The sequence below is a fragment of the Bacillus sp. RO2 genome, from assembly GCF_012911845.1.
Lineage (GTDB): Bacteria > Bacillota > Bacilli > Bacillales > Bacillaceae_I > Sutcliffiella_A.
In genome coordinates, this window is record NZ_JAAXCU010000054.1 from 57,672 (window position 1) to 106,612 (window position 48,941).

At 41.9% G+C, this 48,941-nt stretch carries 41 protein-coding genes, 1 other RNA gene and 1 other annotated feature (1 of these 43 only partly in view); of the genes, 7 read left to right on the plus strand and 35 right to left on the minus strand.

The genetic code is table 11. From position 1 onward, the window contains the following. The 15 genes from alaS to HF078_RS18405 all read right to left on the minus strand — a co-directional run. Window positions 1-1,193: the 5' end (the start) of an alanine--tRNA ligase gene (gene alaS / locus HF078_RS18335; RefSeq protein ID WP_169292444.1), read on the minus strand. Its footprint begins 1,441 nt before the window's first position; only the first 1,193 of its 2,634 coding nucleotides appear in the window; the start codon lies at window positions 1,191-1,193; its stop codon lies off the left edge, out of view. Between the two features lie 418 nt (window positions 1,194-1,611). Next, window positions 1,612-1,839: a binding site (T-box leader), on the minus strand. A gap of 46 nt (window positions 1,840-1,885) precedes the next feature. Continuing rightward, complete coding sequence (locus HF078_RS18340; RefSeq protein ID WP_240951793.1) at window positions 1,886-2,944, minus strand: AI-2E family transporter; 1,059 nt, start codon at window positions 2,942-2,944, stop codon at window positions 1,886-1,888. Window positions 2,945-3,001: 57 nt separating this feature from the next. Further along, on the minus strand, window positions 3,002-4,363 hold the full coding sequence (locus tag HF078_RS18345) for an aspartate aminotransferase family protein (protein WP_205831680.1): 1,362 nt from the start codon (window positions 4,361-4,363) through the stop codon (window positions 3,002-3,004). A 182-nt stretch (window positions 4,364-4,545) separates the two neighbouring features. Then, window positions 4,546-6,012, minus strand: a complete 1,467-nt coding sequence (locus HF078_RS18350; RefSeq protein ID WP_169292445.1) for a CoA-acylating methylmalonate-semialdehyde dehydrogenase — start codon at window positions 6,010-6,012, stop codon at window positions 4,546-4,548. Window positions 6,013-6,177: 165 nt separating this feature from the next. After that, a complete protein-coding gene (locus HF078_RS18355) occupies window positions 6,178-7,785 on the minus strand; it encodes a PucR family transcriptional regulator (protein ID WP_169292446.1) in 1,608 nt (535 codons plus the stop codon). Between the two features lie 168 nt (window positions 7,786-7,953). Beyond that, window positions 7,954-8,187 carry a hypothetical protein gene (locus HF078_RS18360; protein WP_010196066.1) on the minus strand — a complete coding sequence of 78 codons (234 nt, stop codon included), beginning with the start codon at window positions 8,185-8,187 and terminating at the stop codon, window positions 7,954-7,956. Between the two features lie 68 nt (window positions 8,188-8,255). Beyond that, entirely contained in the window at window positions 8,256-8,489 is a 234-nt protein-coding gene (locus HF078_RS18365) for a hypothetical protein (protein WP_169292447.1), read from the minus strand. A 21-nt stretch (window positions 8,490-8,510) separates the two neighbouring features. Further along, a complete protein-coding gene (locus HF078_RS18370; RefSeq protein ID WP_169292448.1) occupies window positions 8,511-9,977 on the minus strand; it encodes an NCS1 family transporter in 1,467 nt (488 codons plus the stop codon). A gap of 496 nt (window positions 9,978-10,473) precedes the next feature. Further along, window positions 10,474-11,898: a dihydropyrimidinase gene (gene hydA / locus HF078_RS18375; RefSeq protein ID WP_169292449.1), complete on the minus strand. Its 1,425-nt coding sequence runs from the start codon at window positions 11,896-11,898 to the stop codon at window positions 10,474-10,476. A 15-nt stretch (window positions 11,899-11,913) separates the two neighbouring features. After that, window positions 11,914-13,200 carry an NAD-dependent dihydropyrimidine dehydrogenase subunit PreA gene (preA, locus tag HF078_RS18380; protein WP_169292450.1) on the minus strand — a complete coding sequence of 429 codons (1,287 nt, stop codon included), beginning with the start codon at window positions 13,198-13,200 and terminating at the stop codon, window positions 11,914-11,916. Between the two features lie 25 nt (window positions 13,201-13,225). Continuing rightward, window positions 13,226-14,584 carry an NAD(P)-dependent oxidoreductase gene (locus HF078_RS18385; protein ID WP_169292480.1) on the minus strand — a complete coding sequence of 453 codons (1,359 nt, stop codon included), beginning with the start codon at window positions 14,582-14,584 and terminating at the stop codon, window positions 13,226-13,228. Between the two features lie 132 nt (window positions 14,585-14,716). Beyond that, window positions 14,717-15,607, minus strand: a complete 891-nt coding sequence (locus HF078_RS18390) for a nitrilase-related carbon-nitrogen hydrolase (RefSeq protein WP_169292451.1) — start codon at window positions 15,605-15,607, stop codon at window positions 14,717-14,719. Between the two features lie 202 nt (window positions 15,608-15,809). Beyond that, a complete protein-coding gene (locus tag HF078_RS18395) occupies window positions 15,810-15,965 on the minus strand; it encodes a YrzQ family protein (RefSeq protein WP_082153507.1) in 156 nt (51 codons plus the stop codon). A 22-nt stretch (window positions 15,966-15,987) separates the two neighbouring features. Next, window positions 15,988-16,182, minus strand: a complete 195-nt coding sequence (locus tag HF078_RS18400) for a hypothetical protein (protein ID WP_047969446.1) — start codon at window positions 16,180-16,182, stop codon at window positions 15,988-15,990. Window positions 16,183-16,197: 15 nt separating this feature from the next. Next, the gene (locus tag HF078_RS18405; protein ID WP_169292452.1) at window positions 16,198-16,671 is read right to left on the minus strand and encodes a PRC-barrel domain-containing protein; all 474 of its coding nucleotides are present in this window, start codon (window positions 16,669-16,671) and stop codon (window positions 16,198-16,200) included. Between the two features lie 182 nt (window positions 16,672-16,853). Here HF078_RS18405 and HF078_RS18410 point away from each other — a divergent pair, with 182 nt between their 5' ends. After that, complete coding sequence (locus HF078_RS18410; RefSeq protein WP_169292453.1) at window positions 16,854-17,429, plus strand: hypothetical protein; 576 nt, start codon at window positions 16,854-16,856, stop codon at window positions 17,427-17,429. Window positions 17,430-17,508: 79 nt separating this feature from the next. On the opposite strand, the gene recD2 is transcribed toward HF078_RS18410, so the two are convergent. The 6 genes from recD2 to HF078_RS18440 all read right to left on the minus strand — a co-directional run bounded on the left by recD2 (window position 17,509) and on the right by HF078_RS18440 (window position 24,292). Then, window positions 17,509-19,911 carry an SF1B family DNA helicase RecD2 gene (gene recD2 / locus HF078_RS18415; protein WP_169292454.1) on the minus strand — a complete coding sequence of 801 codons (2,403 nt, stop codon included), beginning with the start codon at window positions 19,909-19,911 and terminating at the stop codon, window positions 17,509-17,511. Between the two features lie 18 nt (window positions 19,912-19,929). Then, complete coding sequence (locus HF078_RS18420; protein WP_169292455.1) at window positions 19,930-20,586, minus strand: tetratricopeptide repeat protein; 657 nt, start codon at window positions 20,584-20,586, stop codon at window positions 19,930-19,932. 87 nt (window positions 20,587-20,673) lie between these two features. Beyond that, window positions 20,674-21,789: a tRNA 2-thiouridine(34) synthase MnmA gene (gene mnmA / locus HF078_RS18425; protein WP_169292456.1), complete on the minus strand. Its 1,116-nt coding sequence runs from the start codon at window positions 21,787-21,789 to the stop codon at window positions 20,674-20,676. Between the two features lie 180 nt (window positions 21,790-21,969). Then, the gene (locus tag HF078_RS18430; protein ID WP_169292457.1) at window positions 21,970-23,121 is read right to left on the minus strand and encodes a cysteine desulfurase family protein; all 1,152 of its coding nucleotides are present in this window, start codon (window positions 23,119-23,121) and stop codon (window positions 21,970-21,972) included. A gap of 47 nt (window positions 23,122-23,168) precedes the next feature. Next, window positions 23,169-23,585: a cysteine metabolism transcriptional regulator CymR gene (gene cymR / locus HF078_RS18435; RefSeq protein WP_047969452.1), complete on the minus strand. Its 417-nt coding sequence runs from the start codon at window positions 23,583-23,585 to the stop codon at window positions 23,169-23,171. Between the two features lie 32 nt (window positions 23,586-23,617). Then, on the minus strand, window positions 23,618-24,292 hold the full coding sequence (locus HF078_RS18440) for a YczE/YyaS/YitT family protein (RefSeq protein ID WP_169292458.1): 675 nt from the start codon (window positions 24,290-24,292) through the stop codon (window positions 23,618-23,620). Between the two features lie 172 nt (window positions 24,293-24,464). On the opposite strand from HF078_RS18440, the gene HF078_RS18445 reads away from it, so the two are divergent. Together HF078_RS18445 and HF078_RS21115 are read left to right on the plus strand one after the other, a co-directional pair. Further along, window positions 24,465-25,736 (plus strand): replication-associated recombination protein A, encoded by a 1,272-nt coding sequence (locus tag HF078_RS18445; protein ID WP_169292459.1) that lies wholly within the window; start codon window positions 24,465-24,467, stop codon window positions 25,734-25,736. Window positions 25,737-25,845: 109 nt separating this feature from the next. Beyond that, window positions 25,846-26,547 carry an RsfA family transcriptional regulator gene (locus HF078_RS21115; protein WP_169292460.1) on the plus strand — a complete coding sequence of 234 codons (702 nt, stop codon included), beginning with the start codon at window positions 25,846-25,848 and terminating at the stop codon, window positions 26,545-26,547. Between the two features lie 49 nt (window positions 26,548-26,596). On the opposite strand, the gene HF078_RS18455 is transcribed toward HF078_RS21115, so the two are convergent. Further along, window positions 26,597-27,364: a tRNA threonylcarbamoyladenosine dehydratase gene (locus HF078_RS18455; RefSeq protein WP_060665145.1), complete on the minus strand. Its 768-nt coding sequence runs from the start codon at window positions 27,362-27,364 to the stop codon at window positions 26,597-26,599. A gap of 200 nt (window positions 27,365-27,564) precedes the next feature. Here HF078_RS18455 and HF078_RS18460 point away from each other — a divergent pair, with 200 nt between their 5' ends. Further along, window positions 27,565-28,020, plus strand: coding sequence for a sunset domain-containing protein (locus HF078_RS18460; protein ID WP_169292461.1), 456 nt, complete (start codon window positions 27,565-27,567; stop codon window positions 28,018-28,020). A 761-nt stretch (window positions 28,021-28,781) separates the two neighbouring features. Here the strand turns inward: HF078_RS18460 and ssrS are convergent. The 4 genes from ssrS to HF078_RS18480 form a co-directional block, all read right to left on the minus strand. Next, window positions 28,782-28,971, minus strand: a non-coding RNA gene (gene ssrS, locus HF078_RS18465) — 6S RNA. Between the two features lie 64 nt (window positions 28,972-29,035). Next, window positions 29,036-30,808: an aspartate--tRNA ligase gene (aspS, locus tag HF078_RS18470; protein ID WP_169292481.1), complete on the minus strand. Its 1,773-nt coding sequence runs from the start codon at window positions 30,806-30,808 to the stop codon at window positions 29,036-29,038. 3 nt (window positions 30,809-30,811) lie between these two features. Then, complete coding sequence (hisS, locus tag HF078_RS18475) at window positions 30,812-32,092, minus strand: histidine--tRNA ligase (protein WP_169292462.1); 1,281 nt, start codon at window positions 32,090-32,092, stop codon at window positions 30,812-30,814. A 554-nt stretch (window positions 32,093-32,646) separates the two neighbouring features. Continuing rightward, complete coding sequence (locus HF078_RS18480) at window positions 32,647-32,823, minus strand: hypothetical protein (RefSeq protein ID WP_060665182.1); 177 nt, start codon at window positions 32,821-32,823, stop codon at window positions 32,647-32,649. Window positions 32,824-32,955: 132 nt separating this feature from the next. On the opposite strand from HF078_RS18480, the gene HF078_RS18485 reads away from it, so the two are divergent. Further along, window positions 32,956-34,731, plus strand: a complete 1,776-nt coding sequence (locus HF078_RS18485) for an N-acetylmuramoyl-L-alanine amidase family protein (RefSeq protein WP_169292463.1) — start codon at window positions 32,956-32,958, stop codon at window positions 34,729-34,731. A 265-nt stretch (window positions 34,732-34,996) separates the two neighbouring features. Here the strand turns inward: HF078_RS18485 and dtd are convergent, their stop codons facing one another. The 8 genes from dtd to HF078_RS18525 all read right to left on the minus strand — a co-directional run bounded on the left by dtd (window position 34,997) and on the right by HF078_RS18525 (window position 45,508). Beyond that, the gene (gene dtd / locus HF078_RS18490; protein WP_169292464.1) at window positions 34,997-35,437 is read right to left on the minus strand and encodes a D-aminoacyl-tRNA deacylase; all 441 of its coding nucleotides are present in this window, start codon (window positions 35,435-35,437) and stop codon (window positions 34,997-34,999) included. Window positions 35,438-35,457: 20 nt separating this feature from the next. After that, complete coding sequence (locus HF078_RS18495) at window positions 35,458-37,656, minus strand: RelA/SpoT family protein (RefSeq protein ID WP_169292465.1); 2,199 nt, start codon at window positions 37,654-37,656, stop codon at window positions 35,458-35,460. A gap of 383 nt (window positions 37,657-38,039) precedes the next feature. Next, on the minus strand, window positions 38,040-38,552 hold the full coding sequence (locus tag HF078_RS18500) for an adenine phosphoribosyltransferase (RefSeq protein ID WP_169292466.1): 513 nt from the start codon (window positions 38,550-38,552) through the stop codon (window positions 38,040-38,042). A gap of 14 nt (window positions 38,553-38,566) precedes the next feature. Next, window positions 38,567-40,912 carry a single-stranded-DNA-specific exonuclease RecJ gene (recJ, locus tag HF078_RS18505; RefSeq protein ID WP_169292467.1) on the minus strand — a complete coding sequence of 782 codons (2,346 nt, stop codon included), beginning with the start codon at window positions 40,910-40,912 and terminating at the stop codon, window positions 38,567-38,569. Between the two features lie 538 nt (window positions 40,913-41,450). Then, the gene (locus HF078_RS18510; RefSeq protein ID WP_169292468.1) at window positions 41,451-41,771 is read right to left on the minus strand and encodes a LapA family protein; all 321 of its coding nucleotides are present in this window, start codon (window positions 41,769-41,771) and stop codon (window positions 41,451-41,453) included. Between the two features lie 21 nt (window positions 41,772-41,792). Beyond that, a complete protein-coding gene (locus HF078_RS18515; protein WP_169292469.1) occupies window positions 41,793-42,683 on the minus strand; it encodes a cation diffusion facilitator family transporter in 891 nt (296 codons plus the stop codon). A gap of 116 nt (window positions 42,684-42,799) precedes the next feature. After that, window positions 42,800-45,049: a protein translocase subunit SecDF gene (gene secDF / locus HF078_RS18520; protein ID WP_169292470.1), complete on the minus strand. Its 2,250-nt coding sequence runs from the start codon at window positions 45,047-45,049 to the stop codon at window positions 42,800-42,802. A gap of 177 nt (window positions 45,050-45,226) precedes the next feature. Further along, a complete protein-coding gene (locus HF078_RS18525; RefSeq protein WP_169292471.1) occupies window positions 45,227-45,508 on the minus strand; it encodes a post-transcriptional regulator in 282 nt (93 codons plus the stop codon). Window positions 45,509-45,675: 167 nt separating this feature from the next. On the opposite strand from HF078_RS18525, the gene spoVB reads away from it, so the two are divergent. Continuing rightward, window positions 45,676-47,232: a stage V sporulation protein B gene (gene spoVB / locus HF078_RS18530; protein WP_169292472.1), complete on the plus strand. Its 1,557-nt coding sequence runs from the start codon at window positions 45,676-45,678 to the stop codon at window positions 47,230-47,232. A 54-nt stretch (window positions 47,233-47,286) separates the two neighbouring features. On the opposite strand, the gene HF078_RS18535 is transcribed toward spoVB, so the two are convergent. Continuing rightward, complete coding sequence (locus HF078_RS18535) at window positions 47,287-47,949, minus strand: DUF421 domain-containing protein (RefSeq protein WP_169292473.1); 663 nt, start codon at window positions 47,947-47,949, stop codon at window positions 47,287-47,289. Window positions 47,950-48,081: 132 nt separating this feature from the next. Between HF078_RS18535 and HF078_RS18540 the strand changes: the two genes are divergently transcribed. Further along, window positions 48,082-48,471 carry a TIGR04086 family membrane protein gene (locus HF078_RS18540; protein WP_169292474.1) on the plus strand — a complete coding sequence of 130 codons (390 nt, stop codon included), beginning with the start codon at window positions 48,082-48,084 and terminating at the stop codon, window positions 48,469-48,471. Window positions 48,472-48,941: the final 470 nt, after the last annotated feature.

Sequence of the window (48,941 nt, forward strand, 5' to 3'; positions counted from 1 at the left end):
GTATCATACAGTCGGAATGCGTCTCCACCGGAAACTACTGCACTTCCATCCTCTTTAGCTTTTGCAATGACAGTGGAAAGGATCGCCAAACCATCATTCAATGTTTCATGGAAACGCTCTTCTTCGGTTTTCACTACACGCTGGATAAAATCTTGTTTTTCTTTTACCTCTGGGTAGAAATCGACCATGATTTCCGCTACAACTGGCACAAGTTCATACATGAATGGACGGTTGATGCCTAGTTGCTTAGCGTAACGCACTGCTCTTCTTAAAAGACGGCGGAGTACATAGCCGCGTCCTTCATTAGAAGGCAGGGCACCATCACCAACTGCAAATGTCACGGTACGGATATGGTCAGCGATAACTTTAAATGCCGTATCTTTTTCTGCATTTGTACGGTATTTTTCACCAGACACATTTTCAGTCGCTTCGATGATCGGAATGAAAAGGTCGGTATCAAAGTTTGTCGGCACATCTTGAATAACGGAAACCATACGCTCAAGCCCCATACCTGTATCAATGTTTTTCTTAGGAAGCGGTGTGTAAGTATGGTCTGGATTGTGGTTAAACTCAGAGAATACAAGGTTCCAAATTTCAAGGTACCGCTCGTTTTCTCCACCAGGATATAGTTCTGGGTCATTTAGATCGTTCCCATAACTTTCACCACGGTCATAGAATATTTCTGTATTAGGTCCACTTGGGCCTTCACCGATATCCCAGAAGTTACCCTCTAAGCGGATGATTCTCTCAGCAGGTACACCAATCACTTCATTCCAGTACTTATAAGCTTCTTCGTCTTCTGGATGAATGGTAACGGATAATTTTTCAGGTTCAAAGCCAATCCATTTTTCGCTCGTAAGGAACTCCCAAGCCCAGTCGATTGCTTCTTTTTTGAAGTACTCACCAATGGAGAAGTTACCAAGCATTTCGAAAAAAGTATGGTGACGTGCCGTTTTACCTACATTTTCAATATCGTTGGTACGGATTGATTTTTGCGCATTACAAATACGTGGATTTGCCGGGATGACACGGCCATCAAAGTATTTTTTCAGGGTTGCTACGCCACTGTTGATCCATAGTAGGGATGGGTCTTCGTGTGGGACAAGGGATGCGCTTGGTTCAACTGAATGTCCTTTTTCTTTGAAGAAGTCCAGGAACATTTGTCGTACTTGAGCGGATGTTAGATGTTTCATTAGATTTTCCTCCTTTGAGTGTTACTGTTTCATACTCCTGTTTCTTTCCGTTCCAGAAGGTCGCATTCCGCGGTGCGGTGCTTGAGCCTCCTGCTGCGCTGAAGGCCACTGAAAAAGTCTTGGATTAAGATATTGTTCAGACACCGCTGTGGATTTCCGTAAATGGCTTAGCTTTCCTAGGGGCTGACGTGAGCCTCCTCGGCAAGCCTGCGGGGTCTCCACCTTGCACTATCTCCCTCAGGAGTCTTCACCTTTTGCTCCAATCCACAGCTCGAAATTACCAAATACAATATCATATCAGTTTTACCGTGACCTCCAGCGGGGTCTCGAGTCTACCGCTACCTCCCGCCGGAGTCGACCACCTTGCACTTCAGTCAACAGGGGAATTTGAAGAAAACAAAAAACTCCCGTCCCTAATAACAGGGACGAGAGTGTTCTCGCGGTACCACCCTGATTATGACAGAATAACTCTGTCATCTCTCAGATTGCTTTAACGGTGCAAGCCGGCAGGATTTTACCCCGCTCTCCGGATTAGCTTTCCATTACCCTTCACCCTGGAATTCTTGCAGCCGTGGAATTCCTCTCTATGTGAGCATTTGCTCGTCAGGATGGTCTGTAACGTACTTAGATCCTTCTTTGAATTAGTTTATGTAGCTAGTATGCTTCGATTATATGCAACAGAAAGACCGTTGTCAATGTTTGATGAAATGAGCGGTAAGATGGGTTAGAGTAACTTTCATCACAGCGAATACTGGTACTGCCAATATCAATCCTACCACCCCTGCAACCTCTCCTCCAATCAATAGCGCTAATATGATGAACACAGGGTGAATATGGAGACTTTTGCCCACAATCAATGGCGATAGAATATTCCCCTCTATAAACTGCAGACCAAATATGATGATGATTACTAGAAAGACCATCTTTACAGACACCGTCGCAGCGATGATTACTGCCGGAAAGGCCCCGATAATCGGGCCAAAATAAGGAATGATGTTCGTAACTCCAATAATTACACCGAGTACGAGTGGATATTTCATGCCAGCCAACCAGAGGCTGGCGGTTGCCAATAAGCCTATTATCAAACAAACCGTCAACTGTCCTCTTATATAACTACCCAGTGAGATGTCTACGTCCTTTAAGAAGGCGATTCCTGGCTCCCTCCATTTTCGGGGCGTCAAGTACCAAACCGTTTTTTTCACCTGATCATAGTCCTTTAACAGGTAAAACACGATAAAAGGAATGACAATCAAAATAAAAAAGGAGTTCAACAAACCTTTTAATCCGGCTACAACTTTTGTCAGGAGATTTGAAAGCATTGCTTCAAATTCACTAAAAGTCTGATCCACCCTATCGTGAATTCCATCCGGCCAACCAGATGTAGAACTATGAATCTGCTTTATCCAACCGCTGTATGTCTGGGCTAATCGGGGAAAGTTGTCTGAAAGCTCCCAAAGTTGATCAATAATAACCGGGATCCCTTTGTAGCCTATGAGACCGATTCCACCAAAAAATAAGAGGTAGATGATGAGAATAGCAATTGGTCTAGGCATCCCTCTGTTGTGTGTGTATTCTACAACAGGGTGTAACAGGTATGTAATGAAAATGCTGATGAAAAATGGGATACTAATGATGAAAAGCACCTTTAAAACGGGCGCCCACAATGGACTCAGTTTCATAAACACATACAAAATAATCATAACGAGTAGAAGTGTACCTAGGCGTAACAGCCATTTCTTCTGATTTTCCAAGAGAAACGCCTCCTACTCGTTATTCTCTATTTAGTTATCAAGATTTATACAGTCCTTTTACTCCAACTCTGAAATGGAGTCGGCCACTGTTTTAATGATAAATTGCAGGTCTTCATCACTGATGGAAAGCGGCGGTGACAAAGTAAGAACATTATTAAACCCTGCGACAGTCGCTCCGTTTTTCCCAACTATTAAGCCTTTCTTTTTACAAGAGGCAATAACCCCGTTTATTTTATCTATTTCAATTGGCTCTTTTGTTTCCTTGTTTTTAACAAACTCCAATCCTACTAGGAGCCCTTTTCCTCGAACATCCCCAACAGATGGATGATCTGATAGACGGGATTTTAGTTCGCTTAATAAAACTGCCCCTTTTTCTGCAGAGCGCTCTATCAGCTTTTCATTCTCCATTATTTCAAGGTTTTTCAGTGCCAAGGCACATGAAGCAGGACTTCCGCCAAACGTATTAACATGACGCAAGTAGTCGTACTCCTCAGATCCTTTGAATTGGTCATAGATTTCTTTTTTAACAGCTGTGGCTGAAAGTGGCAAGTAGGCACTTGTGATGCCTTTGGCCATAGTGATGATGTCTGGTTTCACGCCATAATTCATGAATCCAAATGGCTTTCCGGTTCTCCCAAAACCGCAAATCACTTCATCTACGATTAAGAGGGCACCATGCTTTTTACAAATTTCAGAAACTGCTCCCATATAGTTGTCCGGCGGGGTAAGGATCCCTCCCCCTGTAATGATAGGTTCCATGATCATCGCAGCAATGGTTTCACTGAGCTCCCAAGTCATCACTTGATCTACATCTTTCACGCATCTCAAACTCATTGGGTCTTCTGTCTGGGCATCTTCCATTCTATATGTGTCAGGTGGCGGAATGTGCACAAATCCTGGAGCGAGGGGTTCATATTTATATTTTCGTTGTGCCTGGCCTGTTGCTGCTAGGGATCCCATTGTGTTTCCGTGATAGGAACGGTATCTGGAAACAATTTTATACCGGTTGCTATCGCCACGCTGGGCATGATACTGCCTTGCAATTTTAAAGGCTGTTTCATTCGCTTCCGATCCACTGTTAGAAAAGAAAATGACATATTCTTCTCCAAGCCACTCGTTTAGCTTTTCGGCAAGTTTAATGGCCGGGACGTGGCTTTGTGTTAGTGGAAAATAAGCCAGTTCTTTCAGCTGTTCGTAAGCCGCTTCTGCAAGTTCTGTTCTGCCGTAGCCGACGTTAACACACCAGAGTCCCGACATACCATCCAAATAGCGGTTTCCATCAATATCCGTAATCCAAGCACCTTTAGCTTCTTTTACAACCATGGTGGAGGATGGGCTATAGGGTTTCATGGAGTGCCATAGATAGCGATCATCTTGAGCCAATAAATTTTGTTCTTGCGTTTGATTTATTTTAGCCAACGGAAACACCCTTTCTGTGTGAGGAGCATTGCTAACCATTCACACTTAGGAATCTTTAAAACACCTCTGGTGATTTCCTCAAATGGCTTCGCTTTCCTAGGGGTTGACGAGAGCCTCCTCGGAGTCTTTGCCTTTTGCTCCAATCACCAGCTAGAAATCATCTCTATACTCTACACCTTATTTTAAAAATCGAATCTTGATGTGATCATTTTTTTTCGGGTGAAGAAATTGACGCCGTCTTTTCCGTTTACGTGAAGGTCGCCGTAGAAAGAATCTTTCCATCCGGAGAATGGGAAAAATGCCATCGTTGCAGGTACCCCTACATTGACACCGATCATTCCAGCATCTGCCTCTTCTCTGAACTGTCGCACTGCCTTTGCATCTTTTGTATAGATGGTAGCTCCATTTCCGAATCGTGATTTCTCGATATGGGACAATGCTTCATCAAGGTCTACTGCACGTAAAAGACTTAGGACCGGTGCAAAAATTTCTTCCTTAGCAATCGTCATTTCAGGGGTAACATGATCAAAGATGGTTGGCCCAAGATAATGGCCTTCTGTCATTTCGTCCATTTCTTTTCGACCATCTCGTATTAGAGACGCACCCTCAGATACACCCTGTTTAATGTAACCAAGTACTTTTTCTCTATGGCTTTCTCTAATAACAGGCGTCAATAAAACTTCCTCATCCATACCGTTTCCGATTGTTAGGGAGTTTGCTTTGTTTTTCAGCTCTTCTACAAATTGATCGTTATCTCCGACTACCACAACGGCACTGCATGCCATGCAACGCTGTCCCGCACTTCCAAAAGCAGATGTCAAAATATGCTGTGCAGCTTTTTCTATATTGGCATCCGGCATTACGACATGGTGGTTCTTTGCACCAGATAGTGCCTGAACCCGCTTGCCATTTTTCGCCGCTGTCTCATACACATATTTTGCAACAGGCTGAGAACCGACAAAAGATATCGCTTTAACATCCTCGTGATCTAGTAAACCATTAACCACATCATGTGCACCGTGGACAATGTTCAACACCCCGTCCGGCGCTCCTGCTTCTGTAAACAGCTCCACTAAACGATTGGCAAGCATCGGTGTCCGTTCAGAAGGTTTAAGGACAAACGTATTTCCGCATGCGATTGCGAGCGGGAACATCCAAAGTGGAACCATCATTGGGAAGTTAAATGGAGTAATCCCCCCTACCACTCCGAGTGGATATCTGTACATGCTAGAATCAATGTCTTCCGCGATGTTTGATAAGGTTTCTCCCATCATTAATGTTGGAGCACCTGCTGCAAACTCTACACACTCTAACCCTCTTTGTACTTCTCCATGCGCTTCCTTAAAAGCTTTTCCGTTTTCAAGTACAATTAGCTTTGCGAGTTCGTCATGATTTTGTGTTAATAAGTGATGGTAGGCATACATAATGCGTGCACGTTTTGGCACGGGCGTATCTTTCCATGTTTTAAAAGCAGTTTTGGCTGCCTTGACTGCTTCTGCTACATCTTCTTTGGTTGAAATCGGCACCTTTGCCAAACATTCCTTTGTAGCAGGGTTTATGACTTCCATCTGTTCCGAACCTTTGGAATCCACCCATTTTCCATCTATGAAATTTTGCAATACCCTTGTGTCTTTTGAAGTAATTGTCATGATATGTCCTCCTCATCCTTTAATAGAATATTTAGAACTTATGACTATTATCTGACAAAATAGAAAGGCTTTCATTAGACAAAATGTAAAATGGATAAGGTTTCACTCCTGACATTTTGCCAGAAAAAAAATTGGCCCCCTAAGGAAACCAACTTTGTCAACATTTTAAAGACTATACGTTTTACTATCTCCGTCCAAATACGAATTGGTCGTATTCAAATATTCATACACCATTACCATAAATTCAATCACAAGTCTTTTTTCAGAAATCATGAAGTCTTCCCCCAGTAAGCTTTCCAATTTTTGGATGCGGTGATAGAGAGTCTGCCTAACAATATAAAGCTTACTTGCCGTCTCTTTCTTTGAACCATTGCAGGAGAGATAGATTTTTAAAGTTTCTAAAAGCTTTCCGTTATGCTTTTGGTCGTAAACAATAACAGGTTCCAAATATTCCATAACGAAATCACGAAGATCATGATGTTTTTGCATGAACGAAATCAAGCGGTAAATATGAAGGTCCTCAAAAAAAGAGAAATATTCTTCTTTTAGCAGTTGTTCCTGGATTTGCATAGCCTCCCAGGAAGACTGATAGCTTTTAGAAAGTTGATCAAGTGGCAACACATATTTCCCAACAGCAAAACGAAGTGAATAATTTCCTTTATTGTCTTTTTGTTTGCTGATAATGTTAGCTACTCCTTCTGTTAATCTATCCTTCCAGCCTCTTTCCTCCCTTCTGTTAATAAGAATGACCGTTAGCGTATTTTTCATCTCTGTAAAGAATACGGAAAAACCCTGTTGTTCAAAGATGGAGCGAAATAACAGGGTAAGATAGGTTTTATCAAGTGGAGGGGCCTGCTGGTTTTTCTTTTTACAAAGAAGTACAACTCCCCCTTTATGAAACATCGCATCATTACGACCAAGGAAATCCCGTATGGATTCCTTGTGCTGACCACCTTCAAGCCAGCTACGGAGCCACTCGCTTTCTTCTAGTCTCCTTTTCTCTTCCACATACAATCCTCTTAAAATATGCTGAGCTAGCGCTGTTATAGTTCGATCTAAAAGTAAATGATCAAACTCGCTTAGTATGCGGTCTTGAGAAAAGATATGTATGACACCATGTTGCTTATCCAGTACCTGAACAGGCTCCATTAAGTATTTTTCTTTAACAGAATCACATTTCATTGAACATATAATTTTTTTTCGCTCGTGAATAGGAACGTCAGGGATAAAGAACCTCTCTCCTGTTTTATTTTCGTAAATAATTTGAGTTTCCAAATGTTCTTGAAGATAGTGAAGTATTTCGAATTCGTGGGTAATGGTCAACAGTTTCTTGTTTAACGTTTGAGAGTAGCTTTCTAGTTGAGAAATCATTTGATACTGCTGGTTAATCAACACTGAATGAATATCTTGTGTAATATCTACAAATGACACTTCCTGATGAAAGAGGATGAGAGGGAATGCTTGGGCATTAGCTAGATCAATGATTTCCTGTGGGATGGAGGGGATATAGGCACCTTTTTCAATACATAATCCGGCTGCCTGACAGTTTATGAGTTGCTGGACAAAAGACTTGAATTTCACGGTACTATTTCCAAAAGATACTCCGGTGGATAAAATAAGTTCTTGTCCATTCAACAACTTTTCAATATTGGTTATTTCCACAACATGTACCCATTTTACTTGGCGGTGTATACCTTGTTCTCCTGCTACTACTTCGGATTTTTCAAATTGTTTCCGCTTCATGATCTCCTGTAGAGACAACATGATTTTCATGTATTCACCTCTTTGTTTAAGATGGATAATCCAATTATGTAAGACTAGGTCCTAAAACGATACCTTTATTATAACGTATGCAGAACATTTATTTAATTAAATATTCTGACAAAAATACACAAAAGATGACATGTTGAGTAAATATCAACATGTCATCCTTTTTTTCACTTAATTGTTTATTGGAAAATATAGCTGTATCTCTTGGACCATTTCTTGAAATTCACCTTCATCATTGAAATCGCTTGAATCCCAGTTCTCTAAAATCCAATTTACCAGTTCTTCAGGCGAATTAAAGAACTCTCCACTTGAATCTGCTTTACGAATAGTAAACCTGTTGTTATCCTCATCAATTGTTACTTCACAAGGGTAGGCGCTTTCTTTGCATTTCAGTTGGTATTCCATAGAATTCTCCTTTCACGATGCAGTTTACCAAATTTTATTCCTAGTAAATTCAAACTATGAAGATTTCGTTAATTTTCTTGCCGTTGTTGTTGCTTGATTAAAAGGGAGGCAAAGTACTTCCTTGAATCAGCATGTTTAATGTGCAGGGTCTCTTCATGGGAAATTTCTTTCTTGCCATCGTGTCGTTCCAGAACAAGATAGGACCCTTCTAAGTTCTCTTCTACATCTTTAATACGAAATCCTTTATTGATGAAAAAGTCTATCTTTTCTTTTTCTGCTATATATTGTTGATAATCACTCAAAATATATTCCTCCTTCCTAATTTAGCTCGTAAGCTCTTTGGGTTCCTCAAAAGCGTCTCCATCTTCTAAAATATCCCAGTCTCTTCCAACTGTAATACCTAGGTACTTCTCATCATCCGGGTCTTCTATTTCAGCCTGCTGATACTTTTTAAAGTACCAATATTTTGCCAGGATGTAATATAATCCTCCACCAACAACAAAACCGACAATAAAGGAATAGTTTGCAAGATAGTAAGCTGCCGCTCCCCCTACAAACCAAGAAATAAACCCTGCTACATTGAAGCCATTTGTATACTTGAACTGCCCATTGTTCTCATAAAGATCATGAACATTCACACGGCGTTTTCTTAAAAGATAGTAATCTGCAAACAAAATTCCCACAATGGCAGACAGAATTCCACCGACAATCAATAAAACAGGAATCAATATTCCAAACAAGTTCCACGGTTGAACAACAGAACCTACGATCCCTGCAATGACAACTCCAGCCCAGAACGGAACCTTAGGACCCCCTACATTAGAGAAGATGGTGGCAGCCGGAATAAGATTGGCTGAAGCATTGGTGGACCACTGAGCAAAAATGATCATCAATAACAAAACACCTAGAACAATGCCACTAGCTGCCTCCTGCAGTGCGACAACAGGATCATAGTTTGATACGGCAATATAAGAAACACCACCGATGGCTACCATGAACGTTTGTGTAATTGGCAAGGCAATGACGCTTCCAACAATGCTGGATTTATTCCGTTTTAACCAGTTACGTTCATACTTAGGTGCTTTGATGAAACGTGAGATGGAGGGAATATCCGCTGCCAATGTTGCCCAAAATCCCATGTTACTGAATATTACAATCAGAAATGCAGTCACTGCAGCACCACCTGTTACGGGACTTTCAATCCAAGACCAAACTTCCCTGCCTTGTTCCAAAGCTCTGTCAGAAAGGGTAGTGTACATCCAGGCAGATATAATGATAATAATTGGTGCCGCAAGATCAGCAAAGCGCTCTACCGCTTTAATGCCAAGAGCGGTATTAAGTAGTTGAACAGCTGCAAAAATGAGAAAACACACAAACCAGTTATCAAAGCCTGTCAGGGTAAAAAGAATGGCATTCATGGCAGTGGCTCCGAAGTAGGTATTTATACCAAACCAGAAAGATGCCGCCAAGCCACGGATGATGGAAGGGATATGTGTCCCTATCGTTCCGAATGGCGCCCTCATATAGACCGGGAATGACAGTCCGTGTTCAATTCCTATGTCTCCAGTTATGGTCATGAACAATCCGATGGCTACACTACCTATGATGGTTGCAAGTATGACCCAGCCGAGGGATAAGCTTTGCACGCCTGCTCCTCCAATTGCAAAAGCTGCAAGTACTACTGCCATGCCGACCCACATGACTGCAAAGCCTAGTGTGCCGATTTTTCTGTTTGAGTGAGAGATTGGCAGCAGGTCTGGCGATTTTAAGTAACTTTCATTCTTTTTCATCACAACACCCCATTAAAAAATTTAGATATCTATCAACTCTTGCAGATCTTCGTTCCGGGTTATCGCTTTCCACTGGGCAAGTGCTTGAACCTCCCTCACCAGGCTTAGATTCCACTGAAAATGTCTCTAATTTACGATGTTTGTTCGAAACCGCTGTTGATTTCCCCAAAATGGCTTAACTTTCCTAGGGGCGGTGCTTGAGCCTCCTCGCTCCGCTGCGGGGTCTCAACCTACCGCTATCTCCCTCAGGAGTCTTCGCCTTTTGCTCCAATCAACAGCTAGAAATTTCTAAGTACATGAGATTTCAATTTTCAGTGGCCTCTCTAACGCTTCAGGGGTCTCAACTTACCGCTATCTCGAGCTGGAGTCTCTCACCCTGCACTTAGAACTGCAAGGGAATAACGCTTATTTTTGATAAAACAAATGCTTGACCTAGGGTGATTTTGTAGGTCAAGCATACGGAGGTTGGTTGAATAGAATTGTTAGGTTAGTTGGGTTAGATGGACAAGGTCTCGTTCTGTTTTAGTTGGGCTGTTGCTCCATATTTGTTTCGTTTAATATATTGACCGTTTCCTGCTTTACCGACAAATTGCTTATCACGGACGACAAAGTCACCTCTCACCAAGACAGAAACAGGTTCACCGGTAATTTTCATTCCTTCAAATGCATTATAATCAACGGCCATATGGTGGGTGGACGCTGATATTATCCTTTCGTGGTTCGGATCGAAAATGACGATATCTGCATCAGCTCCAACAGATATGGTTCCTTTTTTAGGAAACATTCCAAAAAGCTTTGCGACTCTTGTGGATACAATGTCGACGAACTGATTGATGGATATCCGCCCTTTTTTCACACCTTCTGAAAACAAAATACTGACTCTGTCTTCAATCATAGGCCCCCCATTTGGTATTTTGGTAAAGTCACCTTTTCCAAGCGTTTTTTGACCTTCAAAATCAAACGAACATTGATCAGAGCCAAGTGTCTGAAGCTGACCGCTTTTTAAGGCATTCCACAAAACATCTTGATGCCATTTATCACGCAATGGCGGGGACCAGACATATTTAGCGCCTTCAAAATTCGGTTTCTCCAAATAGCTTTTATCAAGAGCCAGGTATTGCGGACAGGTCTCTCCCCAAATCTCCACTCCTTTGTTTCTTGCTTCGGCAATTTTTCCCACAGCTTCTGCACAGGACACATGAACGACATAAAGTTGAGAATCAGCTAGAGAAGTTAGTTGTGCAGCCCTTCCAGTGGCTTCTCCTTCCACTTCTGGTGGCCTTGTTAGGGCATGGTAGATTGGGTCTGTATTCCCATTTTCCAATGCTTCCTTAGTTAAATAATTAATAACGTCTCCGTTTTCAGCATGAACCATGACAAGTGCACCGAGGTCTTTTGCTGCCTTTAAGGTATGGAAGAGAGTTGCATCATCTGCCTGGAATACATTTTTATATGCCATAAATACTTTAAAAGATGTGATGCCTTCTTTCTCAATAACTTGAGGAAGCTCCTTTAAGACCGTTTCGTTCATTTCACCAATCATCAAATGGAAGCTGTAGTCGATCACTGCTTTATCCTTTGACTTGTCATGCCAAGTTTTAATAGCATCTTGAAGCGGTCGGCCCTTTTCTGTCAAACAGAAATCAATGATGGATGTCGTTCCTCCAAAAGCAGCAGCCATTGTTCCACTTTCAAAATCATCTTTAGTTACTGTGCCTCCAAAAGGCATATCCAAATGAGTATGAGGGTCAATTGCACCAGGGAATATATAACAGCCTTTTGCATCAATCACTTCCGCATCTGCAGAAGAAAGGTTGAGCCCGATGGAAGAGATGGTTTCTCCTTCAATTAAGATGTCCGCTTCATACTGATCGCTTGCTGTCACAATAATTCCGTTCTTTATTAATTTTTTTGCTGCCATTTGTTCCATTCCCCCTTATTTAACCGTATCCACTTCACATTGCTTCAATAAACCAAGAGCAGACTGCCTGTCATTCCATGTCATCGGCGGCTGTTCATGCGGAAGCTCCACCATAGTGATAGCATCATCCACCGGACAGACAATGGAACATAGATTACATCCAACACAATCTTCTTCTCTAACCTGTAAGTATGATTTCCCTGAAGAATCTTTAAGCATATCAATACACTGATGAGAAGTATCCTCACAGGCAATATGACATTTATTACAGTTAATACAGGTATCCTGATTGATTCTTGCTACAATCTTGTAGTTCAAATCGAGATTGCCCCAATCCGAATATTTCGGTACAGACTTCCCTACAAGGTCCATCACCTTCGCAATTCCTTTTTCATCTAAGTAATTATTCAGTCCATCAAGCATGTCTTCTACAATTCGGAAACCATGATGCATGGCTGCGGTACAGATCTGAACACCTGTTGCACCCATTAACATGAACTCCACTGCATTTTGCCAGTTAGAGACACCGCCCATCCCGGAAATCGGCACATTTATTCTTGGATTTCTTGCACATTCTCCCACCATATTAAGGGCTATCGGTTTTACTGCAGGTCCACAATATCCACCATGGGCACCTTTCCCACCTACATGCGGTATCGTGTTCCAGCTATCAATGTCCACACCAGCAAGGCTGTTTATCGTATTGATCATACTGACAGCATCCGCTCCCCCTCTGACTGCTGCCTCAGCCGTCACCGTGATGTCTGTGATATTTGGGGTCAATTTAACAATGACAGGAGTATTTGCCGCTTCTTTAGCCCAATACGTTTGCCTTTCCACTAGATCCGGAACCTGACCGGATGCGGAACCCATGCCTCGTTCCGCCATTCCGTGCGGACAGCCAAAGTTCAACTCAAGTCCGTCCACACCAACCGCTTCCACTTTTTTCACAATTTCATGCCACTTTTCCTGTTTTGGTTCTACCATCAAAGAGGCAATGACGGCTCGATCTGGAAACTTCTTTTTGGTTTCTTCTATTTCTCTTAAATTCACTTCCAGAGGTCTGTCGGTAATAAGTTCAATATTATTGAACCCGGCTACTCTCTGCCCATTAAAACTTACCGCTGCAAATCGTGACGACACATTGATGATTGGATCGCCAAGCGTTTTCCACACAGCGCCTCCCCACCCTGCTTCAAAAGCACGCTGAACTTGATAACCAGAATTAGTTGGCGGTGCAGAAGCAAGCCAGAATGGATTAGGTGCTTTAATGCCTGCCAAATTTATTGATAGATCTGCCAAATGCTTTCCCCCCTCTTATTCTTATTTAGGCCGTCTCCACCTTGTTTTTTACCAGTTTTTCATACAGTGCATATGCGGTAAGTTTTCCTTGTTCCGCAGCAGTTACCACCATGGCCTCCCCTTGCCCCTTACCAAATACGACATCCCCGCAGGCGAATACTTTTTCATTGGAGGTTTGGTGAGTATGCTTATCTATTTTCACAACTCCACCGTCGTGAATGAGACCAAATTCTTCAATGAGACTTGTATATCTTGTTTGACCTATCGCCTTAATGACTGCGTCAACTTGCAGTGTGAATTCGGAATCTTTCACTTTCACAGGCCTTCTTCTTCCGTCAGTATCTGGAGCACCAAGTTCCATCCTTATACATTCGATGGCCGTGACATCACCACTTTCGTTTCCGATAATTTTACTCGGCGCTGTAAGCCAGCGGAACTCTACACCATCCTGCTTTGCAAACTCATATTCAAAATCATAGGCAGTCATTTCTTCCTGGGTTCGTCGGTATAATATTTTTACATTTTCTGCGCCAAGCCTTACCGAACAGGTAGCACCATCAATGGCAGTATTTCCTGCTCCAATGACCACGACATTTTTTCCTTTGAATTTATCTGTAATGCTATTGGTCTTTGTTTCTTTTACAAAGTCAATGGCATCATACACTCCATTCAGTTCTTCTCCGTCTATTCCTAGCATTGGAACACTAGCCATGCCAATTGCTAAAATAACACCATCATAATGAGTCAGGATTTCTTCAACTGAAATGTCCACTCCCACTCTTGTATTGGTACGGATATCCACATCCAAGCTTTTAACCTGTTCCACTTCCCAAAAAGAAACACTTTTAGGTAGACGGAAGGAGACTATGCCGTACGTATTCAGACCACCTGCTTCTGGCTCTGCTTCAAATACAGTGACTTGAAATCCAAGTAGAGCCAATTCGCGAGCTGCAGAAAGCCCAGCTGGTCCACCCCCGACTATCGCTACTTTTTTCCCATTGGATTTTCCTTTTTGGAAAAGAACTTGCTCATTTCTAATGGCCCAATCTGTTGCATATCGCTGAAGATCACCAATGATAATTGGTTTTGTATGGTGATTCAGAACGCAGGCCCCTTCACAAAGTTCCTCTGTCGGACATACCCTCGAACAACTTGCTCCGACAGGGTTGGCACTCATAATTGTTTTAGCTGAACCTTTTAAATTACCGGAAGCAATTTTTTTTATAAAAGAAGGGATATCAATGCTTGTCGGGCACGCTACAATACATGGTGCATCGTAGCAATATAAACAACGGTTGGCCTCTTCTAGTGCTTCCCTGTCTGTTAAACCCGGTTTTGCTTCCATAAAGTTAAGCGTTAAATCTTCTAAATCAATTCGTTTCATGGCCCCTTTCACATACCCACTCTCCTTTTATCCATTTCTCGCAAGAAAAAAAGGTAATCCATATCGACGGATGTGCCCAATATAAATACTGGAATCAGGTTCACAAACTGCGAATGAATTACCTCTTGTCCTTTACGGCAAAAGTGCGGTCATTTCTTCATATGTCTCCGGTCGTCTGTCACGGTAAAATTGCCACACATCTCTCACTTCACGGATTAATTTTTTATTCATTTCACCAATGATAACTTCATCTTGGTCCCTGCTACCGACGGATACAAACGACCCTCGTGGATCAACTAAATAAGACTGTCCATAAAACTCGCCCATTTTCCAAGGACCTTCCACTCCAACCCTGTTGATGGCACCAACATAATAGCCATTTGCCACTGCATGAGCAGGTTGTTCAAGCTTCCACAAATATTCTGATAAACCAGCCACTGTAGCGGAAGGATTAAAGACAATCTCAGCACCTTTCAAACCAAGCAGTCTTGCACCTTCAGGAAAATGTCGGTCATAGCATATGTACACACCAACTTTGGCATATGCTGTATCAAAAATCGGATAACCAAGGTTCCCTGGTTTAAAATAGAATTTCTCCCAGAAACCATGTCCTTGATCTCCTACCCCAACTTGAGGAATATGTTGTTTACGGTATTTTCCGAGATATTTGCCATCCGCATCAATAACAGCTGCGGTATTGTAGTACGTCGCGATGCCTTCTCTTTCATAAATGGGAAGTACAATGACCACCCCAAGTTCTTTAGCAAGGTCTTGGAAGAGTTTTGTGGTGGGACCATTTGGAATTTCTTCGGCAGCCTCATACCACTTCGCATTCTGTTCACTGCAAAAGTACGGACCGTAGAAGATTTCCTGAAGGCAGATAATTTGAGCACCCTTTGCTTTCGCTTCCCTTACAAGTTTAATGTGCTTTTCAATGGCTGCTTTTTTATGTACTTCCACAGCCTCTGTGCCATCCACATCATTGGAAGCTTGAATCAAACCTATCATCACTTTGTCGGACATATATGAACCTCCTTTTGATGATTGCATGCAAAAATAAATTATTAGAATAATTAGAACTTTATGTATATTTTACTGTCTTTAGGATTGTATTTCACTATACATAATGTCAAATGATACAAGGGTAGGACTGTCCACAATGTAAAACGGAAATCAATCTGAATAAATGTAATAAACCCGCTCCTATAAAAGGAACGGGTTCATTTTAAGAAAACAATCGCTTGGCTTGCTTTCTCATCTTCTTCATATTACGTTTGGAAGTCATATCTCCCAAAAAGTTTTGCACATCATTATTTCGGCTTAGTCGAGTGGCAGCGGCTCCAAGGCCAATCATTAACAAGGATGTCATAGCTCTGTTCATGCGACTCACTCCCAAGTTTTAGTTACATACTAATTTGTCGATCGTCTTCATGAAATAAATCATCCAAAGAACTCAACGTCCCATCCTCTTCCACTTGATGAGTATGGACCATTCCTTTGGATACGGATAGCTCAATAAAACAACCCCAACAATAATACTGATTCACACCGATTTTACCGATATCTTTACTTTTGCAATTAGGACAACAAAGGACCATCATTGACACCTCGCGTTAGGATAGTACAGAAACGACGACGGTATCTTTTCCAATGACAAGATCTGAAGGATTCTTTACAATTTTCTTTCCTTCCGACAAATCTGCAAAAAAACCGTCCGTTACCTCATATCCTACGATTGTGCCCGTTTCCTCTTCGAAATATACATCATCCAATAGACCAAGCTTATCCCCTTCTCCCGTTATAAAGGATTTCCCTTTTATACCGTGAAAATGATGATAATACACTTGTCCATCTTTTTTGGTAACTGGGGTAAGAGCATGTTCTCCCACCATGATCCCTTCATCACCAAAGGAGTGGATATATGAAAAGGGTAGAAACTTCGCCCGATGGAATATACCTTTGCCATCGATGATCAGCCCTTTGATGCGCCCTGGTTCTTCTATGCAAAGATCCTTTATTCGGCCAATCTTATTGCCTGATGCCATATCGTAGATTAGCATCCCAATCACTCGAGAAAATGTTCTCAAAGAATCCACCTCTTTTCGAACATTACTAGCTTTTGTCTGATTGGTTCTCCTGATACTGCGAAAGGTTTTCCATTTTAAAATAGGTGTTTTCAAGCAAAAACAGGCCAAATTTCTCCACCATTGACCAAGCAGTATTTTGGACGTCGAATAGTATGTATAGAATTCGTTATAAGGAGGTGTAAATGATGCCAAAATATTATTACTATATGAGTGAACAAAGAATGGCTATGGATGACGACGCAACAGAATATGAGTATAAGTATGAAAAAAAGGATCATTGTAAGAAACATGACAAAAAAGACCACAAGAAAAATCGTTCAAAATTAGTGGAATTTGCTTATGAAACAGCAGACCCCATTGTAACACTACCTTTACCTCTAACCTTCCCTCTAAGCGCACAACCACAAGTCATTGCTACAGCCACTCTAAAGGATGTTGAAAAAGGGAATGTCGTATGGCTAAATGGTCTTTACCACGTGAACAACAACTCGCCGGAATTTGCAGATCTCTTTACAAGAATTTATCGTGGTAACATTTCTCCTGGAAACCTAATTTATCAGAGCATTGTAGAAATTGATGCAGAAGGAAACGACGACGCAACAGAATCTGTTACTCAGTTCGTGGATGTGATTCCTGCTGATGCTAAAGATGTGACTTATTTTCTAACTTCTCAAAAAGGTCCGTTTTCTGAAGACCTGAATGTATTTGCCTACGGCCCTATTACCTTCACTGCTGCAGAAATCAAACAAGAAGACTAACTTTAAGTAAAATTCAATGAAGCTTGCCCATTGGTGGACAAGCTTCTTCCATTTGAATTTGTATTTTAGCCATTTTTTATTATTCTTCATCCATAAAATCATATGGACTGACATTTTCCATTCCAATGTTGGCATCTTTCCAAAAAGGGACCTCTTGTAGAACGGGATCAATGACTTCGTTGTCTGGTAAAGATTCCGACTGTTTCATTCGAAGCCTTTCTTTTAGGGATGTTTGCCTTGCCATTTCATCCGCACGTTGCACACCAAGTTTTAATGCTTCTTCTTCGCCACAAAGAATTAAAAAACGCTTAGCCCTTGTAACCGCTGTATACAGTAGATTCCGTCGTAACATCCGGTAATAGCTTTTCACAACAGGCAATACGACAATTGGGAATTCACTTCCTTGGGACTTATGTATGGAACAGCAATAGGCATGAGTTATCTGTCCTAGATCTTGCTTGGTGTAAGTTACTTCATTGCCATCAAAGGAGACAATGACCATGTCTTGTTTTTCCGTATTTTCTTTTGCGTAAAAAATGGAAACTACTTCACCTATGTCCCCGTTGAATACATTACTTTCTGGTTGATTGACAAGCTGCAGCACTTTATCACCGGTTCGATAGACCACATTCCCAAAATTCAATTCTCGCCGTTGTTCACTTTTTGGATTAAAAAGTTCCTGAAGCATTTCATTTAGTTTATCTATACCGGCAGTTCCTCTATACATAGGGGCAAGCACCTGTATATCACGTGCCGTATAGCCCTTGCTTTGTGCGTTTGCACAAACTTTTTTTACTACGTCTAATATTTGCGACTGTCCACATTTAATAAAGGATCGGTCCTTCTGTCCAGATGAAATGTCTGCTGGCACTACACCGTCTTTCATGTCGTGGGCCAACTCAATGATCGATGAACCATCTGCCTGTCTGTAGATGTCAGTCAGTTGCACGGTAGGGATTTCTTTAGATGCTAGTAAATCTTTTAATACTTGTCCAGGACCAACGGATGGAAGCTGATCTTCATCTCCCACCAATACGACCTGTATATCCTCAGGGAGAGATTTAAACAGTTGATTTGCAAGCCAGATATCCACCATTGACACTTCATCCACAATGAGTAGCTTTCCTGATATGGGGTTTTCTTCGTCATGTTGAAACCCTTCCGAGCCATTCCAACCGAGTAGCCTATGAATAGTCAAAGAAGGAAGCCCAGTCGCTTCACTCATGCGTTTGGCAGCGCGTCCTGTTGGGGCGACAAGCATAATCGGAAAAGGATCGTCTTTACTGTAATCATTAGGTTCCAATGAACAACCATGAAGGTCTGAGTACAGTTCTACGATTCCCTTGATAACGGTCGTTTTACCTGTCCCTGGTCCACCTGTCAAAAGAAGCATGGGCGTCATTAGTGCTTGCTGAATGGCTTCTTTTTGTGAAGGAGCATACTGAACCTTCAATCTGTCTTCTAATTCACCTAATGCTAGCAGGAACTCTGATTCAGGAAACTGGTCGGCATACTGGGTTTGCTCGAGCACCCTTTTTATATTTGTAACCACCCCTTGTTCAGAAAAATAGAGACTAGGTAAATACACTTTTCCTTCCTCAACTTTAAGTTTCCCTTCTTCTGTTAGTTGCATAATTTCCCGAGAAATGTCAGACTCTGCGACTAGGCCATGCTGCTTTTCGTTTAAAAGTCTGACGACCGCTTCCGTAAGCTGTTCCTCATGCACGTAACAGTGACCTTCCTGCATGGAATGCTGTTCAAGCATATACAAGCAGCCGGCCCTGATGCGATCTGGATGATTTCCAGAAATACCAAAGTGATTTCCAAGTTCATCTGCTCTGGCAAAACCAATACCCTCTACTGTTTCCACAAGCTCGTACGGGTTTTTCTGCAGCGTTTCAATCGTTTGGTCCTTATAGGCCTGATAAATTTTCATCGACAATTGCGGGCCAAAACCAAACTGTGACAGGGCAATCATAACCTGCTCCAACCCTTGATGTTCCATCAACGTATCATAAAGCAGTTTCGCTTTATCACCGGCAAGCTTTGGAATGGAATCAAGTACAGAAGGATTCTCGAGTATTTTAGAAATGGAATTTTCACCAAGAGCATCTGCAATTTTTTCTGCCGTCTTTCTCCCGATGCCTGAAAACAAATCACTTGAAAGATACTGGACAATACCGTGTCTTGTTTGTGGAATATCTTTACGAAAGTGCTCCACATGAAACTGAAGTCCAAACCGAGGATGTTCCTTCATCTGTCCGAAAAATATGTATGTCTCGTCTTCATGAATGCGAGGGAAATAACCAGTCACGACCGCTTCTTTTTCTTCATAGGCAACATTCGTCTCCGTCACTCTAATCCGCACCACTGAATACATATTAGATTCATTATGAAAGATGGTGACGAGATGCGATCCTTTAATAAACTTTTCATGTTCCTCGAACAAATCGAGGGAGGATTGCTGCTTTTGGTCCTTCATGGAATTCCCCTCCGTTCCCTAGTTTTCTTCTGTGAGAATTTTTCTCGCATGTGCAGCTAGCATATGATCTGCCTGTACATCCAATGCTTTATCCAGATTCTCCAACGCTTTTTCCCTGTTTTCTTGGTATGCATAAGCAACACCCAAGTTGTAAAAAGCATCCGCGTGCATTGGATCTGCATCTACTACGTTTTCAAACTCCATTGTCGCTTCTTCAATGAGACCTTGGCCAGCTAAACAAAGTCCGTATTGAAATCTTGCCTCTGCATCTTCAGGTTTTAATTCTACAGCACGTTGAAAATATGGCAGAGCAAGCTTTGGCTGTTCAAATTGCAATAGGGTCATCCCAAGCATAAAGAAGATATCACTGTCATTAACACCTTTTTTCATGGCAAGTTCAAACTGATCTTTTGCTTCATTCCATTTTTCAAGCTGATAATAGACATTTCCAAGACCATAATGAGCAGTTCCGATTGTATCGTCTTTTTCCAGCGCACGTTCAAAAAACTTCATTGCTTTCTCAAGTTCGCCAACAGCACTTAATACATTTCCAAAATTCACATATGCTACCGCATTATCCGGATTCTCTTCAATCTCTTTTGAAAAAGCTGAAAGTGCCTCTTCGTATTTTCCTTCTTGCAGGTATTGAATACCTAATGCATTATTATCTTTCATTTGTACGTACACCTCATCTATTTTCTCAGTCTTTTTAGTATATCATAGAGAAAACCTCCATTCCTTATGGAATCGAGGTTTTCACTTTTATCCTACATACCAAAGTTTTTCATTATTTTTGAACACATGATCAATCGTTCCCCCACCTAGACATTCGTCACCATTATAAAAGACAACTGCTTGTCCAGGAGTAATCGCTCGAACCGGTTCATCAAAGATAACCTTCACTTTATTATCTTCCAAGTGCTGAATCGTCACTTTGTTATCTGCTTGACGATATCGGAATTTAGCTGTGCATTCTATACCATCGGCTGGTGGGTTGTCTGACACCCAACTGATATCTGTAGCAGTGATGGAATCAGAATATAACAATTCGTTATGGAAGCTTTGTCCTACATAAAGGACATTCTTTTCCAGATCTTTTCCAATAACAAACCATGGGTCGCCGCTTCCGCCAATCCCAAGTCCTTGGCGCTGTCCGATTGTATAATACATCAATCCGTCATGTTTTCCTTTGACTTCGCCATCCATGGTCAACATATTCCCTGGTTGCGCAGGAAGGTACCCACTCAGGAATTCTTTGAAATTGCGTTCTCCAATAAAGCAGATTCCCGTGCTGTCCTTTTTCGTTGCAGTTGCAAGGCCTGCACGTTTAGCAATTTCACGCACTTCTGATTTTTCAATATTGCCTATTGGGAACATTACTTTAGATAATTGTTCTTGGCCCAATTGATTCAAGAAATACGTTTGGTCTTTGTTGTCATCAAGGCCGCGAAGCATTTTGTATTCGCCATCGCGGAATTCCACTTGCGCATAGTGACCTGTAGCTAAATAATCTGCACCTAGGTCCAATGCGTGTTCAAGGAAAGCCTTGAACTTGATTTCTTTGTTACACATTACGTCAGGATTTGGTGTACGTCCTGCTTTGTATTCATCTAAGAAATATTGGAACACTTTGTCCCAGTATTGTTTTTCGAAATTTACCGCGTAATAAGGGATACCGATTTGGTTGCAGACACGGATGACATCATTGTAGTCTTCTGTTGCTGTACAAACTCCGAATTCATCGGTGTCGTCCCAGTTTTTCATGAAAATGCCGATTACATCGTAGCCTTGTTCTTTTAAGAGAAGGGCGGCTACTGATGAATCTACTCCACCTGACATTCCTATTACTACACGGGTATCTTTTGGTGCTTTTGTCATCTTGATCACCCCGTATTTAATTATTTTATTTATTCCGTTTACACTCTGTAGATTTCCGTTCCAGGTGTTCGCTTTCCTAGGGGCAGTGCTTGAGCCTCCTCGGCTGCGCCTGCGGGGTCTCAACCTACCGTTATCTCCCCTAGGAGTCTCACACCTTGCACTCCAATCTACAGGGAGATCTTATCTACTATTTCGTGTTAGCCGTTTTACTACTTTGGCTGTTTCTTTGGCAGCGTGTGTGATGTCTTCGATTGTGTTTCCTAGTCCGAAGCTGAATCGGATGGAGGAAGCTATTTTGTCTGAATCTTTTCCGAACATGGCGACTAGGACATGGGAGGGGTCGATGGAACCTGCTGTGCATGCCGACCCGCTTGACACTGCAATACCTGCCAAATCCATGTTAACCAATAAGGACTCTACATTGGTCCCTGGAAAATATACATTCAGCACATGCGGTAATGTTTCTTGTGAACCGTTGTTGACTTCAAAAGACACATCTTCTTCGCGCCAAACTTGTAGCATTGTTTCTTTAAAGCTTTTATACAATGCTACTTTTTCTTTTGCTTGCTCCATACTTAATTCAATCGCTGTTTTCAATCCGACGATTCCTGCGACATTTTCGGTGCCTGCGCGTCGTTTGCGTTCTTGTTCACCACCATAGGTCAAGTTGGAGAAGTTTGTACCAGACCTTGCATATAAAAAGCCAACTCCCTTAGGACCGTTAATTTTATGGGAGGACATGGAAAGAAAATCAATGCCTTGTTCTTCCACATCGATAGGAAGAAGTCCGAAAGCCTGTACAGCATCTGTATGAAAATAAGCTTGATGTTCCTTCAACAGATCGCCAATTTCCATAATTGGCTGAACCGATCCTACCTCATTATTTCCATACATGATGGTGACAAGAATGGTTTGATCGGTAAGTGCAGCTTTTAAATCAGCTAATTTAATCTGTCCTTGTTGATCGACAGGCAAATACGTTATTTCAAAACCTTCTTTTTCTAGTTGCTCACATGTATGAAGAACCGCATGGTGTTCAATTTGCGTTGTAATGATATGATTTCCACGCGTTCTGTTGGCTCGAGCGACCCCTATAATTGCTAAGTTGTCCGCTTCTGTTCCTCCACTTGTAAAAATGATTTCTGTTTCTTTCGCACCGATGGAAGTGGCTGCAACGTGCCTTGCTTCATCAACGAGGTGCCTCGTTTTTCTTCCAAATCCATGGATACTGGAAGGATTTCCGAAATCCTCTCTCATGACAGGAAGCATACTATCGAGGACAGCTGGGTGCATGGGTGAGGTTGCCGCATGATCTAAATAAATCTGTTTCAATGAGGACGCCTCCTTTCCTACTAGTTAATGTTCCCCTGTTCCACTGCTTAGATGTAGAACATATATGCTTCTTGATCTCCGCCTTCATAATTGGCCAAATCATCAAGTGTTGTACTATCCAATACGTCTTTAACTGCATCACGGATCCGAATCCATAGCTCTCGTTTCGCTGGTTCTTCATCGTCAATTACTTCAACCGGGCTAATTGGGCCTTCTAAAACACGAATGATATCTCCAGCCGTAATTTTCGTAGGTTCATCTGCTAAAATATAACCACCATACGCCCCTCTTATACTTTTTACAAGTCCAGCATTACGAAGGGGTGCAATTAATTGCTCCAAATAGTGCTCCGATAGGTCGTGCGTTTGCGCAATCGTTTTTAACGAAAGTGGACCTTCTCCCACATTTTTGGCGAGTTCAATCATAATGGTCAATCCGTAACGTCCTTTGGTTGAAATTTTCATCTCCGAACACCTCTACTCTTTCTATTCAGTTTCTATATTTGAAAAGTTACCTTTTTATCTTTTTTATGTTGAATTTTATCAAGTAATGAGTCCGTTGCCCTTTGACAGGCAGGCAGCGTCAGACCGACGATGCTCCCGATAGTAAGACTGAATAGTATGGTTCCGATAAAGACAGGTCCACCTAAAAGCCAACCTAAACATAATACTACTAATTCCATTCCTAATCTAATATATTGCACTTTCCACCGTGTCACTTCCGTCAAGGCAATCATTAGGCTATCTCTTGGCCCTGCACCACAACGGGAGGAAATGTAGACACCAATTCCAATTCCGATAACTAATACACCCAATAAAAGCATGGCAAGCTTCCCGATAAACAGATCTGGCGTGTGCAATTGGGGGATCATCATATACAAATCAATGAAGATTCCGACCATCAGCATATTCAAAAAAGCTCCTAATGGAGGCAGCTTTTTCGTAATCATAGTAGAGATCATCAAAATAAAAAAGCCCACAATAATGGACCAGGTACCAATAGTGAGTCCGATTTGGTAGAAGAGTCCAATGTGAAAGACATCCCATGGCGCACTGCCCAAGTCAGCACGTATCATTAAGACAATTCCAAAGGCCATAATAAACAGCCCGATAAAATAGATGGCCCATTTTGCCAAAAACAACCTTCTGCCTATACTACGCTCTCCTTGCATGCAGCCTCTACCCTTCTGTCTTTACTTGTTTCTGTCTCTTATTAAAATCTATCCTATTATAGCATAATTTCAAAGGTTTTACATTTTGTCTGTTTTGTTTTAATGCATGATGCTAATTATGGTACAGTGGGTATGGGACACTAGATGTCATTGTACGCAGGAAGGTGTTTATATGAACAATAAACCACTGGCCTTTCGGATGAGGCCTCGCACCATAGATGAAATGGTAGGTCAGGAGCATCTTGTAGGAGAAGGGAAAATCATTCAACGAATGGTAAAAGCAAAACATCTCTCCTCTATGATTCTTTACGGGCCCCCTGGGATAGGAAAAACGTCCATCGCCACAGCGATTGCCGGCAGTACACAATATGCATTCCGGACATTAAATGCGGTGGTACATAATAAAAAAGACATGGAAATAGTAGCAGAAGAAGCAAAGATGTCAGGCAAAGTCATTCTTATTTTGGATGAAGTGCACCGACTTGATAAGGCGAAACAGGACTTTCTGTTGCCTCACCTTGAAAATGGAAGAATTGTTTTAATTGGAGCCACTACAAGCAATCCTTATCATGCAATCAACCCTGCCATTCGTAGCAGATGCCAAATTTTCGAGCTGCATCCTTTGTCTGTAACGGAAATCAAACAAGTCATCACGCAAGCACTGAAAGACGAGGAACGAGGTTTAGGTGACTATCAAGTTGAATTGGATGATGGAGCATTGGAGCATTTTGCGAATGGTTGCGGCGGGGATGTTCGTTCTGCGTTAAATGCATTGGAGCTAGCCGTACTTTCCACTACTCCAAATGATGATGGAAAAATAATGATTGGGGTAGAAACAGCTGAAGAATGCCTGCAAAAGAAAAGCTTTTATCATGACAAAGATGGGGATGGGCATTATGACGTACTATCCGCGTTTCAAAAGTCCATTCGCGGAAGTGACGTGGATGCAGCTCTTCATTATTTAGGGCGTTTGATTGAAGCAGGGGATCTTGTGAGTATTGGAAGAAGACTGCTTGTAATCGCTTATGAGGATATAAGCTTGGCCAATCCACAAGCGGGGGCACGAACTCTCTCTGCAATTGAAGCCGCAGAAAGACTTGGATTCCCAGAAGCTAGGATCCCTTTGGCAAATGCGGTTATCGAACTTTGCCTTTCTCCTAAGTCAAACTCCGCCTATAAAGCGCTGGATGAAGCCTTAGCTGACATCAGAAAAGGACTTGTAGGCGAAGTTCCTGCCCATCTGAAGGACGCACATTATAAAGGGGCAGCCTCACTTGGCCGAGGCATTGAATATAAATATCCGCATGACTACCCTAGCGGATGGGTTGCTCAGCAATACTTACCGGACAAACTGAAACATAAATCCTATTACAAACCTAAAGACACGAGCAAATTCGAAACTGCCCTTGGGCAAATATATGAAAAAACGAAGAAGAAAAGATAAGGGGACCCGTTTCCCCTTATTTTTTATGTTAATCTAGTAAACTTTCGTATATTCCTCCTCTTTTCTGGAAAAGATGGTAGAAAACGACCGTTATAAGGAGTGGATTATAATGAAAGTAAGACAAGATGCATGGTCCCATGAAGATGATTTATTGCTTGCTGAGACTGTTTTACGATACATAAGAGATGGTGGTACGCAACTTGCAGCCTTTGAAGAAGTCGGAGATGCCTTAAATCGAACATCGGCCGCATGTGGATTCAGATGGAATGCAGAAGTCAGAAAAAAATATGAACCTGCTGTTGCTATAGCAAAGAAACAACGAAAAGAGAAAAAGCGAGCGCAAGAAAAGCTAGCAAAGGAACAACAAAAAAGCGAATCTGTTACAGAAAAGAAAGCTACCAATCAACCAATTGAATTGGAATGGCTTCCTGCACCAAAATTAGATTCTAATGAAAAGGTCACCCTGCCATTTGAATATGATATGGAGGAAGATGAAGAATACGCACCGCTTCCAGTGCGAAAAGAAAAAGCAACTATGGCTGCATCTTCTTCCATTACCCTTGAGGATTGCATTCATTTTTTGCAAAATTTCCATCAACACCAGAATTCCGATTATCGCTTGCAGTTGGAAAGTGATAGACTTCAAAAAGAGAATCAATTGCTGAAGCAGAAAAACCAATCCCTTGAAAAGCAGCTTAAGAATTTAGAAGAACAACAAGTTGCGATAAACGAAGACTATGAAATGCTAGTCCAGATCATGGACCGGGCAAGAAGATTGACCGGCAACAGCGTGCAAGATGAAGTGATGTGAAAATAAAAAGGAGGCCTCGTCATGAGTTGACGAGGCCTTCTTTCTTTTGTTATTGCTTTCCACCGACACGTTGGATTTTTACATCTTTCAAAATGTCATTGATTACGTACCCACCAAGGATAAGTCCCGCAACAGATGGAACAAATGCATTGGAGGAAGGTGGCATTTTTGCTTTGCGAATTTCTGCGTTATCATTTCCAACTGTTTTACGAACATCCTCTCGAATGACAATTGGGCTTTCATCTGAAAATACCACTTTGATCCCACGATGTATCCCTTCTTTACGAAGGCGTGTGCGAATGACTTTTGCAATTGGATCTGTATGCGTTTTAGAGATATCCGCCATTTTGAAGCGGGTTGGATCCATCTTGTTTGCCGCTCCCATACTGGAGACCATAGGAATCTTGCGTTTTAAACACTCTTTCATTAAGTGAATTTTATAGGAAATCGTATCAGAAGCATCAATCACATAATCCAAGCCGTAGCTGAAGAACTCCTCGTACGTTTCTTCTGTGTAGAACATTTTTAATGCTATTACTTCACAATCAGGATTAATGTCTTGAATTCGAGCTTTCATCAGATCAGCTTTTGGTTGCCCCACCGTGGACATAAGTGCATGAATCTGACGGTTTACATTGGTAATATCCACATCATCTTTATCCACTAAAATAAGACGGCCGACACCAGAACGCGCCAACGCTTCTGCTGAGAAAGAGCCTACCCCGCCTATTCCTAATACTGCAACCGTGCTATTTTTAAGGGTTTCAAGGCCTTCTTTACCTATTGCCAATTCGTTTCGTGAAAATTGGTGTAACATTGCATATCAACTCCATTTATCGCTTGTTTCATTTTTAATGTCTTTTAAAGATTGTACCCGAAATCGAATATAACATACTTTGGGTGAAAAGCAAGTAGTCGGATAGGAATTTTTCTTTTTTACGAATTGGGTTTCAATACCTTATAATGAAGGGAATAGTAACTGAATATTATTTTTTTATTGAAAGCGGGGAGTTTGTATTGAAGAATCTTTTAAAGGCCTTATCTTACTTCTTAGTTATTGGCAGTGGTTTAGTAACAATCTTTCGCTTGAACAAAACGAATAAGCAGTTAATGGCAAGGGAAACAACAGCTTTTCAAGTAAAGCAAACGTTGGAAGCGATTGCTGCTACATTGGAGAAAACACAAGAAAGCGAGCGCAGTACTTTAGCAGAAGCCAAACAAAGTACAGTGGATTCTGTTAATGATGAAGAGCTGACTGTTTTGACTACAAAAGATGAGTTGAAACAAGATGACCAAGTATCGGAAGAGGAACAGCAAGAAGCTCCCCCATTAATAAAAGCAAACAAGAATGCGCGTGGTGAATACATTTATCACGTTCCAGGCGGCGTTTTCTATGAGCGCACGACTCCGGTGGAATGGTTTCACACTGAAGAAGAGGCGCAGGCAAAGGGATACAGAAAGTCAGCGAGGTAAGAGTTAATTGTGGTACAACCTTCATTTCGAGTGAGGGTTGTTTTTTTTGTTCGTTTTGGAAATTTAAGACAAGGACGATGAGGTTACTCCTTATCAGGGAGTCATCCGATACCTATGGGGACAATGTTGACGGGATTTCATCGTCGTCTTTGGAAGTCATACATCACCTATGAGGACAATGTTGGTGGGGTTCCTCCTTATCAGGGAGTCATACGCGCCTTATGAGGACAATGTTGACGGGATTTCATCGTCTCGGGGAGTCATACATCACCTATGAGGACAATGTTGACGGGGTTCCTCCTTATCAGGGAGTCATACGCGCCTTATGAGGACAATGTTGACGGGATTTCATCATCACGGGGAGTCATACATCACCTATGAGGACAATGTTGACGGGGTTCCTCCTTATCAGGGAGTCATACGATACCTATGAGGACAATGTTGACGGATTCCCACCTTCTCAGGGAGTCATACAACACCTATGAGGACAATGTTGATGGGATTTCATCGTCTCAGGGAGTCATACAACCCCTATGAGGACAATGTTGACGAGATTTAACCAACACAGGGAGTCATACGAAACCTATGAGGACAATGTTGGCGAGATTTCACCAACTCAGGGAGTCATACAACTCCTATGAGGACAATGTTGATGGGTTCCCACCTTAACAGGGAGTCATACGGCATAAAATTCACTATAATAACACAAAAAACCGGCATCCCGCATTAAAGCGAGATACCGGTTTTTAATCCGTATGTAGGCAAGTCCCAATCGTGCCGTCGTCGATGCCTTCGTTTTGATCCCCGCTCACAGCAGGTGGGTGCTCTGTTTCATGCGTGTAGTAAGTCCTCACGAGGAAGGCATTTACGCAGCGACGAAAACTCTGAGCTCCCGTATAATCTATTGTTCGGTCAAAACAATAGGTTATACGACGAACACATCAGGACTTGCGACTTCTTGAAATTATATTAACACAAAGGGTATAGGTTTTCAACTTCTACCGTATGGGAAAATCTACTCTTTTTTGACAGCTAGCGACAAATGTAACTCGTCTAATTGCCCACCTGCAACTGGACTTGGTGCTGCTGTCAGGATGCAGCTTGCACTTGCCGTTTTAGGGAATGCAATCGTGTCACGAAGATTTGTTCTTCCTGCCAACAGCATAACTAAACGATCTAACCCAAGTGCGATTCCACCATGTGGAGGGGTTCCATATTCAAATGCCTCTAGTAGGAAACCGAACTGCTCGGTTGCCTCTTCTTTACTGAAACCAAGTACTTCAAACATTTTTTCCTGGATATCACGTTCGTAAATACGTAAAGAACCTCCGCCTAGCTCATATCCGTTCAATACTAAATCGTAGGCTTGAGCACGAACTTCACCTGGGTTTGTTTCAAGCAATGGAAGGTCTTCGCGAACCGGCATGGTAAATGGATGGTGAGCGGCAAAGTAGCGGCTTGCTTCCTCATCGTACTCTAGTAAAGGCCAGTCAGTTACCCATAAGAAGTTAAATTTGCTTTCCTCAATTAGACCAAGCTCTTTTCCAAGCTTCAAGCGAAGAGCACCTAGTGCATCTGCAACAACAGATTTTTTATCTGCTACAAATAGGATCAAGTCACCTTCTGCAGCGTCTAGGGATTGGATGAATCCTTGTTGTTCTTCTTCATTGAAGAATTTTGCGATTGGTCCCTTCAAGCCTTCAGATTCTACTTTTAACCATGCTAGACCTTTTGCCCCGTAAACAGAAACAAATTCAGTTAAAGCATCGATGTCTTTACGGGAATATTTGCTTGCCGCACCTTTTACATTGATTGCTTTTACTTGACCTCCATTATTTACAGCTGCGCTGAACACTTTGAATCCACAGTCAGCAACTTGCTCGGACAGGTCAACAAGTTCCATTTCAAAACGAGTATCAGGCTTGTCAGAACCATATCTGTTCATGGCTTCCTGGTAGGTAATACGAGGGAACGTTTCTGGAACATCCACATTTTTGGTATTTTTCATTACCATTCTCATCATATCTTCCATCATACCGATAATTTCTTCTTGTGATAAGAAGGAAGTCTCAATGTCAACCTGTGTGAATTCAGGCTGTCTGTCTGCACGAAGGTCCTCGTCACGGAAGCAACGAGCGATCTGATAATAGCGCTCCACGCCGGAAACCATCAATAGTTGTTTAAAGATTTGCGGAGACTGCGGCAAAGCGTAGAACTCTCCTGGGTGTACTCGGCTTGGTACCAGGTAGTCACGCGCACCTTCTGGCGTGCTTTTAGTCAAAATAGGCGTTTCCACTTCCATGAACTGTTGATCGTTCAAAAATTCACGGATGGAACGCGTTACGTCATGACGCATCTTCAACGTGTCAAACATAACAGGGCGGCGAAGATCCAGGTAACGATATTTCAGACGGATGTCTTCGTTCACTTCCGTTTTGTTGTCCAATACGAATGGTGGTGTTTTAGCAGCATTCAAGACTTCAATTGCCTCTGCATGCACTTCAATTGCACCTGTTTTCAAGTTAGGGTTTACTGTTGCTTCGTCACGCGCAACCACTTTCCCTTTAATGTATAAAACGTACTCGTTGCGTACACTTTCAGCAGTTTTTAAAGCTTCCGCAGAGACGTCTGGATTGAAAACGATCTGTACAAGTCCTGTACGGTCGCGGAGGTCTAAGAAAATAAGTCCTCCAAGGTCACGGCGCTTTTGCACCCAGCCTTTTAGTTCAATTGTTTCACCTATGGATGTTTGAGGTACTTCGCCACAGTTATATGTTCTACCTAGCATCATTTATCTCTCCCCACTTTTCTTTGCTGATAGGAATGCTACCGCTTCTTCAAAAGCAACTTCCTGTTGTTCGCCTGTTTCCATTTCTTTGATAGAGACGACGCCTTTTTCTAACTCATCATCACCAAAAACGATGGTGTATTTTGCTTGCAGGCGGTCTGCCGCTTTGAATTGTGCTTTCAGTTTTTTATCTTGATAATCTTTTTCAGCTACAATCCCTGCTTTTCTTAAATCAAAAAGTAGCTTTACTGCAGTTTCTTTTGCTTTGTCTCCAAGTGCGACCACATAGCAATCAATGGAATCTTCAAATGGAAATTTCACATTTTCTGCTTCCATAGCAGATATCAGACGCTCGATGCTTAATGCAAATCCGATACCAGGTGTTTCTGGTCCACCGATTTCTTGGACCAGCCCGTTGTAGCGTCCACCGCCACATAATGTTGTGATGGCACCAAAACCTTCAGATGTGCTCATGATTTCAAACGCTGTGTGGTAATAATAATCAAGTCCGCGCACTAAATTTGGGTCAATTTCATATTGAATGCCTAGTGCAGATAGGTAAGCTACCACTTTATCAAAATAAGCTTTGGACTCTTCATTCAAGTAATCTAGGATAGATGGTGCCGTTGCCATCAATTCATGATCGCGGTCCTTCTTGCAATCAAGGATTCTGAGGGGATTTTTCTCGAGACGTCCTTGGCAATCGCCACAGAACTCGTTGATTCTTGGTTGGAAGTGATTTATCAACGCATCTCTGTGAGCCTGACGACTTTCCTTATCACCTAAGCTGTTGATGACAACTTTTAAGTTTTTAAGACCTAAACTTTTATATAATTCCACTGCTAGAGCAATTACCTCTGCATCAATGGATGGGTCGTTGCTTCCAAGCGCTTCAATTCCGAACTGAACGAACTGGCGGAAACGCCCTGCCTGTGGACGTTCATAACGGAACATCTGGCCAATATAATAAAGTTTTGTCGGTTGCGTAGGTGAACCGAACATTTTATTGTTTACGTAAGAACGCGCCACTGAAGCTGTTCCCTCGGGACGAAGTGTAAGGCTTCTTCCACCTCGGTCTTCAAAGGTGTACATCTCCTTCTGTACCACATCCGTCGTATCCCCAACACCTCTTAAAAACAACTCCGTGCTCTCAAAAATAGGCGTCCTGATTTCCTTATAATTATATAACTCACAAATCTCCTTCGCCTTCGCCTCAATATACTGCCACTTCTCCACCGTACCAGGTAAAATATCCTGCGTACCACGCGGTATCTGAATCGCCATTTACGGTTCCTCCTTATAAAGGGGTCAGACCCCTCTTTCGTTATTTAAAGTGGTAAAGAGGGGTCTGACCCTCTCTACGTTAATTCGTTACATCAATAAAGCAATTTACATATAAAAAACTCCCGTCCCTTGTTTAGATTCTAAACAAGGGACGGGAGTTGTATGTCCCGTGGTGCCACCCTAATTGAAGTAGTTTGTAGGCTCAGCATAGCATATTGATAAAGAATTAAGATGCTATGTGCCTATGGTTACTTCCACTCAAGCAGTTAACGCCTGCAACGTCCATCTCCTAATAGAGCACTTTAAAGGTCTGCCGCTTTAGTTTAACGGAAAAAACCTGACATAATGCTTTTTCAGAGCGGATCCTACGGAGTGTTCATTCATTAGGTCATCAAGGGGAAATGCTTTCAGCCCAGGGCATTTCTTCTCTTTCCATGTGGTTCCCAACTACTGTTCTCCATCATCGGTATCTTGTATTTTAGTCCATTAACGCGACTAGTTGTTATGTAAGATACTAGCTAGTATATATACTTTCAAATCAAATTGTCAAGGCTTTATTGAATTCGGTTCAATTGTTTTTTTAACGACTTAACATCGCGCATCGTAATACCGAACTCTGAAGCCAGTTCCACGTATGTGGAATCTTTCTCTTTTTCAATGAAATCATGAAAGCTTACCCCAAAAACATCTCTACTTCCATATGCACGATTATGTTTTTCACTAAATTTCATCTTTTTACGCTCCTTTTTTGCTACACTAGTATTTATCCTGTCCCTTTTTTGCATGTTTCTTTCAAAAATAGCAGGAATTTTTTTCACTTTTGTAGAAAAAGACGTTTGAACGATAAATGAGGAGGACGAAATTTGGGTCACAAAGTACATATTTTTCTTATTGCACTTTTATTATTTTCTACCATCTTTTCTTTTTTGGACCCTTCCGATGTGCAAGCAAATAGAACGGTCGTAGTGGCAACCGATGTATTAAATGTGAGGGAAACACCGGATGCAAATGCTACTATCATTTCCAAAGTACAACGTGGGGAATCTTACCCTGTTGTGGAGAGCCAAGGAGAATGGCTGAAGATTCAAATCACTTCATCAAAAACCGGATGGGTGGCATCCTACCTTGTAACGGAAAGCAGTGAGGGCGCTCGCTCCACTGCATCAAGATCAAGCGATGAGGCCAATGTACAAATCCTGACCGATGACCTTCGCGTCCGATCAGGTCCAGGTACAAATTTTTCTGTAGTCGGTTTCCTACATGCAAACGCAACTTCGGTGCAGTACCTTGAGGAAAATGAAAACTGGGTAAAAGTTCATTCCGATGGAGTAGAAGGTTGGGTGGCAAAAGAATTTGTAACAATTCTTGCTAAAAAGAAGAAAGAACAACAGGCCGAAACACCTGAAGAAACAGAAGAAACAGGAGGGCAAAGTGCCACAATCACAACAGACGGTTTGAACATTAGGAGTGAACCTTCGACCCAAAGCGAAGTGCTTGGCTCTTTATCAAGTGGTCAACAGGTAGAGGTACTGGCCATTCGTGGAGATTGGTTGAATATCTCATACAACGGGACGGTAGGCTGGATACATAGTGATTACGCGAACATCATAAAATCCCCTTCTAGCACACAAAATTCAGGTACTCCAAAAGTGGAAGCAACCATTAAAGTTGCCGGCCTTAATGTAAGAAATGAGCCCACTCTTAACGGTAAAGTGTTGGAGCAACTTCCAGAAGGTACAACTGTCATGATCATCAGTGAGAGAAATAACTGGTGTGAAATAGAATATGACAATGGGAAGACAGGGTGGATTGCTGGTTGGTTTCTAGAAAAAAGCGGTGTTTCATCACCGCCTTCATCTACAAGCAGCGACGGAACCATTGTAATCGTTGATGACGCCACCAATATTAGAAGTGCGCCTTCCACCGACTCCAAAGTGATATTGCGAGCTGACGAAGGAGAAGAATTCTCTATAGTAGGATTGGAAGACAACTGGTATAAAATAAAGCTGCAAGACGGATCGGAAGGCTATGTTGCTGGGTGGATTGTGGCAACCAAAGGAAACGCCACCAGCGTAAAAAGAGCTGGTGCTGAACAATATTTATCCAATAAGGTCATAGTTATCGATCCTGGTCACGGGGGACGAGATGTGGGAGCAATCGGTGTACAAGGAACGTTTGAGAAGGATCTAACACTTCGAACTTCTCTTCTTTTACAAGACAAACTGAAAGCGGCAGGCGCCACAGTATATATGACTAGAATGTCCGATACATCGGTCCCATTGCAATCTAGACCGCAAATGGCAAACTATCATGGCGCAGACGTCTTTTTGAGCCTCCATTATGATAGTATTGATGATACAAGCGTGACCGGAACCACTACTTACTATTATGGCACTACAGATAAGGATTTGGCGGATAGTGTACATTCCTCGCTTGTTCAATTTACAAATTTACGAGACAGAGAAGTACGCCAAGAAAACTACCTTGTTTTGAGGGAAAGCATGCAACCTTCCCTTCTTTTAGAACTTGGGTATATCAGTAACCGCGGAGAGGAAATTACTATCCTTTCAGGTGATTTCCAAGAAAGGGCATCCACTGCTATCTATCAGGGATTGGCTCAATATTTTAGAGGGAATTAACTAGTTATAAAGATAGAATGAAAGAGGACCTTTGAAGTTAAAGGTCCTCTTTTTTGTTATTAAGACTATTTGAAGGTCTATTGTAACTTTTATGTAGGTTATTGTGACTTTTAAAGCTGCTATTATAACTTTTTCATAGCTTTTAGTGACTTTTACAGCAGTTTTTGTGATAATGGTACAATTTTACTACCAACTCCCCCGCAATTCCACAAAAAAAAGCCGGACACACCCCACTATAAAAAGGCATGAACCCAGCTTCCAACTATTATTTACTTTCCACAATCAACGTAACTGGTCCGTCATTGACAAAATCTACGTCCATCATGGCGCCGAACCTACCAGTCTCCACCGTCACACCTTTGCCGCGCAACTCCTCGTTAAACGCTTCATAAATGGTTTCTGCATGATCAGGCCTTGCAGCGTCCATGAAATTAGGACGTCGCCCCTTCCGACAGTCACCATATAAGGTGAATTGAGAAACGGACAGTATCTGACCCTTCACATCAAGTAAGGAAAGGTTCATTTTATCCTGTTCATCTTCAAAAATACGGAGGTTTGCCACTTTTTCGGCAACATAGGCCGCATCCTCCGTAGTATCCTCATGTGTCACACCAACGAGTAGCATTAATCCACGATCGATTTTTCCCACTACATCGCCGGACACACGTACTTCCGCTCTTTTTGCTCTTTGTAAAACAACCCTCATACTAACAAAACCTCACTAACTTACTGCATTATTCTTCGAACAGCATAAATATCGGAAATCTGTTTGATTCGCTCCACCACTTTATGCAAATGGTTGATATTATGAATCGCAATAGCCATATGGATGGTTGCCATTTTATTTCGATCGGAACGGCCGGAAACTGCCGTAATATCGGTCTTCGTTTCGTTAACCGCCTGCAACACTTCATTTAACAAGCCACGGCGATCGTAGCCTGTGATTTCAATTTCTACATTGTACTCGCGGTTGTCTTTCACATCGCTTTCCCAGTCAACATCGATAAGGCGGTCATTGGTACCTTCCGCTTCAACGTTTGCGCAATCTGCACGGTGAACGGACACACCACGGCCTCTTGTGATGAAACCTACAATCTCATCCCCAGGGACAGGATTACAGCACTTAGAAAGGCGTACAAGCAAGCTGTCAATCCCTTGTACGACCACACCTGCGTCTTTGCGCTTTTTGACTGGAGCTGTTTTCTTTTTCTCGGCATTTTCCGTGATATCTGTAATTTGTTGTTCTTTATCACGCTGACGACGCTGTTTTTCAGTCAAACGGTTTGCCACCTGGAGAGCGGTAATTCCGTTATAGCCGACTGCGGCAAACATATCATCTGCTGTCATAAAGTTAAACTTTTCCGAAACACGGTTAATGTTTTCGGCATTCAGAATCTCCTTCAGGTCAAAATCCATTGCCTTGATTTCTTTTTCAACAAGGTCACGGCCTTTTTCCACATTTTCCTCACGGCGCTGTTTCTTGAAGAACTGACGGATTCTATTTTTCGCCTGGGAAGTTTGAGCAAGCTTTAACCAGTCCTGGCTTGGACCATAAGAATGCTTGGACGTCAGGATCTCAATGATGTCACCAGTTTTCAATTTATAATCCAACGTCACCATTTTCCCGTTCACTTTCGCCCCAATCGTCTTGTTTCCAATTTCCGAGTGAATACGATAAGAGAAATCAATTGGCACAGATCCGCTAGGAAGCTCAATGACATCCCCTTTCGGTGTAAAAACGAACACCATATCAGAGAACAGATCAATTTTTAAAGACTCCATGAATTCTTCTGCATTCGTGGCATCATTTTGCCACTCGAGAATTTCACGGAACCATGTTAATTTTTCCTCAAAAGATGCACGGTCGTCAGCTTCTTTGTCCTCTTTATACGCCCAGTGCGCGGCGATCCCGTATTCTGCAATCTGGTGCATATCACTCGTGCGGATTTGCACTTCCAAAGGATCTCCCTTTGGACCAATGACGGTTGTATGAAGCGATTGATACATATTCGGTTTTGGCATGGCAATATAGTCTTTAAAGCGACCAGGCATCGGTTTCCAGCATGTGTGAATAATTCCAAGGACAGCATAACAGTCCTTAATGCTGTTCACAATGATTCGCACAGCTAATAGATCGTAAATCTCGCTAAACTGCTTGTTCTGTTTAGCCATTTTACGATAGATACTATAAATATGCTTAGGACGACCGGAAAGCTCCGCAGTGATTTCCACTTCTTCAAGACGGTCGTTTACTTCATTCATAACCTCAGAAATATACTGCTCACGCTCTGCACGCTTGCGTTTCATCAGGTTAACGATTCGATAGTATTGTTGTGGGTTCAGATAACGAAGTGCGGTATCCTCAAGTTCCCACTTAATTTTACTAATTCCCAAACGGTGGGCAAGCGGTGCAAAAATTTCAAGGGTTTCGTTTGAGATCCGTCGTTGCTTTTCTTGCGGAAGGTGCTTCAATGTCCTCATATTATGAAGACGGTCTGCAAGCTTAATCAAAATCACTCGGATATCTTGAGCCATCGCTACAAACATTTTCCGATGATTTTCCGCTTGTTGCTCTTCCTGAGACTTGTACTTAATTTTCCCAAGCTTTGTCACGCCGTCCACAAGCATTGCCACTTCAGCATTAAAGGCTTCCTTGATCTCCTCCAAGGTAACGGACGTATCTTCGACGACATCGTGAAGAAACCCAGCCGCAATGGTAGATGGATCTAGATCAAGGTCCACAAGGATTCCTGCGACCTGTATGGGATGTATAATATAAGGCTCACCAGATTTTCGATACTGTTCTGCATGAGCGTTTTTCGCAAACTCATACGCTCTCTCTAAAAAGGCAATATCCTCACCCTTTAGATAGCGTCTCGCATTATCTATCACCTGGTCTGCAGTTAACACTTGCTCATTTGCCATATTTCTACTCACCTTTTTGACTTCTTTTTTTATTTTCACTAAATAAATTCTATTAAAAAAGCGCAAGCGCCCATTGTAATCATCTTAATTTTTCTTACCATTATGGACAGATTTCTTTCGTTCTTTACTTGAATTGAACAAAAAAGTATATTGTTTTTATTATCGTGAAATTTTATGTAGATGTAAAGAGATTATGAGGGAAAAATAAAGATTTGTCGACAGATTTTTCAGGAATTGGTGTAAAAAATATACTTTTCTAATAAAAGCGGTCTTTTTTCCTATCTTTTCATTTTATTAATGAGAGTAGAAAATAGTACTAGGCCGTTATCATCATATATGAAAAAAACTAGAGCAATTCGATTGCCCTAGTCATTTAATAGAGATTAGTATTTCATTAAAGTAAGAATATCGAATCCGTCTAGTTTGTTGCGTCCATCCAAGTAGGATAGCTCGATAAGGAATGCAATACCGGCAACTACTCCGCCAAGCTCTTCAACAAGCTTGATCGTCGCTTCAATTGTACCGCCTGTTGCAAGCAAATCATCTGTAATCAATACGCGTTGACCCGGCTTGATCGCATCTTTATGGATAGTCAGGACATCTTTGCCGTACTCTAATCCATATTCTACACGTGCTACTTCACGAGGAAGTTTCCCTTCTTTACGAACCGGTGCAAAGCCAACTCCTAGAGAATACGCTACCGGACAACCAATGATAAATCCACGTGCTTCCGGTCCAACAATTAAATCTACTTCTTTATCACGAGCATATTCGACGATTTGGTCTGTTGCATAACGGTATGCATCACCATTGTCCATTAACGTTGTAATATCCTTGAACTGTATACCAGGTTTTGGCCAATCAGGAACGATTGTTACGAATTTCTTTAAATCCATCTTCTATTTTCCTCCTATGAATGAACAGTGCATTGCTTGGTTAGATGCTGATCAAACCACGCTTTCAATTGTTTATATGATGAGTATAAAAACAAGTTTTCAAGCATCACTTGCTGTTGCTTTTTACGATAAGTTGGAGACTCTTCAAAGTCCCGTTTTTTCGCTGCATGGTTTAATGCGATAAAACCCTTGTCTATTGTAACAAATTCTAAGTCAAAAAACACCTGTGATATGAAATCCACTGTTTCTTTTGACCAGCCGCGGTGCTTGGCTATATCTTCAGCATGCTTCCTCAGGTCAAAAGATCCTTTTTTTGCAAGTAATGCGTAGAACCATTTAAAGTGCTCTCTTGTCGGAATCGTTGAGAAAAAATGATTCTCCTTTTGATAGAAGGAGGCATAGATGCGGTCAGGTGTACTGTTGTGTAATAAATGGGACAGGTGCGTTTCTTCAGATGGGATATCCAAAATGACAACGTACTTTCCTGTCAAATCTACATTGGCATCCTCTGTAACCATACTTGCATAAGGACGTAATTCGGTGTGCAGATTTATTTCTTCCAAAGTATTTTCATTAAAATATAGGATGTGGAGTTTCGTTTTATCTATTCCATTTAATGTTTGATTTAACTGTTTAATGGAACGGATATCGAAAAGCTGCCAATCTGTCACTCTTATATCTTTCAGGAAAAGTTGAGGCTTGCGGAAATTGTTCCACTCATTGATAGAGAGTTCTCCTAATACGTCAAGGGATGCTCCAGGGGACACGTGATGATAGGTTTCTCCAAAGCCAAAGCCAACGCAATCCAGGGAACTTCCTTCCTGTTCAATGACCAGTTTGAGATGGTTGCTCTTGTTTCCAATCTGGCGAATCTGCTGAGGCAAGACATCTTTAACCAGCACTTTCGGTTTCGGATTGGCCACTCCGAATGGAGAAAGCATTTCCAACTGCTCGATTGTGCCCAGTGTAACCTCTTCCACCTTGCACTCAATATCCACTTCTGTAATGGGAGTAAAATCTTCCATTGTCAGGATTTCTAACGCCTTTTGATTCATTCTTTGTCTAAGTTCTACTACATCTTCTATTTTTAACGTCATCCCCGCCGCCATTGGATGACCACCAAAATGAGGCAGAATATCCCGGCATTCCGAAAGATTTTCAAAAAGATCAAAGCCGGCAATGGAACGGGCAGATCCTTTTGCCAACCCTTTATCCTCATCAAGGCTCAACACAATAGTCGGTCTGTAAAAGCGATCTACCAGACGGGATGCGACAATTCCAATTACTCCTGCATTCCAGTTGTTCCCCTCTACTATAATGAAACCATTATCTTCAGGCGGGTATTTCTCTTCCACTTGTTGGATGGCTTCTTCTGTAATTTGGGTCACAATTTGCTGTCTCTCTTTGTTGTAACTTTCCATTTCCTCTGCAAGCATTTTAGCTTCTTCTGGATCATTTGTCATAAGGAGATGAACCGCCGGGTCTGCATTATCCAGTCTTCCTACCGCATTAATTCGCGGTCCGATAGAGAACCCTACCGTCTCTTCTGTTACCGTATGCAATTCTACTCCGCATTTTTGCAAAAGTGCTTTCAGTCCGACACGTGTAGTCTGTTGCATCTTTTTAATTCCTTTAGAGGCAAGCAATCTGTTCTCCCCAACTAATGGGACCAAGTCTGCGATGGTACCAATAGCAGCCACATCCAGCAGGTGCTCCGGGTTTTTACCTAGAAGTGCATGCGCTACCTTGTAGGCAACACCAACACCAGCGAGGTCATCAAATGGATAGGAGCAGGTTTCTTTTTTAGGATGAATGATAGCAAAAGCATCAGGCAATTCTGGTCCCGGCTCATGGTGATCGGTGATAATCAAATCCAAGCCTAGTTCTTTCGCCACTTTTGCCTCATAAAGGGCAGAGATTCCTGTGTCGACTGTAATAATGACAGAATATCCGTTTTCCTTTGCTTGTTTGAAGGCATTTTCATTTGGTCCATATCCTTCTGTAAAACGGTTGGGGATATAAAAATCTACCAGCGCGCCAACTTCACGAAGCGCAGTAACCATGACGGTCGTGCTGCTGACTCCATCTGCATCATAGTCACCAAACACAAGGATTTTCTCCTCATTTGCAATCGCTTGATTTACTCTTTCCACAAGCTCGTCCATATCCTCCATTAAAAAAGGATCATGAAAATCTTGATCATTTGTATATAAAAATTCTTTTGCTGCATCTATTGTATCAAACCCTCTGTTCACCAAAAGGGAAGCAATAAGAGGGGCAATATTTAAAGACTGTGCTAATTGATCAACTTGTTCCGTTCTTGATTGATTTATATTCCACCTAGATTTAGAAGCTAACAAACTAATTCCTCCCTTAGCCTAATTAATTATACAAGAGAGTTGTTGTTGCTTCAATGGGTCTACAAAGGGTACCTGACCCAAAAAACCAACAACCTATGTAACTTACCACACACACTGCTGGGGTCTGGTACCGCACTTAAGCTCTTAAGGACTATTTCTCAAATTTTTTTTACTGCCTTTGAGCAAATGTCCGAAGTTTTCTCAAAGTTGACCTAAGATTTCGGAAAGTTGTCCAATGATTCCGCATAAATGTCCAAAGATTTTAAAAAATTGACCGAACCAAAATTTCAAATGGCCGAACCACTAGCATTCTTGACCGAACCTCCCCATTCAAATGGCCGAAGATCCCAAAATCTCAGCAATTTTTGACCGAACAAAGAACATAATTGTCCGAACCATTTTTCCACAACAAAAAAAGGCGTATTTTTTAAAAAAACACACCTTTTTTGCACCCTAAAGGTACCTGACCCCAAAAACAAACACTTAAGAATCTTTCCAACCCAATGCTGGGGTCTGGTACCGCAAAAAAAACTAAAAACTAACGTGACCTGCGTCTCTCCCCAACTGTCTCCACCGTATTTTCTTTGTCTGTTACCGGCTTAGAAGATACCGGTTTTTCCACCGATGTCCCGGCATGCTTCTGCTGCATCCGTCTTTTCACCATAACCACCTGGTAAATCCCGATAGACCCAGCGATAACAATACCCATCAAAGTTGAGAACAATATAACCAACACAAGCGGCCATTCCGCTGTCCCGAATAAATAGTTCACCTCAACCGGTGCAACATTTAATACCGCAAAAATGGCAACAACGATGGTGAAAAGTACTCCTGCTAATAGATACCATTGCGTTTTCATCTAAATCTCCCCCTATATCTCTTATTCAGAGTATGGATTAATATGCACAAACACATCTTGAACTTCTTTATTTTCAATGAGTTTTGCCTTCACGTTTTTACCTATTTTATGACCATCTTCCACAGTAATGTATGGGTCCACGGAAATTTTTAAATCAATAATGACATAGTGGCCATGTTCCCGTGCATGCAGACTGTCAATTTTCATAACTCCGGGTACAGTTAGGACAACATCTCTAAACTCTTCCGTGTCTTCCTCATGCATGACATGGTCCATTGTATTGTGTATGGATTCCGAACCAAGCTGCCAAGAAATCCTGATAATCATGAGAGCTACTACAATTCCTGCAACAGGATCGAGATATACTAACCAATCAACTCCGATGTAACCTCCTAATACGGCTCCGCCAATTCCTATTAAAGCTGCGATGGAGGAAAAGACATCCGATCGATGTTCATAGGCATTGACAATGATGGCATCGCTCTTTATTCTTTTTCCCAAGTTGTACTTATATCGAAACATAATTTCTTTTACGATGATGGAAAAGACAACTACGTATATGGCAAGAGCTTTGGGTGCCTTAATCGGTTCGAAGAATGCCTGAAAAGATGATTTACCAATTTCAAACCCGACAATCAATAAAAGGACCGCCACAATTATTGCAGCAATATTTTCTGCTTTCCCATGACCATATGGATGATCTTCATCAGGGGGCTGCTTTGCTGCCCTCAAACCTATGTATACAGCCAACGACCCTGCAACATCAGATGCTGAATGAACAGCGTCTGCAACGAGCGCTCGACTGTTAGCGACAATCCCGGCCCAAGCTTTCAATGCAGCTAATACAACGTTCCCGACTACCCCGACCAATGCTGCAAACTCGGCTTTTTTAAACCGCTCATTATGTTCCATAACGTACACCCCTTTGCATTCTCTTTTTCTATTGTACCCGAAATAACTTATCCTTCTCAAAAAATTAAGAAACAAAAATGCCACAGCACCTTAAACAGGCACTGTGACAGTAACAATTATACTTCTGGCTCTGGGTCTTCTACAGGAGCCTTCTTTGGTTTACTGATTTGTTTATATTTCCAGTTCATCCACAACTGTGCTGCAATAAATAGGGAAGAATACGTACCAACTATCAACCCTACCAACAGTGCAATGGAGAAATTAGTAATCGATTCACTGCCGAAAATAAGCAAGGCGATGACTGCGATAACTACAGTCCCAACCGTATTTAAGGATCTGACAAAAGTTTGCTGTAAGCTTTTGTTCACAATTTCTTTTAAGTCATCATATGTTTTAACCCGCTTTTTCTTTTTCAGATTTTCACGGATCCGGTCAAACGTAACAATTGTGTCATTGATAGAGTAACCAACAATCGTCAACAAGGCCGCAATGAAGGTAATATCTACTTCAAGCCTTGTTAAGCTGAAGAACGCAACGATAAAAAACGCGTCATGGAACAATGCCACGATGGCAGCAAGTGCGAACATCCATTCAAATCGGATGGTTACATAGATGATGATTCCCACGGCAGCTATCAGAATAGCAAAGAAGGCATTCCTTGCTAGTTCTTGTCCTACAGTAGGAGAGACAGTACTAACACTTGGCTCCGAGCCATACTTATTCTGGACATACTCTTTCACTTCGGCTATCTCAGTCTGTGAAAAATCATCTACATATCTTGCAACGGCAATTTCATTATTATTTCCTGCAAGTACCACATCTTTCGGCTTCAAACCAATGGAAGTTAATTCTTCTGTAATACCTTCGGCTGTCAGGCTTGTCTCACTTAAGATTTCCACCCTTGTTCCGGCTGCAAAATCAATACCAAGGTTCAAGCGGAAAACTGCAAGAACAATGATTCCTACAACCACCAAACCACCTGAGACCATAAAGAATTTTTTGCGATGCTTTAAGAAATCCCAATTTTCAAATCTGTTCGGAGGCTCTGTGTTTTCATCTGTCATATTGATATCAAGGATATCCTCTTTTTTCACACCGAATAAATGTGGCTTATTATTCATGAACCTACTGTTTACCCATAGTCCAAGTAAAAGTCTTGATCCGAAAACAGCTGTAATAAAGCTCAACAGGATACTGACAATTAACATGGTAGCAAAGCCTTTAACCGAACTAGTTCCGTAAACAAACATGACTCCAGCTGCTAGAAGAGTAGTCAGGTTGGCATCTAGAATGGTTGAAAATGAGTTTCTGCTTCCTGCACGGAAAGCTGACATAGCAGATCTGCCAAGCTTTAGTTCTTCTTTTATACGTTCATAGGTAATGATATTGGCATCGACGGCCATACCAACCCCAAGTATCAACGCTGCAATACCCGGCAAGGTAAGAACCCCGTTCATCAATTCGAATACAAGTAGAATTAAGAAAATATACGTACTCAACGTTACAACCGCTACCAAGCCTGGCAAACGGTAATAGACAAGCATGAAAATCAGGATGGCACTAATCCCAATAATCCCTGCTAGTACTGTTTTCTGAAGAGCTGTTTCTCCAAATTTAGCTCCAACCGACGTGGAATAAATCTCTTCCAGCTCTACAGGTAAAGAACCAGCATTAAGAAGTTCTGCTAACTCCTTAGCAGATTCAATGGAGAAGTTCCCCGTAATCTGTACGTTCGTGTCATTAAATACACGATCTACACCGGCAGCAGAAAGATATTTTGGGTCTTCTTTTCCAGCTTCCGCTTCATAGGAGTCCACACCTTCTTCAAAATCCAACCAGATAACCATTAGATTTTGTCCGATACCCATATCTTTTACCTGACGGGTAACGTCTGCAAATTGTGAAGCAGAACGAAGCGTCAGTGCAACACTTGGTGCATTATTTTGGTCAAAGGACTGACTTGCTCCACCCTCTGCCAAAGCTGAACCATCCATGAGTAGCTTGTCATTAACATCACGGAAGGTTAACTTCGCTTCAGTGGATAAAAGTTCCCTTGCCTTGGACTGGTCTTCCACTCCGGCAAGCTGGACACGGATACGGTCATCGCCTTCAATTTGGATGTTTGGTTCACTAACACCCAAAACGTTGACACGTTTATTCAATGCACTGACCGTACTTACTAGTAAATCACGATCCACTTCACTGTTTTCATTGATAGGTTTTACTTTATAAAGGACCTCAAAGCCCCCTTGGAGATCAAGACCAAGTTTAATATCTTTTGTAATTGGGTTCGTAAACACTCCAATAGTACTTCCAATCAAAATTAGAAGTAAAAAGAATGCTACGATCCGTCCTCTTTTGACCATGCGTGAAAAATCCTCCTTCTGCACTTACAATCGATGAAATAACTTCCGTTTTATGGACACTAGGGCTTCAATTATGTTTCAAGAATAATTATGTAAAATGTCTTATAAAAGCCGTTTCAATGCCATCATGTACCATTATGATTCATCCATTAATGCCTGTCAATTTTTGCTGAAAATTTAATCTTTTTGCGAAGTAAAATAGTTTGGAGCTTTGTACGCTTCAATGGTGATGTAGCTCATGTAATCGGTGACCGATAAGCTGTACACATCATTGACTAGTTCAAACAGCCTTTTGGTTTCGGGACGCTTCCATTTCTTTTTTGTCAAGCATTCCCACAATTCATCTTCTGAAACGGTGTCATAACCGAAAAGCTGAAATTCCTCCAGCTTGCTTTGCAGTATTGGCCCCAGGTCGTACCGGAAAAGGTCATAAGCATGTTCATTGGTTTCCTTTTTCATTGTTCATTGAACCCCCATTCAATTCACTCTTTGATTGTAATGCTTATTTCTGAAAACCCTCTTTCCCTCTAACTATCACCTTGATAATACTTGTCATGCTTGGCCCACTCTTGTGCATATAGATAATTGTATATGATAAGTCAGTAATTGAGAAGGCAGGGAATGGGATGACAAAGCAAACATTTTTAAGAGGGACCTTGATTTTAATAATTGCCGGATTGATTACAAGGGTTTTAGGTTTTGTCAACCGGATCGTAGTAGCAAGGTTTATCGGAGAAGAAGGCGTGGGACTGTATATGATGGCGGTTCCTACACTTGTACTTACCATAACTATTACCCAACTTGGCTTGCCTGTTGCCATTTCAAAATTGGTCGCAGAAGCAGAAGCCCAAGGGAATCACCGGAAGATCAAAAAGATTTTGGTCGTATCCCTTGCCACGACTGGAGCACTCAGCATTGTCTTCACTCCCGCCATGATTCTCCTCGCTCCATACTTATCCAATCATTTATTTACAGACCCAAGAACCTATTACCCATTGATGGCTATTGCCCCTGTTGTTCCGATTATTGCCATCTCATCTGTCCTTCGAGGCTATTTCCAAGGTAGGCAGAATATGAAACCATCCGCCATTTCACAAGTCATTGAACAGGTGGTCCGGATTTCTTTAGTTGCCGCTTGTACAAAAGCATTGCTTCCATACGGAATTGAATATGCAGCAGCAGGCGCCATGCTTTCCGCAGTTGTAGGAGAACTGATGTCCTTGTTGTATATGCTTTTTGTTTTCAAAAATAAAAAATCCTTCCGTTTGCGTCGAAAGTTTTTTAATTATGTTGGTGAAGGAAAAGAAACCTTCCGTGACTTGATGCGTATAGCCCTTCCTACAACAGGAAGCCGGATGATTGGATCTGTTGCATGGTTTTTTGAACCAATTGTCGTTGCACAAAGCTTGGCTATTGCCGGTGTCGCTACAGCTATGGCTACCAAACAGTACGGGGAACTAGTCGGTTTTGCCCTTCCGTTGATGATGTTACCTTCCTTTATTACTTATTCCTTATCAACGGCGCTCGTTCCTGCCATTAGTGAAGCGGCAGCTAAAAAAAACAGCATCCTTATCGAGCATCGCCTTCAACAAGCATTGAGGCTTTCCTTTGTGACAGGCGGACTTGCGGTGGTACTTCTCTTCGTTTATGCGGATCCTATCATGTTATTGATGTATGGCAGTAGCAAAGCAGCTATTTATATAAAAGTGATGGCCCCATTCTTTTTATTCTATTATTTTCAAGGGCCTCTGCAGGCCACATTACAGGCATTGGACCTTGCAAAAGCAGCCATGATCAACAGTTTCATTGGTGCGGCGGTGAAAACAGCTGTTATCTTTGTTTTGGCGAGTAAGCCTGCTTTTGGGATCATGGGGGCCGCACTTGGTATTGTCATCGGAATGATGCTTGTCACCTTATTGCATATGGCAACCATTATGAAAGCTCTAAACTACTCTCTTTATATCCGTGATTATGTAAAGAGCTTCATTACCATGGGGATTTGCGTAATCGCAGGAATGTGGATGGTCGACCATTTTATGCTTGGCTTTGGCGTGGGACAACGGAGTGGTTTGATGATACTCCTAACATGTCTTTTGTATTTGGTTCTTTTATTGGCATTAGGATTAGTAAAAAGAGAAGAGCTTGCAAGACTGCCATTCTTGAAAAAGTGGCTTGCAAGGTAAGGAATATACAATTTTGAGGGTGTCTGGATTTTATTTCTGGACACCCCATTTGAATTATTCATCAATTAAATCAATAAAAAACACTCCGTTATCGTAGCTACAGTAGGAAATTTTTTGGACATCTTTGTATCCAAGCGATCTGAGTTGTTGTCTAAGCCAAAGATTCGTTCTACCTATATTTTGTAAATGTTCTTCTTGGATGACTCCATCCATAATCAGGGGCAGGTTCATGGAGTCTTCTTCTCCTGCCAAGGACCCCTCTTCCTTCTTTTTTTCAAATACCGATAGTTTCCCCGAATGTTCAAGAATGGCAAACTCAACATCAGCTACATTTTTCACATTCTTCTCTCTGAGCTGAACAAGGAGGTCATCAAAGTTATATCTTTGTTTCTTCATGGCTTTTTCATCAATCTTGCCGTTATTGATAATTACACTGGGTTTTCCGTCAATCAGATCTCTGACTCGTTCGCTTTTAAGCGATACAAAGGCGAGCATAATCTGTATACCCATTAACAAGAACATGGGAAGCAACGAATGGATTAGTGGGTCTTTCGGATTTTCAATTGCCATGACAGCCATTTCCGCAATCATGATAAACACGACCAAGTCCAAGACACTCAATTCTCCTATTTCTCTCTTTCCCATCACACGGAAGATGAAAACGATAAGGAAATATAGAAAAATGGTTCTTGCAATGATCAATATGTATTCTTCCATCACATCCACTCCCCTTGAAAATAGACAATAGTATCTGTAGTTTCCACCCAAAAAATATTTATATTCTATAATGACTCTCTGGTGAATATGCTTGTATTACTTAGCATGTACTATGAAAGGAGAAAAGTGCGCATGGAATCAAAACGACTTGGTTTAGCTATCATGTATGGCTTGATTACCGTTTTTATGTTGGCAATTGTCATTAGTTTTATATTTTCTTTACTTTTGCGGTTCACCTCGCTTCAAGAGACTAGCGTGGCATGGATTATTGTGACTTTATCATTTATTACGCTATTTATTGGTGGGTTTATTTCAGGTGGGAGAGGAAAAGAAAAAGGGTGGCTGCTTGGCGGAGCAACAGGTGGTGCCTACACGCTTGTCATTTTTCTCTTTCAGTATTTAGGGAATGATTCCTTGTTTACCATGCAGCAAATGCTGTTTCACCTTGGCTTTATCGGGATAGCCGCTCTTGGGGGTATTATCGGAGTGAACATCAGCGGTGGACACACATCAAAGGCCTAGTAAGTAAAACCGGGCGATAACCGCCCGGTCCTTTTTTAGTTGCTTGGTTATTCACCGCTGTTGATTTCCGCAAATGGCTCCGCTTTCCTAGGGGCACTGCTGGAGCCTCCTCGGCTTCGCCTGTGGGGTCTCCACCTAGCGCTCTCTCCCTCAGGAGTCTCCGCCTTTTGCTCCAATCAACAGCTATAGATTACTAGAACCATACGTTAGTGTTCTTAAAGATAACTCAGGTAAATACTCTCCCTCCTTCACCCCCTAATTAAATGCAGTCGCCAAGTTGATTGAAGTGGAAGGCGCGTAGACGCCCGCGGGAGGAAGGGACAGGTGAGACCCCGCAGGCTGCAAGTACTCTGCACCCCTATTGTTGGACACACCATCTAACAATAGGAGGTGTAGTCCAAATGACTATATTCACCAAGGAGGAAAAACTCCTTGCCGCAAGACGTTACTTGGATGATTTATATAGTTAC

Coding starts and splice junctions, on each gene's coding strand:
- HF078_RS18390 (WP_169292451.1), bottom strand. CDS start 15,607: ATGTCCGACAAAGTGATGATAGGTTTGATTCAAGCTTCCAATGATGTG.
- HF078_RS18395 (WP_082153507.1), bottom strand. CDS start 15,965: ATGAACAGAGCTATGACATCCTTGTTAATGATTGGCCTTGGAGCCGCT.
- spoVB (WP_169292472.1), top strand. CDS start 45,676: ATGACAAAGCAAACATTTTTAAGAGGGACCTTGATTTTAATAATTGCC.
- HF078_RS18455 (WP_060665145.1), bottom strand. CDS start 27,364: ATGTTACACCAATTTTCACGAAACGAATTGGCAATAGGTAAAGAAGGC.
- HF078_RS21115 (WP_169292460.1), top strand. CDS start 25,846: ATGAAAGTAAGACAAGATGCATGGTCCCATGAAGATGATTTATTGCTT.
- dtd (WP_169292464.1), bottom strand. CDS start 35,437: ATGAGGGTTGTTTTACAAAGAGCAAAAAGAGCGGAAGTACGTGTGTCC.
- mnmA (WP_169292456.1), bottom strand. CDS start 21,789: ATGACAAAAGCACCAAAAGATACCCGTGTAGTAATAGGAATGTCAGGT.
- HF078_RS18400 (WP_047969446.1), bottom strand. CDS start 16,182: ATGGTCCTTTGTTGTCCTAATTGCAAAAGTAAAGATATCGGTAAAATC.
- HF078_RS18510 (WP_169292468.1), bottom strand. CDS start 41,771: ATGAAAACGCAATGGTATCTATTAGCAGGAGTACTTTTCACCATCGTT.
- HF078_RS18495 (WP_169292465.1), bottom strand. CDS start 37,656: ATGGCAAATGAGCAAGTGTTAACTGCAGACCAGGTGATAGATAATGCG.
- HF078_RS18360 (WP_010196066.1), bottom strand. CDS start 8,187: ATGGAATACCAACTGAAATGCAAAGAAAGCGCCTACCCTTGTGAAGTA.
- HF078_RS18420 (WP_169292455.1), bottom strand. CDS start 20,586: ATGAAAGATAATAATGCATTAGGTATTCAATACCTGCAAGAAGGAAAA.
- hisS (WP_169292462.1), bottom strand. CDS start 32,092: ATGGCGATTCAGATACCGCGTGGTACGCAGGATATTTTACCTGGTACG.
- HF078_RS18355 (WP_169292446.1), bottom strand. CDS start 7,785: ATGAAAATCATGTTGTCTCTACAGGAGATCATGAAGCGGAAACAATTT.
- HF078_RS18540 (WP_169292474.1), top strand. CDS start 48,082: ATGGAATCAAAACGACTTGGTTTAGCTATCATGTATGGCTTGATTACC.
- HF078_RS18350 (WP_169292445.1), bottom strand. CDS start 6,012: ATGACAATTACTTCAAAAGACACAAGGGTATTGCAAAATTTCATAGAT.
- hydA (WP_169292449.1), bottom strand. CDS start 11,898: ATGGCAGCAAAAAAATTAATAAAGAACGGAATTATTGTGACAGCAAGC.
- aspS (WP_169292481.1), bottom strand. CDS start 30,808: ATGCTAGGTAGAACATATAACTGTGGCGAAGTACCTCAAACATCCATA.
- HF078_RS18525 (WP_169292471.1), bottom strand. CDS start 45,508: ATGAAAAAGGAAACCAATGAACATGCTTATGACCTTTTCCGGTACGAC.
- HF078_RS18440 (WP_169292458.1), bottom strand. CDS start 24,292: ATGCAAGGAGAGCGTAGTATAGGCAGAAGGTTGTTTTTGGCAAAATGG.
- cymR (WP_047969452.1), bottom strand. CDS start 23,585: ATGAAAATTTCAACCAAAGGACGTTACGGATTGACCATTATGATTGAA.
- HF078_RS18445 (WP_169292459.1), top strand. CDS start 24,465: ATGAACAATAAACCACTGGCCTTTCGGATGAGGCCTCGCACCATAGAT.
- secDF (WP_169292470.1), bottom strand. CDS start 45,049: ATGGTCAAAAGAGGACGGATCGTAGCATTCTTTTTACTTCTAATTTTG.
- recD2 (WP_169292454.1), bottom strand. CDS start 19,911: ATGAAGGACCAAAAGCAGCAATCCTCCCTCGATTTGTTCGAGGAACAT.
- HF078_RS18410 (WP_169292453.1), top strand. CDS start 16,854: ATGATGCCAAAATATTATTACTATATGAGTGAACAAAGAATGGCTATG.
- HF078_RS18480 (WP_060665182.1), bottom strand. CDS start 32,823: ATGAAATTTAGTGAAAAACATAATCGTGCATATGGAAGTAGAGATGTT.
- HF078_RS18385 (WP_169292480.1), bottom strand. CDS start 14,584: ATGAAACGAATTGATTTAGAAGATTTAACGCTTAACTTTATGGAAGCA.
- HF078_RS18515 (WP_169292469.1), bottom strand. CDS start 42,683: ATGGAACATAATGAGCGGTTTAAAAAAGCCGAGTTTGCAGCATTGGTC.
- HF078_RS18535 (WP_169292473.1), bottom strand. CDS start 47,949: ATGGAAGAATACATATTGATCATTGCAAGAACCATTTTTCTATATTTC.
- HF078_RS18500 (WP_169292466.1), bottom strand. CDS start 38,552: ATGGATTTAAAGAAATTCGTAACAATCGTTCCTGATTGGCCAAAACCT.
- HF078_RS18370 (WP_169292448.1), bottom strand. CDS start 9,977: ATGAAAAAGAATGAAAGTTACTTAAAATCGCCAGACCTGCTGCCAATC.